General features: G+C 73.1%; 44 protein-coding genes (1 of these 44 cut by a window edge). 21 read left to right on the plus strand and 23 right to left on the minus strand.

The window, feature by feature from the left end; all coding sequences use genetic code 11:
• Positions 1–16: 16 nt before the first annotated feature.
• The 7 genes from ABZX40_RS03115 to mce form a co-directional block, all read right to left on the minus strand.
• The gene (locus ABZX40_RS03115) at positions 17–892 is read right to left on the minus strand and encodes an ABC transporter permease (RefSeq protein WP_355740416.1); all 876 of its coding nucleotides are present in this window, start codon (positions 890–892) and stop codon (positions 17–19) included.
• Positions 889–2,133: an ABC transporter ATP-binding protein gene (locus ABZX40_RS03120; protein ID WP_355740414.1), complete on the minus strand. Its 1,245-nt coding sequence runs from the start codon at positions 2,131–2,133 to the stop codon at positions 889–891. Before ABZX40_RS03120 ends, ABZX40_RS03115 begins: the two co-directional genes overlap by 4 nt.
• Positions 2,134–2,324: 191 nt before the next feature.
• A complete protein-coding gene (locus ABZX40_RS03125) occupies positions 2,325–3,095 on the minus strand; it encodes an ABC transporter permease (RefSeq protein ID WP_355740412.1) in 771 nt (256 codons plus the stop codon).
• Between the two features lie 2 nt (positions 3,096–3,097).
• Positions 3,098–4,102 (minus strand): ABC transporter ATP-binding protein, encoded by a 1,005-nt coding sequence (locus ABZX40_RS03130; protein WP_355740410.1) that lies wholly within the window; start codon positions 4,100–4,102, stop codon positions 3,098–3,100.
• Positions 4,103–4,202: 100 nt separating this feature from the next.
• Entirely contained in the window at positions 4,203–5,138 is a 936-nt protein-coding gene (locus ABZX40_RS03135; protein ID WP_355740408.1) for a cellulose-binding protein, read from the minus strand.
• Positions 5,139–5,482: 344 nt separating this feature from the next.
• Complete coding sequence (gene scy, locus ABZX40_RS03140; protein ID WP_355740406.1) at positions 5,483–9,328, minus strand: polarized growth protein Scy; 3,846 nt, start codon at positions 9,326–9,328, stop codon at positions 5,483–5,485.
• 241 nt (positions 9,329–9,569) lie between these two features.
• Positions 9,570–10,010: a methylmalonyl-CoA epimerase gene (gene mce / locus ABZX40_RS03145; protein ID WP_355740404.1), complete on the minus strand. Its 441-nt coding sequence runs from the start codon at positions 10,008–10,010 to the stop codon at positions 9,570–9,572.
• A 151-nt stretch (positions 10,011–10,161) separates the two neighbouring features.
• Between mce and ABZX40_RS03150 the strand changes: the two genes are divergently transcribed.
• Together ABZX40_RS03150 and meaB are read left to right on the plus strand one after the other, a co-directional pair.
• Positions 10,162–11,370: an acetyl-CoA C-acetyltransferase gene (locus ABZX40_RS03150; protein WP_355740402.1), complete on the plus strand. Its 1,209-nt coding sequence runs from the start codon at positions 10,162–10,164 to the stop codon at positions 11,368–11,370.
• Between the two features lie 55 nt (positions 11,371–11,425).
• Positions 11,426–12,382 carry a methylmalonyl Co-A mutase-associated GTPase MeaB gene (gene meaB, locus ABZX40_RS03155; RefSeq protein WP_355740400.1) on the plus strand — a complete coding sequence of 319 codons (957 nt, stop codon included), beginning with the start codon at positions 11,426–11,428 and terminating at the stop codon, positions 12,380–12,382.
• A gap of 325 nt (positions 12,383–12,707) precedes the next feature.
• On the opposite strand, the gene ABZX40_RS03160 is transcribed toward meaB, so the two are convergent.
• The 4 genes from ABZX40_RS03160 to ABZX40_RS03175 form a co-directional block, all read right to left on the minus strand.
• Entirely contained in the window at positions 12,708–13,175 is a 468-nt protein-coding gene (locus tag ABZX40_RS03160; RefSeq protein ID WP_355731478.1) for a VOC family protein, read from the minus strand.
• 96 nt (positions 13,176–13,271) lie between these two features.
• Positions 13,272–14,675, minus strand: coding sequence for an amidohydrolase family protein (locus ABZX40_RS03165; RefSeq protein WP_355731476.1), 1,404 nt, complete (start codon positions 14,673–14,675; stop codon positions 13,272–13,274).
• Positions 14,672–15,757, minus strand: coding sequence for a class I SAM-dependent methyltransferase (locus ABZX40_RS03170; RefSeq protein ID WP_355731474.1), 1,086 nt, complete (start codon positions 15,755–15,757; stop codon positions 14,672–14,674). Before ABZX40_RS03170 ends, ABZX40_RS03165 begins: the two co-directional genes overlap by 4 nt.
• Positions 15,754–16,806, minus strand: coding sequence for a zinc-binding dehydrogenase (locus ABZX40_RS03175; protein ID WP_355731472.1), 1,053 nt, complete (start codon positions 16,804–16,806; stop codon positions 15,754–15,756). Before ABZX40_RS03175 ends, ABZX40_RS03170 begins: the two co-directional genes overlap by 4 nt.
• An 807-nt stretch (positions 16,807–17,613) precedes the next feature.
• On the opposite strand from ABZX40_RS03175, the gene ABZX40_RS03180 reads away from it, so the two are divergent.
• The 5 genes from ABZX40_RS03180 to ABZX40_RS03200 all read left to right on the plus strand — a co-directional run bounded on the left by ABZX40_RS03180 (position 17,614) and on the right by ABZX40_RS03200 (position 29,332).
• Complete coding sequence (locus ABZX40_RS03180) at positions 17,614–18,717, plus strand: ABC transporter substrate-binding protein (protein ID WP_355731470.1); 1,104 nt, start codon at positions 17,614–17,616, stop codon at positions 18,715–18,717.
• Between the two features lie 374 nt (positions 18,718–19,091).
• Positions 19,092–20,573: a hypothetical protein gene (locus ABZX40_RS03185; protein ID WP_355731469.1), complete on the plus strand. Its 1,482-nt coding sequence runs from the start codon at positions 19,092–19,094 to the stop codon at positions 20,571–20,573.
• A 97-nt stretch (positions 20,574–20,670) separates the two neighbouring features.
• Entirely contained in the window at positions 20,671–21,681 is a 1,011-nt protein-coding gene (locus ABZX40_RS03190) for a MoxR family ATPase (RefSeq protein ID WP_355731467.1), read from the plus strand.
• Between the two features lie 8 nt (positions 21,682–21,689).
• Entirely contained in the window at positions 21,690–24,665 is a 2,976-nt protein-coding gene (locus tag ABZX40_RS03195) for an SAV_2336 N-terminal domain-related protein (protein ID WP_355731465.1), read from the plus strand.
• Positions 24,662–29,332 carry an AAA family ATPase gene (locus tag ABZX40_RS03200; protein WP_355731463.1) on the plus strand — a complete coding sequence of 1,557 codons (4,671 nt, stop codon included), beginning with the start codon at positions 24,662–24,664 and terminating at the stop codon, positions 29,330–29,332. Before ABZX40_RS03195 ends, ABZX40_RS03200 begins: the two co-directional genes overlap by 4 nt.
• Positions 29,333–29,351: 19 nt before the next feature.
• On the opposite strand, the gene ABZX40_RS03205 is transcribed toward ABZX40_RS03200, so the two are convergent.
• Together ABZX40_RS03205 and ABZX40_RS03210 are read right to left on the minus strand one after the other, a co-directional pair.
• On the minus strand, positions 29,352–30,188 hold the full coding sequence (locus ABZX40_RS03205) for a hypothetical protein (protein WP_355731462.1): 837 nt from the start codon (positions 30,186–30,188) through the stop codon (positions 29,352–29,354).
• 119 nt (positions 30,189–30,307) lie between these two features.
• On the minus strand, positions 30,308–31,246 hold the full coding sequence (locus ABZX40_RS03210; RefSeq protein ID WP_355731460.1) for a UTP--glucose-1-phosphate uridylyltransferase: 939 nt from the start codon (positions 31,244–31,246) through the stop codon (positions 30,308–30,310).
• A 274-nt stretch (positions 31,247–31,520) separates the two neighbouring features.
• Here ABZX40_RS03210 and ABZX40_RS03215 point away from each other — a divergent pair, with 274 nt between their 5' ends.
• Positions 31,521–32,180, plus strand: coding sequence for an SDR family NAD(P)-dependent oxidoreductase (locus ABZX40_RS03215; RefSeq protein WP_355731458.1), 660 nt, complete (start codon positions 31,521–31,523; stop codon positions 32,178–32,180).
• A gap of 19 nt (positions 32,181–32,199) precedes the next feature.
• Here the strand turns inward: ABZX40_RS03215 and ABZX40_RS03220 are convergent, their stop codons facing one another.
• Positions 32,200–33,180 (minus strand): WYL domain-containing protein, encoded by a 981-nt coding sequence (locus ABZX40_RS03220; protein WP_355731456.1) that lies wholly within the window; start codon positions 33,178–33,180, stop codon positions 32,200–32,202.
• 231 nt (positions 33,181–33,411) lie between these two features.
• On the opposite strand from ABZX40_RS03220, the gene ABZX40_RS03225 reads away from it, so the two are divergent.
• On the plus strand, positions 33,412–33,807 hold the full coding sequence (locus ABZX40_RS03225) for a RidA family protein (RefSeq protein WP_355731518.1): 396 nt from the start codon (positions 33,412–33,414) through the stop codon (positions 33,805–33,807).
• A gap of 64 nt (positions 33,808–33,871) precedes the next feature.
• Here the strand turns inward: ABZX40_RS03225 and ABZX40_RS03230 are convergent, their stop codons facing one another.
• The 5 genes from ABZX40_RS03230 to ABZX40_RS03250 all read right to left on the minus strand — a co-directional run bounded on the left by ABZX40_RS03230 (position 33,872) and on the right by ABZX40_RS03250 (position 38,633).
• The gene (locus ABZX40_RS03230) at positions 33,872–34,978 is read right to left on the minus strand and encodes a hypothetical protein (RefSeq protein WP_355731454.1); all 1,107 of its coding nucleotides are present in this window, start codon (positions 34,976–34,978) and stop codon (positions 33,872–33,874) included.
• A 163-nt stretch (positions 34,979–35,141) separates the two neighbouring features.
• On the minus strand, positions 35,142–35,690 hold the full coding sequence (locus ABZX40_RS03235) for a 2'-5' RNA ligase family protein (protein ID WP_355731452.1): 549 nt from the start codon (positions 35,688–35,690) through the stop codon (positions 35,142–35,144).
• A gap of 93 nt (positions 35,691–35,783) precedes the next feature.
• Positions 35,784–37,229, minus strand: a complete 1,446-nt coding sequence (locus ABZX40_RS03240; RefSeq protein ID WP_355731450.1) for an MFS transporter — start codon at positions 37,227–37,229, stop codon at positions 35,784–35,786.
• On the minus strand, positions 37,226–37,723 hold the full coding sequence (locus ABZX40_RS03245; RefSeq protein WP_355731448.1) for a MarR family transcriptional regulator: 498 nt from the start codon (positions 37,721–37,723) through the stop codon (positions 37,226–37,228). The genes ABZX40_RS03240 and ABZX40_RS03245 overlap by 4 nt, the downstream gene beginning before the upstream one ends.
• Before the next feature lie 169 nt (positions 37,724–37,892).
• Positions 37,893–38,633 (minus strand): XRE family transcriptional regulator, encoded by a 741-nt coding sequence (locus ABZX40_RS03250; RefSeq protein ID WP_355731446.1) that lies wholly within the window; start codon positions 38,631–38,633, stop codon positions 37,893–37,895.
• A 301-nt stretch (positions 38,634–38,934) separates the two neighbouring features.
• Between ABZX40_RS03250 and ABZX40_RS03255 the strand changes: the two genes are divergently transcribed.
• The 9 genes from ABZX40_RS03255 (at position 38,935) to ABZX40_RS03295 (ending at position 50,779) form a co-directional block, all read left to right on the plus strand.
• Positions 38,935–40,485 carry an ABC transporter substrate-binding protein gene (locus ABZX40_RS03255; protein WP_355731445.1) on the plus strand — a complete coding sequence of 517 codons (1,551 nt, stop codon included), beginning with the start codon at positions 38,935–38,937 and terminating at the stop codon, positions 40,483–40,485.
• Positions 40,486–40,558: 73 nt separating this feature from the next.
• Entirely contained in the window at positions 40,559–42,259 is a 1,701-nt protein-coding gene (locus tag ABZX40_RS03260) for an amidohydrolase (protein WP_355731444.1), read from the plus strand.
• Positions 42,252–43,613 (plus strand): amidohydrolase family protein, encoded by a 1,362-nt coding sequence (locus tag ABZX40_RS03265; RefSeq protein WP_355731442.1) that lies wholly within the window; start codon positions 42,252–42,254, stop codon positions 43,611–43,613. The genes ABZX40_RS03260 and ABZX40_RS03265 overlap by 8 nt, the downstream gene beginning before the upstream one ends.
• A complete protein-coding gene (locus ABZX40_RS03270; protein ID WP_355731440.1) occupies positions 43,610–44,554 on the plus strand; it encodes an ABC transporter permease in 945 nt (314 codons plus the stop codon). Before ABZX40_RS03265 ends, ABZX40_RS03270 begins: the two co-directional genes overlap by 4 nt.
• The gene (locus ABZX40_RS03275) at positions 44,551–46,497 is read left to right on the plus strand and encodes a dipeptide/oligopeptide/nickel ABC transporter permease/ATP-binding protein (RefSeq protein WP_355731438.1); all 1,947 of its coding nucleotides are present in this window, start codon (positions 44,551–44,553) and stop codon (positions 46,495–46,497) included. The genes ABZX40_RS03270 and ABZX40_RS03275 overlap by 4 nt, the downstream gene beginning before the upstream one ends.
• Entirely contained in the window at positions 46,494–47,366 is an 873-nt protein-coding gene (locus ABZX40_RS03280) for an ATP-binding cassette domain-containing protein (RefSeq protein WP_355731436.1), read from the plus strand. Before ABZX40_RS03275 ends, ABZX40_RS03280 begins: the two co-directional genes overlap by 4 nt.
• Before the next feature lie 54 nt (positions 47,367–47,420).
• Positions 47,421–48,329, plus strand: coding sequence for an NAD(P)-dependent oxidoreductase (locus ABZX40_RS03285; RefSeq protein ID WP_355731434.1), 909 nt, complete (start codon positions 47,421–47,423; stop codon positions 48,327–48,329).
• Between the two features lie 142 nt (positions 48,330–48,471).
• Complete coding sequence (locus ABZX40_RS03290) at positions 48,472–49,938, plus strand: NAD-dependent succinate-semialdehyde dehydrogenase (RefSeq protein WP_355731432.1); 1,467 nt, start codon at positions 48,472–48,474, stop codon at positions 49,936–49,938.
• 67 nt (positions 49,939–50,005) lie between these two features.
• Positions 50,006–50,779, plus strand: a complete 774-nt coding sequence (locus ABZX40_RS03295; protein WP_355731430.1) for an FCD domain-containing protein — start codon at positions 50,006–50,008, stop codon at positions 50,777–50,779.
• Between the two features lie 90 nt (positions 50,780–50,869).
• On the opposite strand, the gene ABZX40_RS03300 is transcribed toward ABZX40_RS03295, so the two are convergent.
• On the minus strand, positions 50,870–51,727 hold the full coding sequence (locus tag ABZX40_RS03300) for an enoyl-CoA hydratase/isomerase family protein (protein ID WP_355731428.1): 858 nt from the start codon (positions 51,725–51,727) through the stop codon (positions 50,870–50,872).
• 233 nt (positions 51,728–51,960) lie between these two features.
• On the opposite strand from ABZX40_RS03300, the gene ABZX40_RS03305 reads away from it, so the two are divergent.
• The 3 genes from ABZX40_RS03305 to ABZX40_RS03315 all read left to right on the plus strand — a co-directional run bounded on the left by ABZX40_RS03305 (position 51,961) and on the right by ABZX40_RS03315 (position 54,496).
• A complete protein-coding gene (locus tag ABZX40_RS03305) occupies positions 51,961–52,743 on the plus strand; it encodes a thiamine pyrophosphate-dependent enzyme (RefSeq protein ID WP_355731426.1) in 783 nt (260 codons plus the stop codon).
• Positions 52,730–53,803: a transketolase C-terminal domain-containing protein gene (locus tag ABZX40_RS03310; protein WP_355731424.1), complete on the plus strand. Its 1,074-nt coding sequence runs from the start codon at positions 52,730–52,732 to the stop codon at positions 53,801–53,803. The genes ABZX40_RS03305 and ABZX40_RS03310 overlap by 14 nt, the downstream gene beginning before the upstream one ends.
• A 93-nt stretch (positions 53,804–53,896) precedes the next feature.
• Positions 53,897–54,496, plus strand: coding sequence for a DUF4291 domain-containing protein (locus ABZX40_RS03315; protein ID WP_355731422.1), 600 nt, complete (start codon positions 53,897–53,899; stop codon positions 54,494–54,496).
• A gap of 19 nt (positions 54,497–54,515) precedes the next feature.
• Here ABZX40_RS03315 and ABZX40_RS03320 read toward each other — a convergent pair whose 3' ends face one another.
• From ABZX40_RS03320 to ABZX40_RS03330, 3 genes are all read right to left on the minus strand, one after another.
• Positions 54,516–55,223 carry a CE1759 family FMN reductase gene (locus tag ABZX40_RS03320; protein ID WP_355731420.1) on the minus strand — a complete coding sequence of 236 codons (708 nt, stop codon included), beginning with the start codon at positions 55,221–55,223 and terminating at the stop codon, positions 54,516–54,518.
• A 60-nt stretch (positions 55,224–55,283) separates the two neighbouring features.
• Entirely contained in the window at positions 55,284–56,471 is a 1,188-nt protein-coding gene (locus ABZX40_RS03325; RefSeq protein ID WP_355731418.1) for a CE1758 family FMN-dependent luciferase-like monooxygenase, read from the minus strand.
• Positions 56,472–56,667: 196 nt separating this feature from the next.
• Positions 56,668–57,671: the 3' portion of an AAA family ATPase gene (locus tag ABZX40_RS03330; RefSeq protein ID WP_355731416.1), read on the minus strand. It continues 2,143 nt past the right edge of the window; the window shows 1,004 of its 3,147 coding nt (coding positions 2,144–3,147); its start codon lies beyond the right edge, outside the window; it ends in the stop codon at positions 56,668–56,670.

Below are 57,671 nucleotides of genomic sequence, written 5' to 3' on the forward strand. Positions count from 1 at the left end.
CCCCCAGGGGGTCGGTTCACACGTCCCGCTTGTGCAGCAGCGCGACCGCCCCGGCGTAGGCGGCAGCCGTGACGCCGAGGATGATCCACAGCGGGTCCCAGCCGGACGGACCGGTCTCGCTGAGCGAGGCGGCGTAGAAGATCGACATCTGGTTGGGGATCGAGTACTCGAACAGCGCGTCCCGCACCGCCTGGAGCGACGAGGCGAACATGAACAGCGCGATCACCAGCGGCGCCAGCACGGCCGCGATCATGATGGTGATGGCGCCCGCCGAGTGCCGGATGATCGAGCCGATGACCAGCGACAGCAGTCCGAGCAGCGCCAGATAGAGCGAGATGCCGACGGTCGCCTTCAGCCACTCCCCGCCCGAGGGCTCACGGGCGTCCGGCAGCAGCGCGGTCTGGACGACGGCCACGAAACCGGACGAGATCAGCGTCACCGTGAAGGCGAGCGTGAAGAACACGATCGACTTCGCCGCCAGCACCCGCCCCCGGGAGGGGCACGCGGTCATCGTCGTGCGGACCATTCCGGTGCCGTACTCGGAGGCCGTGGTCAGCACGCCCAGGGTGATCAGGCACATCGAGCCGAGCAGCAGCCCGAAGAAGCCGAGGGTCAGCGCGCTCTCGGAGCCCATGTCGCCGGGATTGGCGTTGGCGCTGACCAGGAGGCCGACCAGCAGGCCGATGCCGACGACCAGCAGCACGAAGACGCCGAGCGTCCACATCGTGGAGCGGACCGACTTGATCTTCGTCCACTCCGAGGCGAGCGCATGCCCGAGATGCGTCCGCACCACCGGGATCGGCGAGGTGTAACCCGGGTACGCGGATCCGGGCGCCGCCGCCTGCCACTGGGGCGGCGCGGCCTGCGGCGGGGAGGGCTGGGGCGTGCTCATCGGGCGTCCTCGGGCTTCGTGGAGTCGGCGGCGGGGGCGGCGGCGGGTGCCGGGGGCGCGGTGGGCGCCGCCGGGGGCTGGGCCGCGGCGGGCGGCTGCGGGGCCTGGGCGGCGTACGGGCCCGGGGTGGCGGTTCCCGGCTGGAGGTACGGGTTGGCGGCGGCCGGGGCGCCCTGCGGAGGCTGCTGCTGCATGGTGAACGGCTGGCCGCCGCCCTGCTGCGGCGGTGGCGGCGCGTACCAGCCCGTCTGGCCCTGGCCCGGGACCGGGGCCGGCGGCTGGGCGCCCGGCGGCAGCGGCTGCTGGAGCCCGGACTTCTGGTCGGTGGTGGAGCGGTAGTCGACGGCGTTGGCCGTCATCCGCATGTACGCCTCCTCCAGCGACGCCTGGTGCGGGGACAGCTCCCACAGCCGGACGTCGCTGTCGTGAGCGATATCACTGATCCGCGGCAGCGGCAGCCCCATCACCCGCAGCCCCCCGTCCTGCTCCGGCAGCACCTGGCCGCCCGCCTCGGCCAGCGCGGAGGCCAGCTTCTCGCGCAGCGCGGGGTCGGTGTCGGGGGTGCGGACCCGGGCGAAGCCGGCCGAGTTCGCGGCGATGAAGTCCCGCACGCCCATATCGGCGAGCAGCTGACCGCGCCCGATCACGATGAGGTGCTCGGCGGTCAGCGCCATCTCGCTCATCAGATGCGAGGAGACGAAGACGGTACGGCCCTCGGCGGCGAGCGACTTCATCAGATTGCGGACCCAGAGGATGCCCTCGGGGTCGAGGCCGTTGACCGGCTCGTCGAAGAGCAGCACCTGGGGGTCGCCGAGCAGGGCGGCGGCGATGCCGAGGCGCTGGCCCATGCCGAGGGAGAAGCCCTTGGAACGCCGCCGGGCCACGTCCTGGAGGCCGACCACGCCGAGCACCTCGTCGACCCGGCGGGCCGGGATGCCGGAGAGCTGGGCGAGGCTCAGCAGATGGTTGCGGGCCGATCGGCCGCCGTGCACCGCCTTGGCGTCCAGCAGGGCGCCGACCTGCCGGGGCGCGTTGGGCAGCCTGCGGTAGGGGTGGCCGCCGATGGTGACCTGGCCCGCGGTGGGGTTGTCCAGGCCGAGGATCATGCGCATGGTCGTGGACTTGCCGGAGCCGTTGGGCCCGAGGAATCCGGTGACCACGCCCGGACGGACCTGGAAGGACAAGTTGTACACAGCGGTCTTGTCGCCGTAGCGCTTGGTCAGGCCGACTGCTTCGATCATGCTCCGCACCCATCGAAAGGATCAGGACAGCAGGGCAGACGCCCCCGTAAGGGTTAGGAGGATATCGAGGTGCTGACGGTTCCGGCCAAGCCGATGCGTAACATTACGGCTCGGTGTCGGTCCACGATCAAGGGAACCTTCCCCCGGATCCCGCCGTCGGCCCCCGCCCTGCCTCGCCGTCGGGTGCCCCGTCACGCGTCCCGACGCTTGAGCAGGAGGTAACCGCCCAGCAGCGCCGCCACCACCCACGCCACCATGATCGCGAGCCCGCCCCAGGGGCCGTAGGGAGTGTCGTCGTTCACCGGTGTGACCACCTGCATGATCTTGCTGCCGGCCTGGTCGGGGAGGTACTGGCCGACCGTCTTGGTCGCGCTGACCGCGCCCAGGATGTTGGAGACCAGGAAGAAGAACGGCATCAGGATGCCCAGCGAGAGCATCGGGGAGCGCAGCATCGCGGCGATCCCCATGGAGAACATCGCGATCAGCGTCATATAGAGGCCGCCGCCGAGCACCGCCCGCAGCACCCCCGGGTCGCCGATGGACGCCTTGAGGTCGCCGAGCAGCGCCTGACCGAGGAAGAAGGTGATGAAGCTGGTCGCCATCCCGACCGCCAGGGCCAGCGCGGTGGCCACGGCGACCTTGCTGAACAGCAGGGTCCCGCGCTGCGGCACCGCGGCCAGCGAGGTGCGGATCATGCCGGTGGAGTACTCGTTGGAGACCACCAGCACCCCGAACACGATCATCGCCAGCTGGCCCAGGCTCATCCCGGCGAAGCTGATGTAGGTCGGGTCGAAGGAGAGCTGGTCCTGCGGGCTGAGCTTGTCGAACTCGCTCCTGGAGAGCGCGGAGATCAGCATGCCGAGGCCGATGGTGACCACCACGGCCAGGGACAGCGTCCACACCGTGGACGCCACCGACCGGATCTTGGTCCACTCGGACCGGATGACCTGTGTCGCCGCCATGATCAGGCACCCCCCTCGCCGCCGCCGCGACCGCCGTTCCAGCCCTCGCCCCACTGCTGCTGTTGCTGCTGCGGAACGGGGACGGGGCCGGTCACCGCCGTACCGTCGTGGGCGTGGTACTCGACCGACTCCGCGGTCAGCTGCATGAACGCTTCTTCCAGGGACGCCCGCTGCGGGCTCAGCTCATGCAGCACGATCTGGTGCTGCGCGGCCAGCTCACCGATCTGCTCCGCCTTGCCGCCCTCGACCTCCAGCACCCCGCCGCCCGTCTCCACCACCGTGATCCCCGCGCGGTGCAGTGCATCGAGCAGCCGCTCGCGGTGCGGGGAGCGGATCCGGACGTAGGAGCGCGAGTTCTGCGCGATGAAGTCCGCCATCGAGGTGTCCGCCAGCAGCCGGCCCTGGCCGATCACCACCAGATGATCGGCGGTCAGCGCCATCTCGCTCATCAGATGCGAGGAGACAAAGACCGTACGGCCCTGCGCGGCGAGGGACTTCATCAGATTGCGGATCCAGTGGATGCCCTCCGGGTCCAGCCCGTTGACCGGCTCGTCGAACATCAGGATCCGTGGATCGCCGAGCAGCGCGCCCGCGATGCCGAGCCGCTGGCCCATGCCCAGCGAGAACCCCTTGGCCTTCTTCTTCGCCACCGCCGTCAGCCCCACGGTGTCCAGCACCTCGCTCACCCGGGAGCGCGGGATGCCGTTGCTCTGCGCCAGGCACAGCAGATGGTTGAAGGCGCTGCGCCCGCCGTGCATCGCCTTGGCGTCCAGCAGCGCGCCGATCGCCTTCAGCGGATCCTTCAGCCGGTCGTAGTGCTCTCCGTCGATCCGTACATCGCCCGCCGTGGGACGGTCCAGGCCGAGCATCATCCGCATCGTCGTCGACTTGCCGGCACCGTTCGGACCGAGGAACCCCGTGACGATGCCCGGTCGCACCTGGAAGGTGAGGTCATTGACCGCGACCTTCTCGCCGTACCGTTTCGTCAGCCCCTCTAGCTCGATCATGCGGCAACGCTAGACCGTGACAAAGCCCTCTGCCACCCGGGCGACAGAGGGCTTTGCACTTATTCAGCTGTTGTATCCGGGCCGTTATCCGACCCCGGCGTCAGCGGGACTGCTGGGCCGGGACACCGCGGGAGATCGGCTCGTCCTCGGCCGGGCTGCCGGCCGCGGCCACCGCGGCGCCGGTGAGCGTCGCCAGCATCTCACGCACATTGGTGAGCTGCGCGTTGATGGAGTCACGCCGGTTGGTGAGGGCGGCCAGCTCGCGCTCGGATTCCGAACGGATCCGGTCGGCCTTGGCGTTGGCGTCGGCCACGATGTCCTCGGCCTGGCGCTGCGCGGTCTCCACCGTCTGGCGGGCGCGGCGCTCGGCGTCGGTACGCAGCTTCTCGGCCTCCAGCCGCAGCTGCTCCGCGCGGTGCTCGATCTCCGCGAGACGCTTCTCGGCCTTCTGCTGACGGGACGCCAGGTCCCGCTCGGACTGCTCGCGGCGCTTGGCGAGGTTGGTCTCGAAGTCCGCGGCGGCCTGGGCGGCCTTGGCGCGGGTCTCCTCGAAGAGCGCGTCGGCCTCCTCCCGCTTGGACTGCGCGTCCTTCTGCGCCTCGGCGCGCAGCTGAGAGGCGTCGCTCTTGGCCTTCTCGACGATCCGGACGCCCTCGTCCTCGGCCTTCGCCTTGCGCTCGGCGGAGAACGACTCGGCGTCGTTGCGCACCTGCTGGGCGGCGGACTCGGCCAGCTCGCGGTGCTGCTCCGCCGCGCGCCGGGCCTCCTCACGCAGGTCCTTGGCCTCCTCCTCGGCCAGGCGGAGGATCTTCTCGACGCGGGCGCCGAGCCCGGCGTACGACGGCTCCGCGTCGCTGACCTGGGCCTGGGCGTTCTGCGTCTCGAGGTGGAGTTCCTCGATGCGCTTTTCCAGAGCGGTGATGCGGGCGAGAGCGCTGTCTCGGTCGGAGACGAGCTTGGAGATACGTTCGTCCACCTGAGCGCGGTCGTATCCACGCCGCACAAGCTCGAAGCCGTAGGGGGAAGTGTCGCTCATGGGGTTCCTGTCGAATGAGACCGGTGAGGTGATAGGGGGAATCCTAGGGGCCGAAGCGGTGTGTCATCGAGCGGATGCGCGTTTGATCTGGAGAATGACACCCCTTTTGGGTGGCTGACCGTCAGACAACTTGCCTAAGACACGGTCAAAGGCCCCAGCAGACACGGAAATCGGTGTCCCGCGCAAGTGCCGATGTGACGGTCAGCGGACTGCCGGCCGGACCACGCACCGTCGCCGACACTCTCCCATGCCCGCCGTGGGGGCGCGTCACCGCCCCCACTCACCTGCGTCGATCACCCACCGCTGGATCATGGTCACCGGGCCGCCCCGCCCGGCCGCCGACCCTACCCGTCCGAGGACTTGCCACTCGATCGGGGTGCGCCGACCGTCGCCCCCGCCTTGACGGAATCCTTGCCCGCCCCCGGCGCCTCGAACGACTCCAGCGCCTCCAGCACATCCTGCACCCGGGAGATCTCCGCGTTGATGTCCTCGCGGCGGCGCACCAGCACCTCCAGCTCGCGCCGGCCCTCCTCGACCGTCCGCCGGGCCTCCCGGATCGCCTCGGCCTTCAGCTCCTCGGCCTCCTTGACCAGCGCGGCCTTCTTGGCCTCGGCCTCCTTCAGCAGGCCCTCCGCCTTCTTCACCGCGGCGATCCGGACCTTGCCGGCCTCCGAATTGGCCTCCGTGACCAGCTCCTTGGCCTTGGCCTGGGCCTTGCCGAGCTGCTCCTCCGACGCCTTGATCAGCGCGTCACAGCGGTCGCCGGTCGACTTCATCGTCTCGGCCGCCTCCCGGCGGGCCCGCTCGTGCAACTCCTCGATCTCCGAGGTGATCCGGTTCCGCAGCTCCTCCGACCGCTCCCTGATCGCGGTCGCGTCCCGGCGCGCTCCGACCAGCAGCTCGTCCGCGTCCGTACGGGCCTTCTCCACCGTCTGGTTGCCCTCGACCGTGGCCTCCGCGACCAGCCGATCGGCCTCGGTGCGGGCCGCGCCGACCATCGTGTCCGCCTGCGCCTCCGCGTCGGCGGTGGTCTTCTGCGCCTGCTGCTGAGCCTCCGTCAGCAGCTTGTCCGCCTCGGCCGCGGTCTCCGTGATGAGGGTGTCCACCTGCTCGGCGGCCTCGGAACGCCGCTTGTTGGCGTCCTTGCGGGCGCCGTCCAGCGTACGGTCCGCCTCCTCGCGCGCCGCCGAGGTCAGCCGCTCCGCCTCCGCGGCGGCCTGTGCCTTGACCCGCTCCGCCTCGGTCCGGATCCGCTCGGCGTGCTGCTGCGCGGAACCCACCGTGTCGGCGGCCTCGGCGCGCAGCCGCTCGGCCTCCCCGGAGGCGTCCGACAGCAGCTGGTCCGCCGCCCGGTTCGTCTCCGCGCGCACCCGGTCGGTGTCGGCCGCGGTCTGAGTGGTGAGCCGCTCGGCCTCCTTGCGGGCCTCGGTGACCAGGGTGTCCGCCTGCGTCGCCGCGTCCGAACGGATCCGGTTCGCGTCGTCCCGGGCGTCCGCCCGGGTCCGGGAGGCGTCCTGGTCGGCCTGCGCGATGGTGTCCGACGCCTGGGTCCGCACCCGCTGGGCGTGCTCGGCGGTCTCCGAACGCAGCCGCTCCGCCTCCGCGATGGCGTCCGTGACCATACGCTCCGCGAGTGCCTTGGCGGCCTCCGACGCCTCGCCCGCCTCCCGGCGCACCCGGGTCGCGTCCTCGGAGGCCCGGTCGCGCTCCGCGTAGGCGTCCGCGCGGACCCGGTCGGACTCCTCGCCCGCCTCCCGGCGGGTACGGTCCGCCGCGTGCTCGGCGGCCGAGCGCAGCCCGGCGATCTCCTCCTGCGCCTGCTCGTGCAGCCCCGCGACCGAGTCCCGGACCTGCTGGGCGTGCTGATCGGCGGCCGACACCATCTCGGTGGCCCGCCGGTCCGTCTCCTCGACCAGCCGGACCGCCTCGGTCTGCGCCTCCTCGACCCGGGTACGCGCCGACGCGAGCAGTTCCTCGCTCTGCTCCCGGGCCCGCTCCCGCTCCTGGTCCGCGTCCTGGCGGGCCGCGCCGAGATGCTCATCGGCCTCGCGGCGGCGCCGGGCGGCCTCCTCCTGCGCGGCGGCCAGCGTCTCCGACGCCTCCGCACCGAGCCGCTCGGCGGCGGCCTGCGCCTCCGCCCGCACCCGGTCCGAGGTGTCCTGCGCCTCCGCCTTCAGCCGCTCCGCCTCGGCCGCCGCCTCCGACCGCAGCCGTACGGCGACCGTCTCGCCCTCGGCCCGGGACGCCGCCGCGTCCGCCGATGCCTCGTCCCGCAGCCGGCCCGCCTCGGTCTCGGCCTGCTGCTGGAGGGTACGGATCCGCTCCGCCGCCTCCGCGCGCAGCCGCTCCGACTCCTCGGCCGCCTCCCGGCGGATCCGCGACGCCTCCGCGCGGGCCTCGGTCAGCGCCTGCTCGGCCGCCGCGAGCCGGCTCTCCGACTCCGCGTGCAGCCGGGACAGCTCCTCGGCGGCCTGGGTGCGGCGGGTCTCTATCGCCCGCTCGGTCTCCTCCTGCAGCTCGCGGGCCGCGCGCTCGGCGTCCGCCTTGATGCCCTCGGACTGCTCGACGACCTCCGCGCGGTGCCGCTCGGCCTCGTTGCGGGTGCGCTCCAGCGTCTCCTCGGCCTGCCGGCGCAGGGTGGTGGCCCGCTCGATCGCCTCGGTACGGACCTTCTCGCTGTCCGCCGTCGCGCTCTGGCGCAGCTCGTCCGCGTCCGCCCTGGCCTTGGCCAGCAACTCCTCGGCCGTACGGGCCGCTTCCTCGATCTGGGCCACGGCCTCGCGCCGCGCCTCCGATCGGATCCGCTCGCCCTCGGCGACCGCGTCCGCCCGCAGCTGCTCGGCCTCGCCGCGCAGCCGCCGCGCCTCCTCCTGGAGCTCGACCGTCTTGGCCCGGTACTCCTCGGTGTCGTCCTTGGCGGCGCCCTTGAGCTGCTCGGCCAGATCGTGCGCCTCGGCGCGCAGCCGGTCGGACTCGGCCTCCGCCTCGCCGCGGATCCGCTCGGCCTCCTCGACAGCGGCCAGGGTGGTCCGCTTGGCCTCCTCGGACGCCTTGTTCAGCACGTCCTCGGCGGTCTTGGCCGCCTTGGACAGCTGGGTCGCGCTCTCCTCGGCGGTGATCGTCCGGGCCTTCTCGGACGCCTCCGCGACGATCTTCTCGGCCTGCCCCCGGGCGTCCTCGACCGACTGCTCGGCCTCCGCGCGGACCGCCTCGGCCTCCTTGGTGGCCTCGCTGACCAGCCGGGCGACCTGCTCCTTGGCCGTGCGGGTGCGCTGCTCATTGGCCGACTCGGCGCCGGACAGCGCCTTGGCGGCGGCCTCCTTGGCCTCGCCGAGCACCTTCTCCGCCTCGGAGCGCGCCTTGCGCAGCGCCTCGTCCGCCTCCGTGATCCGCTGCTCGGCGGTCCGGCTCAGCTCCTGCGCCTGGCGCCGGGCGGCATCGGACTCGGTGGCCGTGGACGAGCGGAGCTGCTCGGCGCGGTCGGTGGCCTCCTGGGCCTGGGCCGAGGCCGCGTTCAGCAGCCGCTCCGCGTCCGCGCGGGCCCGGCGCAGCAACTGCTCCGCCTCGGAGCGGGTCGCCTCCGCGTCCTCGCGCAGCCGGTGGCGGGCCTCGCCGGTCAGCCGCTCGGCCTCGGCGCGGGCCGAAGCCATCGCCTTGTCGGCCTCCGCGCGGGACTCGTCCATCAGCCGGCGGGCCTGCGCCTCGCTGCGGGCCCTGAGCTGCTCGGCCCACGCCACGTTCTCATTGACGTGCGACTCGACGTTCTGCCGGCGCTCGGCCAGTTCCTGGTCGAGCTGCTGGCGCCGGGTCACCGCCTCCTGGTGCAGCTCCGCCTGGAGCCGGGCCGCCTGCTCGGCGTGCTCCTGGAGGATCCGCTGGGTCTGCGCCCGCGCCTGGCTCAGCTCGCGCTCGGCGTCCGCGCGCAACTGGTCGGCCTGAAGCTGCGCGTTGCGCAGCATCTGCTCGGCCTGGTAGCCGAGATCGGCCCCGTCATAGGCCGGCCGGGACATGATGGTGCGCCGCGCCTCGTGCAGCTTGGCGCGCAGCACCTCGACCTGGTAGCCGAGGTCCTCGGCGTGCTGGATCGCCTTTTCCCGCTCGGTCTTCAGCCGCTTCATCTCGGCCTCGAACCGAGAGAGGTGGTCGACGTCAGCCGCCGGCTCTCGCTCCTGGCTCTCGTAGCCCCGCACTGCGCGGTCCCATCCGTCCCCTGGTCGCAAGTACTCCGTACGGGCTCCGTCCGACCTGCGGACGGGGCCCCCGGGGAATGGTGTCAGATCAACGGCGGAGCATGGGCTGCTGCCCCGGCGCTCGACCCCCGAAACCCGGACCCCGGCACGAATCCCGCCGTCCCAGGCGGGCGGCAGGACTCGGATCGCCCATCAAACGCCGGCGACCGCACCCAACCCTACCGGCCCCTATGTACGAGGGTCAGTGCTCAGGTGACTCAACAGGCGCCGAAGTCACCAGTTCTGTCAGTACGCCATGGCAATCCTTGGGATGCAGGAATGTGATCCGTGACCCCATGGAGCCGCGCCGGGGCTCTTCGTACAGGACCCGGACGCCCTTCTCGCGGATGGCGGCGGAGTCCGCGTCGACGTCCGCGGTGCCGAAGGCGATGTGGTGCACGCCCTCGCCGTTCTTCGCGAGCCACTTCCCGACGGGGGAGTCCTCGCGGATCGGCTCCAGGAGCTGGAGGTAGGAGGCGCCGCCGTCCGAGGTCTCGTTGATCTTGAGCATGGCCTCGCGGACGCCCTGCTCCTCGTTGACCTCGGTGTGGAACACCTCGAAGCCGTAGGTGGCCCGGTAGAACTCGACCGTTGCGTCGAGGTCATGACAGGCGATTCCGATGTGGTCGATGCGCGTCAGCATGGTTTCAGTGGAGCGAAGCCCCGGCGGTTACGCAACGTGCGCGCGATCACACCGACGGCCCGATGACGTCATGGAGTACCGCTCAGTACGCTCGAAGTAAACCCTCGTTCACTCCTCAGGCCGTTCAGGCCGGTAAAGGGGATCGCAGCTCATGTCTTCTGGAAATTCCGGTACGACCGGCTCGGTGATCGTCGCGGGCGCGCGCACGCCCATGGGACGGCTGCTGGGCTCGCTGAAGTCCTTCTCCGGAGCCGATCTCGGCGGCTTCGCGATCAAGGCCGCCCTCGACCGTGCGGGGATCGGTGGCGACCAGGTGCAGTACGTGATCATGGGCCAGGTGCTCACCGGGGGCGCCGGGCAGATCCCGGCCCGCCAGGCCGCCGTCAAGGCCGGCATCCCGATGAACGTGCCCGCGCTCACCATCAACAAGGTCTGTCTCTCCGGCCTCGACGCCATCGCCCTCGCCGACCAGCTGATCCGCTCGGGTGAGTTCGAGGTGATCGTCGCGGGCGGCCAGGAGTCCATGACCAACGCCCCGCATCTGCTCCCCAAGTCCCGCGAGGGCCACAAGTACGGCGCCATCGAGATGCTCGACGCCATGGCCCACGACGGCCTCACCGACCCCTGGGAGAACATCCCCATGGGCCAGTCCACCGAGAAGCACAACGCCCGCCTCGGCCTCGGCCGCGCCGAGCAGGACGAGATCGCCGCCCTCAGCCACCAGCGGGCCGCCGCCGCCCAGAAGAACGGTGTCTTCGAGGCCGAGATCACCCCGGTCGAGATCCCGCAGCGCAAGGGCGACCCCGTGCTCTTCAGCACGGACGAGGGCATCCGCGCCGACACCACCGTCGAGACCCTCGCCAAGCTGCGCCCCGCCTTCACCAAGGACGGCACGATCACCGCGGGCACCGCCTCGCAGATCTCCGACGGCGCGGCGGCGGTCGTGGTCATGAGCAAGGCCAAGGCGCTGGAACTGGGCCTGGAGTGGATCGCCGAGATCGGCGCCCACGGCAATGTGGCCGGACCCGACAACTCCCTCCAGTCCCAGCCGTCCAACGCCATCGCCCACGCCCTGAAGAAGGAGGGCATCGGCGTCGAGGACCTCGACCTCATCGAGATCAACGAGGCGTTCGCCGCTGTCGCCCTCCAGTCAATGAAGGACCTCGGCGTGTCCTCGGAAAAGGTGAATGTGAACGGTGGCGCCATCGCCCTCGGCCACCCGATCGGCATGTCCGGCGCCCGGCTGGTGCTGCACCTCGCCCTGGAGCTGAAGCGGCGGGGCGGCGGCATCGGGGCGGCGGCGCTGTGCGGTGGCGGGGGGCAGGGGGACGCGCTGATCGTGCGCGTGGCGAAGCCCTGACAGATGGGCCACCCGCGGTGAGCGGTGGTACGTGTAGCTGGTGAACGGAGCTGAGATGCAGGACGTCCCCACCCTGGTGGCCCAGGCCCGGGAAGGCCGCCCCCGGGCCGTCGCCCGGCTGATCTCCCTGGTGGAGGGGGCGTCCCCGCAGCTCCGCGAGGTCATGGCGGCGCTCGCCCCGCTCACCGGCGGGGCGTACGTCGTCGGGATCACCGGATCGCCGGGCGTCGGGAAGTCGACCTCCACGTCCGCGCTCGTGACCGTCTATCGCAAACAGGGCAAACGGGTCGGGGTCCTCGCCGTCGACCCCTCCTCGCCCTTCTCCGGCGGAGCGTTGCTCGGCGACCGCATCCGGATGTCCGACCACGCCTGTGACCGCGGCGTCTACATCCGCTCCATGGCCACCCGGGGCCACCTCGGCGGGCTCGCGTGGTCGGCCCCGCAGGCGATCCGGGTGCTGGACGCGGCGGGCTGCGAGGTGATCCTGGTCGAGACGGTCGGGGTCGGCCAGTCCGAGGTGGAGATCGCCGCGCAGGCCGACACCTCGGTGGTGCTGCTCGCGCCCGGGATGGGCGACGGGGTCCAGGCGGCGAAGGCCGGGATCCTGGAGATCGGCGATGTGTACGTGGTGAACAAGGCCGACCGGGACGGGGCGGACGCCACCGCCCGTGAACTCAACCACATGCTCGGCCTCGGCGAGGCCCGCGGACCGGGCGACTGGCGCCCCCCGATCGTCAAGACGGTCGCCGCGCGGGGGGAGGGCGTCGAGGAGGTCGTCGAGGCGCTGGAGAAGCACCGGGCGTGGATGGCGGAGCGGGGGGTACTGGCCGCGCGGCGCCGGGCGCGGGCGGCGGGGGAGGTCGAGACGATCGCCGTCACGGCGCTGCGGGAGCGGATCGCGGATCTGCGCGGTGATCGGCGGCTGGGGGTGCTGGCGGAGCGGATCGTGGCAGGGGAGCTGGATCCTTATGGGGCGGCGGATGAGTTGGTGCGGGGGGTTGTGGGGGGTTGATTGCCCACCCACCCGCCCGTGCGGGTCCGTGACCGAGGTCCCGCCCCCTCGGCGCCGGCCGCGTCCCTGCGGGGGCGCCGGCGTCAAGCGCCCTTTTCCCACCCGAACCCACCCGTGCGGGGGCGTGGGATGGGTTGGGATGGGTTGGGGTGGGAGTGGGGAGGGGCGGGGGGGGGGGGGGGGGGGGGCCGGGGGCGCCCCCCCCCCCCCCCCCCCCCCACCCCAACGGCCCCCCCCCCCCCCCGGGGGGGGCCGCCCCGGCGCCGCGCGGGCCCCCCCCGCGGGGCGGGGGGGGCCCGGCCGACGGGCGGGCGGTGCTCCGGGGTCAGCCCCACAGCTCCTGGATGGTGGAGAACACCTTCTGGTTGTGCGAGAACTCGATGGTGTTGCCGTCGGGGTCGTTGACCGCGCAGATGTAGCCGATGTGGGCGGCCATCTCCATCGGCTCCCACCGCAGATTGCCGGTCTCACGGGCCTTGGCGGCGACCGTGTCGACATCCTCGCGGTTGGGCAGTTCGATGCCGATGTGCGCGAACGGGGCGAGCGTGGTGACCTGCTTGCCCGGCTCGATGCCGAAGCGCGCCCCGACCTCCGGGATGAACTCGGCCAGGACGAGGACCAGCGGCGAGTCGACCTGGCCCTTGTTCGACAGCCAGGCGCCGCGTCCGTTGCTGTCCACGTTCTTGGTGACCAGCACCAGCGGGGTGATGCGCTCGTAGAACTCGATCGACCGGTCCAGGTCGCTCACCGGGAGGGCGACATGGGTCCAGCGGGGTTCGGTCAGTTCAGCCATGGTTCCGTTCTCCTTGTGCAGTGATGTCGTGCAGTGATGTCGTGCGGTGCTGTCGTGCGGTGCTGTCGTGCGGTGGTCCGGTGGGCCCGGTGGGGCTCAGACGGTGGGCCACTTGGCCCGGTCGGGCAGCCCGGAGCGGGCCACGATGCCCTCGCCGGCGGTCTGGGCGCGGCGCAGCAGGTCGTCCTCGTCGATGGTCGTGCAGCGGTAGTCGTCCACGACCCGACGGCCGTCGACGAACACGCTGTGCACGCCCCGGCCGTCGGCGGACCAGACGAGCTGGTTGGCCACGTTGTGCAGGGGACGCCACTCCGGACGGTGGGTGTCGTGCAGGACGAGGTCGGCCTTCTTGCCGGTCTCGATCGAGCCGATCTCCTGTTCGGCCTGGAGGGCGCGGGCGCCGCCCCGGGTGGCCATGGCGAAGGCGTCCTCGGCCGGGAAGATCGTGGCGTCGCGGCGGGCGTCCTTGAACAGCCCGGCGACCAGATAGGTGGCGCGCATCAGGTCGTGGTAGTTGGAGGCGTTGTTGCCGTCGGTGCCGATCGCCACGTTCACCCCGGCGGCCACCATCTCGGGGAACTTGCCGATCTGGGTCACGCCGTAGGACACCTTGAGTGCCGTGGTCGGGCAGTGCGAGATGCTCGTCCCGGTCCGGGCGAGCCGGGCCACCTCGTCGTCGTCGACATGGACGGCGTGGGTCAGGACCACATTGCGGTCCAGGACGCCGAGTTCGTCCAGGTGCACCATCGGGCGCTGCCCGAAGGCCGCGAGGAACCCCTCGGGGTCCATCGCCGCCGGGGACATATGGGCGCTGAAGCCGGTGCCGTACTCCAGGGACAGGGCCTTGGCCGCCTGCCACAGCTCGTCGCTGCAACAGGTGTGGCCGATGATGATCGGCCATGCCTGGACCCGGCCATCGGCCACCGAGGCGTACTTGGCCATGGTGTCGGTCAGCCGGGCGACGGCCTGCGCGGTGGTCATCCGCAGTATCTCGGGCTCCGGGACGAGGTCCCAGGCCCAGGGGCCGACCCGGGCACGGATGCCGATCTCGCTGAGGGCCTCCACCACCGGGTCGATGAACCGGATGGTGCCGGCCTCCAGGAAGGCGGTCGTGCCGCTCTTCAGCATCTCCAGCGCCGCGAGTTGCGCGGAGATGTGCTCGTCCTCCTCGGTGTAGTGGGTGTGGATCGGGGTGAGCCACTCGAAGACGTTCTCCAGGAACGGGGTGTCGTCCGGGACGAAGCCGCGGGTGAGGGGTTCACCGGTGATGTGGACATGGGTGTTGATCAGCCCGGGGGTGACGACGAACCGCTCTCCGGCGATGACGTTGTCACTGTGCCATCGGGCGGTCACATCGTCGGTCTTGCCGACGGCCACGATCTTGTCGTCCCTCAGGGCGATGGCTCCGTCGGTGATCACCCGGCGGGAGTCGTCCATCGTCACGATGAGGGTGTTGACGATGAGGGTGTCGGCGGGTGCCGTGGTGCTGGGGGAGTTCACGAGGTGGCCTCCGGGGTACGGGAACGGTTTCCGGAACGGATCAGACGGACGTGCTGGCGGGGCACCGGTTCGAACGAGCCGTCCGGCTCGGCGCCGACCGCCTCGGCCCAGGTGTGCAGGTCCGCGACGCTGACGCCGAGCCCCGCGGTGGAGGCCAGCATCGTCAGGGACAGCAGCAGTTCATGGCGGGCTGCGGCGCAGATCGCGCCGCGGTCCTCGCCGGTCGCGGGGGTGGCGGGGTCGGGACGCCAGTAGTCGACGACCACGACCACCCCGTCCGCGCCGGCCAGCTCGACCGCGCGGGCGAGCAGCCGCCGGGCCCGCTCGGGCGGTTCGGCCCGCAGGACATGGGCCAGGACGACGACATCGGCCGCGGCGACCGGCAGCTCGGCGGCGAGGTAGTCCCCTGCGACGGCCGTCACCCGCTCCCCCAGCCCGGCGTCCGCGAGGGCCCGCTCGGCGATCGGCAGTACGTTCGGCAGGTCGACGGCGACGGCCGTGCCCTGCGGCCGGGTGCGCAGCAGCGCGGTCAGCCAGGCCCCCGAGCCGCAGCCGAGGTCGACGATCACCGGCCGCTCCGGCCACAGCCCGCGCCGTTCCAGCTCGGCGGCGACCCCCGTCGCCACCCCGGTCTGGGTCGGGCCGGTCGCCCGCACCAGTGCCGGGTACAGCTCGGCCAGGTCGGCCGTGACCGCCGGGTCGGGTGCCCCGGTGCGAACGGTTTCGGCCAGCCCCGGCCAGGCCGCCGGGGGCCCTGGGGAGTATCTGACCAGGGCGGTCATGGAGGCCGGTGACGCCGACACCAGATAGCGCTCGGCGGCGGGCGTGAGCCGGAAGCGGTCCTCCTCGGCGCTGAGCATGTCCAGCGCGACGAGGGTCTCGGCCAGTACGGTCACCGTGCCAGGCCCGGCCGCGCCGACCGCTTTCGCGAGCCGCCCTGCGTCCAGTCCCCCGGCGTCCGCCGCGAGGGCGTCGAACAGACCGAGGTCGAGCGCGGCCGAGAGCGCCCAGTAGGACGCGAAGCCGTTGATCACGTCCCACACGGGCGCGGGGCTCGCGGGGGTGACGGGCCCGGTGGTCACGGCCGCAGCACGATCTTGCCGGTCGCCCGCCGGGACTCCATCCGCTCCTGCGCCGCCGCGGCCTCGATCAGCGGGAACTCGCTGTCGATGGGCGTGCGGAACGACGAGCCCCAGTAGGCGTCGAGCATGGTGGCGAACTCCCGGCGGTCGTACGGGTCCGAGCCGAGCAGTTGCAGTCCGAAGTGGTAGGCGTACACGAGGTCGAACTCGGCGCGGTTGCCGGTCGTGTTGCCGAAGAACACCAGCCGTCCGCGCGGCGCGAGGCTGTAGACACCGGTGTTCCAGGTGGCGGGCCCGACATGGTCGAGGACGAGGTCCGCGCCCCGCCCGCCGGTGAACTCACGGACGGCGCCGACGACGTCGCCGGTCGTCGAGTTGACCACGACATCGGCGCCCAGGCCGCGGGCGTACTCGGCCTTCTCGTCGGAGCTGACGGTGGTGACCACGCGGGCGCCGCTGGCCTTGGCGAGCTGGATCAGGGCGGTGCTGACCCCGCTCCCGGCGGCGTGGATCAGCGCCGTCTCGCCGAGGCGGACCTTGCCGATCTCGATCAGCGCGTGCCAGGCCGTCATCCAGATCGTCGGGACGACGGCCGCGTCGGCCAGGTCGACGTCGTCGGGTACGTGGTGCACATTGGCGGCCGGGACGAGGACGTACTCGGCGTAGCCGCCGTCCAGGGTGGCGCCGATGACGGCGGCGTTGGGGCATCTGCCGTCGGCTCCGGCGGCGCAGCTCTCGCAGCGATCACAGGGCACGGCCGGATTCACGACGACCCGGGCGCCCTCGGTGAGCACGGTGGCGTCACCGGCGGGCCCGGAACCGGCCGGGCCGACCGCGGCGACGGTGCCCGCGACGTCCATGCCGGCGATGTGGGGCAGCTTGAAGCCGGGGATGAGTGCCGGCCCGCGCCGCTGGAGCACATCGAGATGGTTGAGGCCGCAGGCCGCGACCCGGACGAGGACCTCGTCCGGACCCGGCTCGGGCAGGGGGACGTCGGCAACCTGGAGCACTTCCAGACCGCCGTGCGTTCGATGGAGTACGACCTTCACGCGCGAGACCTCCACTGGCTGTGGGACTTGGGTCGCCGGCCAGTTCGTCGCACGCCTGGTCGGCATGCAACTGGTCTCCCTTGAGCGCCTCGGCGCTCTCCCCGATCGGCGTGTTGCCCTTCGACCGGGTAGTGGGCCCGAACGCTATGGGCGCCTGTCGGCGGTTGTCAATGCTCTGCACCAAAAGCCGGGAAGCGGTTCTCGGAGGGGGAGGTCAGAGGCGGATTTCACTTCGGCAACAGCGTTGCGGAAGTGAGAACCGGGTCCCCTGGACCCGGGATGCGCGGTGGCTGCCCTTCGGTGAACGGCGCGCTGCCCGTCCGTACCCGAAGTCCCCTTCGAGGTGTGCCGTCGGAGTCCTGGTCCGTTCGGTCGGGCGGCCGAAAACGCCCGTTCCGGTGCGCGTGCCGGGGATGCCGGGAACGCGGTCGGCGCGGGGGCCGTGGCCCGCTCCGGACAGGGCGGTCGGGGAGGCCGGTCGGAGTCCCGGTAAATGGGCGATGACCTGCGGGTTCATCGTGCGCGGTGGTATCCGCGGGAGTGGTGGGGGCAGGTGTCGGCGGCGCGGTCGGCGGGTGGGCGGGCGCCGTGCGTCCCGCTGCTCGTACCGTCCCGGCGGGGGCGGGAAACCGAGGTGCCGGGGCGCGGAAAATCGCTCTCGGAAGGCGAACGGGAAGCCCGTGTCGGTTGTTTATCAAGAACCTGTCGACGGCTCGTCGGTCGGCAATGCTGTGGCAAAGTAATCATGTCAACGAATGACGCCCCCACTCACATGTGGCTGCACAGCAAGAGCCGACGGAGAGCGCATTGAACAGTTCTGACCCGGTGACGCCCGGCATGGATCGACGCACCATCCTCAAGTACACCGCTGCCGCCGGTGCGATAGGCGTGGCCGCCTCTGCATTCACTCAGAATAGCGCCTTCGCGGCGACGAACGCGGCCGACAGCGATTCGGCGGCCTATATCGAGCAGCTGTATCAGAACGCGCTCGACGAGGGCGGCAATCTCGTTGTCTGGGCGGGCGGCAGCAATCCGAATCAGGAGAACGCGACGCGTGACGCGTTCAATGCCGCATTTCCCGGGATGAACGCGGTCTTCAATGTCCGCTACAGCCCCGTGCAGGCCGGCATCATCAACCGGCAACTGGCCCTCGGCGGCCTGGAGCCGGACATCGCCCAGATCCAGAGCCTGTACGACTTCGACCACTGGAAGTCGCAGAACGCCCTCCTGCCGTTCCGTCCGCCGGGCGCGCAGGCGGTGTTCCCGCAGTACCGGGACCCGGACTACGCCTTCATCGGCATCATGGTCCGTTCCTTCGGCCGGGTCAGCAACAGCACGCTGCTGACCGACGCCGAGGCGCCGAGGGACGCCAGCGACTTCCTGGCGCCCGAGTTCCGCGACAAGATCGTGGTTCCGGACCCCACCCTCGAAGACGCGATCCTGCACGCGTTCTATCTGGTGACGCAGAAATACGGTCTGCGCTACATGGAACAGTTCATGGAGCAGCGTCCGCAGATCGTCGCGAACGCGGGAGCGACCAGCGCGGCACTGGTCAGTGGTCAGCGTACCGCGACGCTCGCGCACATCGCGTCCCTGGCACCCATTCCGGGAAATCCCCAGCGGTATGTTGTGCCGCGTACGGATGAATTCATGAGCTGGCCGCAGACGGTGGCCATTTTCCGTAAGGCCCGCAACCCCGCGGCGGCGAAGCTCTACATCGCGTGGCAGCTGACGGTGGCACGGCAGAGCAGCGGTTTGCAGTGGCCGACCCGCCGCGATGTTTCGCTGACGAGTGGCTGGAATCCCATCAACCAGTACAACAGCCGGCTGAATGGATTCCGTGAATTCGTCCGCGACCGCGCGGCGGTGGAACGCTACCGGGCAGTGATCAAGACGTTCGTCTCCCCCTGAAATTCCTGCTCGCACCATTCAGGCAGGGGTGAGTCAGTGGTAGGGGAGCTGGGTCCGGGACACCGGGCCCAGCTCTGGTGTCTCCGGCCCGGACACCGTCGCCGACGCGGGGCGGCACGCCATCAAGCGCCACCGGGCGCCGCCGGGCGCCACCAGCCGATCCTGCCGATCCGCCCGCACCGGGTCCTGGAGGACCGGCCCGCGCCAGACCCGTACCGCGTACGAACACCCGTCTGACAGTGAATCCCGCGAACACGCCCCCCAGTTGACCTCCCTCCTTACAATTGGCCTGGTCCCTGAGCAGGCGACCCGATCTTCCGGAGGCGTGGCATGGCGGCTGTCGGCACGACCCCGGCCCGCGGCCCGCGCCGCTGATGCGGGAACCGGACGCGCGGGAGGCGCTCGACCAGCTCACCGAACTGCTGGCCGGTATGGACGCCTTCCGCGACCCGCCCACCCGCGAGGTCCTCATCGGCGAGCTGGACCCCGGCATCCAGGTCCGCATGCCCCGGTACCCGTCGACGCGGCACGAGGCCGTCGAGATCGTCCGGGCCTGTCTGCGGGTGCCCGGCGGGCTGGACGCGCTGGCCGGGGTGCTGGCGGAGTTCCATGGTCCGGGCCCCCAGCTGGAGCGCTTCCGGCAGCTGGCCGCGCTGCTCACCCGGAGCTGGGCCGGGTCGGTGCTGCACGAGGAGGAACGGGAGCACTTGCTCTGGCTCCTGCGCCGGGAACCGGCCGGACGGCCGTGGCTGGCCGCCTATCTGGAGGTGGCGGGCCCGGCGGCGGGGCCGCCCCCCGAGGATCCGGCGGAGGCCCTGGCCGTGCTGGAGGATCTGCCGGTCCGCGCCGGTGAGTTCCCCCGGGTGCTGCGCTTCACCATGGCCCTCGCCGAGAGCCGTACGGCCCCGGACCGGCTGCGCCACGAGGTGACCGGGTGGACGGTCCGGCTCGCCGACCGGCTGGGCGTGCGGTACACCCCGCCCCGCCCCGAACTCCGGCCCGCCGACCCCACCGACGGCAAGGTGCTCCTCGTGCTGAGCCTCCAGCCCTATCTCCCCCGCGGCGGCTCCTTCCTGGTGTCGGCCTGGCTGGAGTACGGCACGGACGGCCTCCTCACCCTGGCCCAGGAGGACGAGCCCCGCACCCTGGACCAGATCCCGCCCCTGATGGACGGATTCCTGGACGTCGTCCGGGACTACGCGGGCGGGCGTCCGCCGCAGCGGGTCGAGTTCGTGCTGCCGCGGGCGCTGCTGGATCTGCCCGTGGACCAGTGGGTGACCGGCGCCGGGGACCCGGCGGCCCGGCACGCCGCCCCGCTCGGTCTGCGCTGCCCGGTCGTCGTACGCAATCTGGAGCGGGCCGGGGAGGCGCCCGAGCACCGGCGCTGGGCCCGGCGGTGGGAGGCGCTCGCCCGGCGGACCGCGCTCGCGGAACGGGACGTCCTGTGGCTGGACCCGGGGTCCGGCGAGGAGCGCCGCCACGCGCTGCGGGCCGCCGGGGACACCCTCTGCGCGGTGGTCGTCGACCCGCCCGGCGGCGGTCCCCGCCGCTCCCCCTCCCCCGCCGTCTCCACCGCCGATGCCCTCGACGCGCTCCTGGACGCGGGTGTGCCGGTCGTGCTGTGGGACCGCGCGGGCGAGGAGCGGTACGGGCCCGCCCCGTCGCCCGGTACGGTGCGGCGGACCGCGTGGCAGCTGATGCACGGGGGCACCTTCGAGCAACTGCCGGAGCGGCTGCGGTCGTTGCGGGCGCAGACCCTGGAGTCGGGGGAGGGCGAATGGGGGCGGCGGCTCGCACTTCTCTGGGACGATCCGACCCGTACCGTCGGAGCGGGGGGCGCACTGCGGTGGCCGTAGGGACGCGGGCCCCGCACGACGGACACGGACACCGGCGCGGACATCGCGCCGCAGACAGGCGGTACGGCCGGACGGCGGGCCGGAAGGGCTGGACGACATGAGTGACTGGCACATCTACCAAGGCCACGGGCACCGCCACGACGGCATCGACCGGCTGCCCGCCCCGCCGCCCTGGCGGGCCATGTCCCGCCAGGGCACGGGCCCCGGATCCGGTTCCGTCGAGGACGACCGGTACCGGTACCGGGCCGCCGTCTACCAGTCGGACCCGGGGACCGTCGACGCGGTCAACGCGGCGCTGCTGCTGCGCCGTCCGCTGCTGGTCACCGGCCGCCCCGGCACGGGGAAGTCCACCCTGGCCCATCAGGTGGCCCATGAGCTGGGGCTCGGCCCGGTGCTGCGGTGGGCCATCACCAGCCGCTCCACCCTCAAGGACGGGCTGTACATCTACGACGCCATCGGGCGGCTCCAGGAGGCGAGCCGCCGGGCCGCCGCCCTCAGCGCCCGCCGGGACGGCGCGCCGCCCCCGCCCGGTGAGGAGCGCTCGGACATCGGGTCGTATCTGCGGCTCGGCCCGCTCGGCACCGCGCTGCTCCCGGCCCAGCGGCCCCGGGTGCTGCTCATCGACGAGGTGGACAAGAGCGACCTGGACCTGCCCAACGACCTGCTCCATGTCTTCGAGGACGGGGATTTCGAGATCCCCGAACTGGTCCGGCTGACCAGGGAGCCCACCATCGATGTCCTCACCTCCGACGGCCGCACGGCCCCCATCACCGAGGGGCGGGTGCAGTGCACGGTCTTTCCGCTGGTCATCCTCACCAGCAACGGCGAACGCGAGTTCCCGGCCGCGTTCCTGCGCCGCTGTGTGAGTCTGCGGCTGCCCGAACCGGACATGGACAAGCTCGCCCGTATCGTCGAGGCCCATCTCGGCCGGGACGGCGCCGAGCGCGGCCGGGAGATCATCGAGATCTTTCTGCGCAACCGGGCCGAGGGCCTGGTCTCCACCGACCAACTCCTCAACGCCATCTATCTCGCCACCGGCAACGGCACCCCGGAAGGACGCGAGGAATTGGTACGGCTGCTGCTCAGGCCCCTCGGGCCGGGCACATGAGGGGGGACGTGGCCGAGCTGCTGCGGCTGCTCGGGGCGGCCGGCGCCCCCGAGCCCGAGCAGGTCGCGGACGCGCTGTGGCTGGCGGAGATGGTGGGCCCGTCCGCCCTGACCGGCCCGGTCGCGGACGCGGGCCCGGCCCCGGCGGTGCGGGACGGCGCCCCGGCGACGACGGCTCCGGCAGGCCCCGGCACACAGCCCCCGCGGTCCCTAACCGCCACCGGCCCGGCGCCCGGGGTGGCCGCCCTGTACCTGCCGCCGCCCGGCCACGACACCGGCCCGCCCACCGGCGGACCGGGCACGCCGCTGCGGGTGCGGGCGCCCGCCGCGCTGCCGGGGCACGGAGCGCTCGCCCGCGCGCTGCGACCGCTCACCCGCTGGGCCCCGTCCGGGGGCGTGGCCGCTCTGGAAGTGGACGAGGAGGCCACGGTGGAACGCATCGTCGACACCGCGCAGTGGTCCCCCGTGCTGCGCCCGGCGCCGAGCCGCTGGCTCGATCTGGTGCTGGTGGTGGACGACTCGGTGTCGATGATGGTGTGGCGGGACACCGTGCGGGAGTTCCTGTCGGTGCTCGGCAGTGTCGGGGCGTTCCGGTCGGTGCAGCACTGGCTGCTGCCGACCGAGGAGATCCCCGCCCGGGGCGTCGTGCTGCGCCCGCCCACCGCCGGGCAGGACGACGGCCGCGCCGACCGCAGCCCGCTGGAGATCCTCGACACCACCGGGCGGCGGGTCGTCCTGGTCGCCTCCGACTGTGTCAGCCCGTCCTGGGCGGACGGCACGCTGGGGCGGCTGCTGCGCACCTGGGGGCAGGCGGGACCGGTCGCCCTGGTCCAGTTGCTGCCGCGCCGGATGTGGGGGCAGAGCGCGCTCAGCGTCCAGGACGTACGTCTCGGTTCGCAGACGCCCGGCACCGCCAACGCGCGGCTCGCGGTCACGCCGCTCGGCGGTCACCGGCCCGCGCCGCGCACCATGGCCGTACCGGTGCTGGAGCTGGATCCGCGCTGGCTGGGGCCGTGGGCGGCGCTGGTGAGCGGGGAGACGACGGTGTGGGACACCGTGGCCACCCTGGTCCCGGAGTCGGCGGACCCCGCGGAGGTGCCCGGCCCCCGGACGGCGGGTCCCGGGGGTGAGACGCCGGAGGAACTGGTCCGCGCGTTCCGTGGGAGTGCCAGCCCGGCGGCGCAGCGGCTGGCGGCGCATCTCGCGGCGGTGCCGCTGAGCCTGCCGGTGATGCGGCTGGTGCAGGCGGCGGTGCTCGGCGACTCGCCGCCCTGGGTGCTCACCGAGGTCCTCTTCCGGGGCCTGGTCACCCGGGCCGACGACGCCGGGAGCGGGCCCGGCGCGCGGGCCGTGCTCTTCGAGTTCCGGCCCGGGGTGCGCGAGATCCTGCTCCAGTCGGCGCGGCGCACCCAGATCCTGGCGACGATGCAGCAGGTGTCGGACTGGCTCGTCGACGAGGACCGGCGTTCCGGCCGCCCCGCCGCCGACTTCACCGCCCTGCTGCGCGGCGACCCGGACGCCGTCGCCGCGGCCCGCCGGGACCGCCCCTTCGCCACCGTCACCGCCCAGACCCTGCGGCATCTCAGCGCGGAGTACGAGGCGCTCGCCCGGCGTCTGGAGGCACCGGCGGACGACCAGGTGCCGGACGGGCCGCCGGGCCCGGCGCACCAGCGGCCCGAACCGGCGGCGGCGCCCGCCGTGTCGGGAACCGTGCCCCCGGCGGCCGGGTCGGCGGACCAGGACGCCACCCTGCTCGCGGAGGTCCACGCGGGCGCGTTCGGCACCCCCCAGGTGCTGACGGCCCGTGAGGGCGGCGGCGCCACCACCGCCGCCGCCCGCTATGTGGCGCTGTACGGCCACGCCTACGACCAGGTGGCGTGGATACCGGCCGGGCGGCCCGTCACCGGGCCCGAACTGCCCGCCCTGCTGCGCGCCGCCGAGGGGCGGGACTCCGTGACCTGGCTGCTGGTCGTCGACGGCGCCCGGCCCGGCGACGGCCTCCCCCCGGACCTGCCCCCCGGCCCCGGGACGCTGCTGCTGACCGCCGCCGACAACGGCGGGGCCTGGCCCCCGGACCATCTGCCGCACCACGTCCCCCCGTTCAAGCGGGCCACCGCCATCCGCTTCCTGCGCGACCGGGTGCCGGACCTCACGGCTCCGGCGGCGCTGCGGATCGCCGCCCGGCTGGACGACGTACCGCTGGCCCTCGCCATGGCGGCCGGGGTGCTGGCCGGGCGGACGCCGGAGGAACTGCTCGGCGCGCTCGGCGCGGACCCCGGGTGGGGGGCCACGCCCGCGGCGCCGCTGGACGATCCGGTGGCCGAGATGTGCGCGCTCGCCCAGGACCGGGCGGTGGGGGGCTGCCCGGCGGCGGCGGAACTGCTGGACCTGTGCGCGGTGCTGGCGCACGGTCCGGTACCGGCGCAGTTCCTGGCGCGGGCGCTCCCGGAGACCTGCGGTACGGCCCTGGACGCGCTGGCCGGTGCCGCGCTGGTGACCGTCGTGGACGGGACGGTGTTCGTGCCGGCCGTGGTGGGGCGGGTGCGCCGGGAGCGGACTGACCCGGCGCGGACCGCCGTCGCCGGGCGGCTCGCCCGTGCCGCGTTCGTCGCCTGGCACGCGGCGGAGCGGGCGCCCGTACCCGGCGACGGCTTCCCCGGCCCGGGGGACGGTCTGGCGGCCCTGACCCGCCATCTGGACCCGATGGGCGCGCTCGGTGACGACGACCCGGCCGTGCGGGAGGCGGTCCGCGACCAGGTGCGGCTGCTGGCCGCCTGCGGCGACGGCGCGGGGGCGGCGGCCTGGGGCGCCCTGGCCCTGGACCGGCTGCGCTCCCGCACCGGCCAGGACGGCCCCGGCACCGCCGAACTCGCCGGACTGCTGAACGAGACGGCACGGGAGGACGAGGCGGCAGGGGAGGCGGCGGCAGGGGACGAGGCCGCGCGAGACGAGGCGGCACGGGACGAGAGACCGCAGGGGTCATGACCGGCCCGTCCGCTCAGGGACCCGGGGACGGGGTGGTGCGCCGGGCGCTGAGCGTGGGGGTGACCTCCTTCGCGGCGGGCACCGAGTTCGGGGACGACGACGAGGGCCCGGACCCGCTGGGGTTCGCGGCCGAGCGGGTCGCCGCCGTCACCGCGGCCCTGGAACTGCCCTGCTTCGGCTACCGCTGCGAGCGGCTGGTGTCCGGGGCACGGAACGAAGACGACGCAGACGACGAAGACGACGGGGCCGACGAGACCGACGAAGCCGACGGCGGGCCGTCCGCCGGGCGGCTCGGGGACCTGGTGCACAGCCGTCTGTCGGGCGGCGGCCCCGGCGAGGTCCTGATCGTCCATGTGGTCAGCCACGGTGTCCTCAGACCCACCGGCCTCTACGTCCTCGGCGCGGACAGCGTCCACAGCGCGCGGACCTCCATCGCGGGCTGGCTGTCCGAGGTGGAGGACTATCCCGGCCGCCCCCTGGTCCTCTTCCTCCTGGACCTGTGCCACTCGGGTGCCGCCGCACGGCTGGAGTGGCAGCTGCGCCGCCTCCTCGACGGATCCCACCGCGCCTGGGTGATGGCCGCGTCCGCCGAGCACGAGGCGGCCATCGACGGCCGCTTCAGCGAGGCCGTGGCCGAGGTCCTCACCGCGCTCGCCGAACAACGGCTCCAGTACGACCCCGGCAGCCGGTACGTCCCCTTCCTCTGGTTCGCCGACGAGGTACGCAACCAGCTGCGCAAACAGGTCGAGGCCCGCCGGGGACGGCCCCAGAACATCACCGTCACCGCACTCGACGGCCTCGGCCCCGAGCTGCCGTTCCTGCCCAACCCGGGCTATCGGGCGGCCGGGACGGCGGCGCTGCCCGCCGCGCCCCCGGTGGGGGCCGCGCCGCCGTCCCTGGACGAGGTGGCGGACGCGGACCACTTCCGCCGCCATGCCCAGGGCGGGGCGGCGTTCCCCGCCGGGCGCGCCGACGGGGCCGCGCGGCCGGGCCTGTTCACCGGGCGGGCGGCCGAGGTCGCACGGCTGGCGGAGTGGCTCGCGGACGGTACCGCCGGTGCCCGGCGGCTGCTGGTCGTCACCGGCAGCCCCGGCGCGGGCAAGTCCGCGCTGCTGGGGGTGCTGCTGTGCGCCGCCCATCCCGAACTGCGCGCACCGACGCGGGCGTTGTGGGAGCCGCTGGGCCGGGAGGTACCGGTGATGGTGGTGCCGCTGCCGGTCCACGCCCGGCAGCGGACGCTGGCGGAGGTGGTGCGGTCCCTGGTCCGGCGGCTCGGCGCGCACGGCCCCGAGTGGACCGGGACGGCCCAGGGCCCCGAGACCGATCCGCGCCGCCTGATCGAGGCGCTGAGCCGCCGCACGGGGCCCCCTCCGGTGCTGATCGCCGACGCGCTCGACGAGGCCCGGGACCCGGTGGAGCTGCTGAGGGACCTGTTCCACCCGCTCACCACGCTGGACCGTCCCGACGGGCAGCCCCTGTGCCGGGTCCTGCTGGCCGCCCGCGACGAGGAACCGTGCGTGGAGCTGATCGCCGGGGCGAGGACCGACGGTGACCTGGTCGACCTGGACGCGGTGGGCACGGAGGCCCTGGAAACGGACCTGCGGGACTATGTGCTGCGGTTGTTGGGGGTGGGGGTGGGAGCGGAGGAGGGGGCGGGGACGGAGACCCGGCCCAGGCCGGTCGGGTCGACCCACTCCCAGGCGACGGACGGACCACAGCCCCACCCGGCACCCCCGGACGCTCCGGAGCCGCAGGAAACCCCAGCACCCCCGGCACCCCCGGACGCCTCGGAACCGCAGGAACCCCCGGAAGAAGACCTCCCCGCACGAGAGTTCGCCGCCGCCACCGCCCACGCCCTCGCGGACCCCGGCCGCCCCGCCGCGACCGGTCCGCATCTCATCGCCGCGCTCTACACCTCGTACGCCCTCCAGGACGCCGTACGCCCCGCGTTGGAGGAGTCCGGGGCGGCGCGGGAGCTGGGTGAGAGGGTGCCGCGGGATCTGCCGGGGCTGCTGGAGCTCCAGTTCGCCGGGGACCACGCCCACCATCTGCTGCGCCCGGTGCTGACGGCGCTGGCCTTCGCGCAGGGCGACGGGCTGCCGGTCGGGCTGGTCGCCGCCGTCACCCACGCCTTCGGTACTCCGGCCGCTGAGGACGCCACCCCCACCACCGCCGACGAGAACACCCGTACCGCCGAGGTCGCCCGTCTGCTCGGCGAACTCCGGGCATTTCTGCGGACCGTGCCGGACGCCCGCGGCACCGCCCTGTACCGGCTGCTGCACCAGAGCATCGCCGACGAGCTGCGCGGCCAGGCCGTCCCCGGCCCAGGTGCGGCGCCCGGGGCGACAGCCGGGCAGGCGGTGTACGCCGCGCTGCTGGACACCCTGCGCGACGCCGCCGACGCCCGGCGGGTCCTGCGGTGGGCGGGGCTGGACGACTATCTGCGCCGGCATCTCGCCCAGCACGCGGTGGACGCGGACGCGTTCGACGCCCTGTGCGCCGACCCGGGGTTCCTGGTGCACGCCGATCCCGACCGGCTGGACCCGGAACTGGGGCACGCGGTCTCGGAGTCGGCGCGCAGCGCGGCGACCGTGTACCGCACCAGCGCGCATGTGCACCGCGCCGTCTCCGACGAGGGCCGCCGGCACATCCTGGCCATCGACGCGGTACGGCAGGGCGCCCGCACCCTCGCCGACCGGCTGGCCCGGCCGGAGCCCGGACAGGGCAACCCGATGGGGTGGCCGCCGCAGTGGGCGACGGCGAGCCTGATCAGCGCGGCGCACGCCTTCACGCTGCCGCTGCCCGAGGACCGGGTCACGGTGCTGGCGACCCCCGAGACCGGGGTGGCGGACGTGGTGACCGGTACCCGAGGGGGGCGGCTGCGGGTGTGGGACGCGCTGCACGGGCGGGTGCGCGGGGCCGCCGACCCCGGGCGGGGCGAGATCAGGGCGCTGGCCTGTACGGAACTCGCCGGGCAGCGGGTGGTGATCGTGGTGGCGGCGGACGGGGTGCCGCAGGTGCGGGCGCTGCCCGGTCTGGAGCCGTGGCAGGGCGGGGAGGCGCTGTTCGGGGGTGCGCGTGAGGTGCGGGCGCTGGGCTGTGTGGAGGTGGTGGGGCGGCGGATGGCGGTCACGGCGCACGCCGACGGCCGGCTGATGCTGTGGGACCTGGAGGGCGGACTGCCCGCCGAGGAACTCCGCTCCGGGGTGGGGCGGTCCACGGCCGTGGCGTGTCTGTCGGGCGCGGGCGGGCCGCTGGTGGCGGTGGCCGACGACGAGAGCACGGTCCGGCTGTGCGCGCCGCTCGGCGACGACGACGGCTCCGACCTCCAGCACCCGTGCCGCGTCACGGCCCTGGCCCTCGCCGTCACCGACGGCCGCCCGTGCGTGGTGACCGGCGGCGAGGACGGCCGCGTACGGGTCTGGGACGCGGTGTCGCGTACGTTGCTGGCGGCGTCGGCGGTCGCGCCCGGCGGGCCGGTGTACGCGCTCGCGCAGGTCGACGCGCCCGGGGCGGCGGGGCCCGCGCTACGGCTGCTGAGCGGGAGCGGCGACGGCACGATCCGTATCTGGGATCCCGCGGAGGGCACCGAACAGGGGCGCCTGACGAGGCACATGGGCGCGGTGACGGCGCTGGCCCGTCCGCCGTCGCAGCCGCCCGTGCTGGTGTCGGCGGGCCTGGACCCGGCGCTGCGGGTGTGGCATGTGCCGCCGGACCGTCCGCGCGGCGCGCCCGCGCCCGGCCACACCTCCTGGGTCACGGCGCTGACCCGGGCCGCGCTGGACGGCCGGGAGGTGCTGGTGTCGGCGGGGGCGGACGGTCTGCTGCACCGCTGGGACCTGGAGGAAGGCACACCGTACGGGCCGCCGGTGGCGACCGCGGTGACCGGCGCGGCCGGGGCCCGGCCCGCCGCGCTGCACGCCCTGGCCCTGGTCACGGTGCGGCGCCGCCCGCTGGTGGTGACGGCGGGCGGTGACGGACGGCCGCGCGCCTGGGATCTGCGCGAGGGGACCGCGTACGGACCGGCGTTCGACCCCGCGGGCGCTCCGGTGCAGGCGCTGGCAGCGACGGAGCTGGACGGCCGTCCGGTGCTGGTGTCGGGAGGCACGGACGGGCTGCTGCACCTGTGGGACGTGGACACCGGCCGCCGCCGGGGGCTGCCGCTGGCGGGGCATGTCGGCGGGGTCAACGCGCTGGCCTGTGCGACGGTCGACGGGCGCGCGGCGGTGCTGTCGTGCGGCGACGACGGGACGCTGCGGCTGTGGGACCTGTCGACGGGGCTGCCGATGATGCCGCCGGTCGTCGCCCACCAGGGCTGGGCCACCGCGCTGTCGTACGCCGAACGGGACGGCGTCCCGGTCGCCGTGACGGGGGGTCAGGACGGCTCGGTGCGGCTGTGGGAGCTGGCGGGGGCGGGGCGGGGGCGGCAGCACGGGGCGTCGCTGCCGGTGGTGGGCGGGGTGAACGCGCTGGCGTGCGGCGGGGACGCGGAGGATCCGCTGATCGTCGCGGCGGACGACGGGGCGGTCCGGGTGTGGGAGCGGGCGGGGACGGAGACGGTCTCGGGGGTGGGTGTGCCGGGCGCGGTGCAGTCGCTGCTGGTCTGCGGTGACCGGCTGGTCCTGGGCTGCGAGTGGGAGATCGTGGTGCTGCGCCGCGCCTCCTGAGCCGTGCGCCGCCGGCTGGTCAGCGCAGGCGGGCGAGTTCGGCGGCGACCTCGGGCACGGCCAGATAGCGGGTCGCCTTGTGGGTGGCGACCGGGCCGAGGCTCACCTCGTGGTGGAGGTCGATGCCGGGGAAGACGGCGGGCAGATCGCGCGGGATGGCGACGACGTCCCCGATGTCGCAGATGTTCACCCAGCGCCGGACCCCGGGAGGGCGCTGTCCGACGCGGTCCTCGTTGCCGGGGCCCAGGGACAGCCGGTCGCGGATGGCGCCGGGCAGGCCGAGGGGGGAGCCGAGGGTGATGAGGGTGTCCAGTGCGACGGGCCGGTGCCAGAGGGTCTCGTAGGCGACGACGCTGCCCAGCGAATGGGCCAGCAGGACGCGCGGGCGGCGCTCCTCCAGGACCTGGCTCAGGGCGTCGCGGACCTGGGCGCGTCGCTCGGAGCCGGGGTCGTTGAGATAGGTGTCGGCCTCCCGGCAGAACAGGACCACCGCGCGGCGGGCCAGGGCGCCGTGCCAGGTGGCGATCCACTCGGCGATCTGCCGCACCGGCAGCCCGGCCCGCCCCATCAGGACCTCGTCCGGTGCGCCGAGGGCGGTCGCCCAGTCGGCGAGCATCCGCTGCCCGGTCGTGCCGAGGAGTTCGGGGTCCTCGTCGCCGGCCCCCTGCGCCGTCCCGAGGTGCAGCAGATGGGCGTAGTACGCGGTCGCCAGCCCGCCGTCCTCGTACGGCACCCCGTCGTAGCCGTCCCCCAGCGCGGCCCCCCACTCGGCGGCCAGCGCCCGCGCCGCGCCCGGGACATCACCGGCCTTGGTGAGATAGCGGTAGCAGCGGATGCCATGGATGCCCACGATCATCGAAAGACCCCCCGGTGAACCCCAGTTGCCGACCCCGTGCACGACAGGGTAGGGCCTCACGGGCCGCCGGGGGGTGCGGGCGGCGGCCCGTGAGCGGGGAGGGGGTCAGGTGGTGGGGGTCAGGTGGTGGGGGCGGGGGTGTCGGCGGTCCCGCCGTCGATCCGCTGGACCAGGTCGCGCAGGACGCGGCCGTACTCGGGATGGGCCAGGGCGTGGGCCATCTGGGCCACCAGGTAGTCGGCCGGGTTGCCGGTGTCGTACCAGGTGCCCCGGATGACCTGGCCGTAGACCGCGCGGTCGGCGGCGTAGGCGTTGATCGCGTCGGTCAGATAGACCTCGCCCACCGGCAGGCCCTTCTCCTGGGCCTCGTACCAGCGGCGGGTCTGCTCGCGCAGTTCCTCCACGATGCCCGGGGTGATGACATAGCCGCCGATCGCGGCGTACTCCGAGGGCGCGTCGGCGGGCTTGGGCTTCTCCACCAGGCCGGTGATGCGCAGTTGGCCGCCGCCCAGGTCCTCCTTGACCTTGGGCACGCCGTAGCGCTGCGACTCGTCGCGGTTCATGGGCAGCAGGGCCAGCACCGGGCAGCCGGTCTGCTCATAGGCGCGGATGAGCTGCTGGGCGCGCGGTACCTCGGCGACGAAGACGTCGTCGGGCCACAGCACCAGGACGGGTTCGTCGCCGAAGCTGCGGGCGGCGTTGAGGACAGGCGTGCCGTTGCCGTAGGGGCCGCGCTGGTCGAGGTAGGTGACATGGCCGCGCCGGGCGAGTTCGGCGACCTCCGCCACGGCGTCGGCGTAGGCCGTCTTGCCGTCGGCGCGCAGTTGGCCGACCAGACCGGGGTTGGGCCGGAAGTGGTCCTGGATCAGCCCCTTGCCGCCGGACACGACGATGGTGATGTCGGTGATCCCGGAGTCCACCAGTTCCCGCACGGTGTGCTCGATGACCGGCTTGTCGCCGACCGGGAGCATCTCCTTGGGAATCGCCTTGGTCAGGGGCAGCAGACGGGAGCCGAGTCCGGCGGCGGGAATCACGGCCCTGCGGATCGTCGGGGGCATCAGGTCTCTCTCGGTCGATCGGCGCGCCGGTCCGGCCGGTCCGGCACATGCCGACGCTACCAAGGCATGGTGGACGGCTGGTGCGGCCCTCGGGTCGGGTTCTTCCGGGGAGGGAGGCGGGACGGCGCGCGGGCAGGGGTGGGGCACGGTCGCAGCAACCGCATGACATCGCATCACATCGCAGCGGCGCATCGCATCACATCACACCGCAGCGGCGCATCACATCGCATCGCAGCGGCCCATCGCATCGCATCGAACAACGGAAGGAAGAGTCATGGGCAAAGGAACCGCGCTCATCGTCGGAGTGGGTCCCGGGCTCGGTCTGGCCCTCGCCCGCGTCTTCGCCGGGGACGGCCACCCGGTGGCGCTGTTCGGCCGGAACGCCGGGCGTCTGCGCGGCTACGCGGACGCCCTGGTCGCCGAGGGGCACACCGCGGGCGTCCACCCCGTGGACGCCGCCGACCACGAGGGCCTGCGGGACGCGCTCGTCCGGGCCACGGACGAACTGGGGGCGCCGGAGCTGCTGGTCTACAACGCGGCCGTACTGGCTCCTGACACCCCCACCTCACTCGGCCCCGAGGACTTCGCCCGCACCCTCGCGGTGAATGTCACCGGCGCCGTGGTCGCGGCCCGGACCGTGCTGCCGCTGCTGCCGGAGGGCCGTGGGAGTCTGCTGTTCACCGGCGGCGCCTACGCACTGCACCCGTCGCCGGAGCGCACCTCGCTGTCGGTGGGCAAGGCGGCGCTGCGGGCCTATGTGCAGGCCCTGCACCGGCAGCAGGAGGGCACGGACGTCCAGGTCACCACCGTCACCATCGCGGGGTACATCGACGGCGGCGACCCCCGCTTCTCCTCCGGCACCCTGGCCGCGGCCTACCTCGATCTGCACCACCGGCCGCGCGACACCTGGGAGGCGGAACTGCTGTACTCCTGAGCCCTGTCGGACCCGGCCCTCAGGGTGACTTCCCGTAGCGGGTGGCCAGCGCGGCGGCGCGGTCGCGCAGCGCGGCGCGCAGCCACGGCGGGGAGAGGGCCTCCGCGTCCGTCGTCAGCTGCCACAGCGCCCATTCGGCGTGCCGGGCGTCCTGGAAGGCCACCTCCAGGCACAGCCAGTCGCCGTCCTCGGCGCTCTCCTCGCCGTGGACGGCCAGCGCCGTGCCCACCAGTTCCGCGCGCCGCCGCGGTCTCACCCGGACCACCGCGGCGACCTGGTCACCGCCGGCCCGGAAGCGGGTGCTGCGCTCGCGCCAGGCCAGGTCCAGATCGACCCGGTCGGGGCGCTGCGCCGGTTCGGTGAGTTCCTCGGCGGCCCGGACCCGGTCCAGCCGGTAGGTGCGGTCCGCGCCGGACCGGGTGGCCAGCAGATAGCCCTGGCCGCGCACGGTGACCAGGCCGATCGGATCCACGGTGCGCCACCGGGGGGTCCGGTCGGCGGCGGACGCGTAGTGGATCCGCAGCTTGTGCCCGGCGAACACCGCGCGCCGGACCTCGGCCGCCACGCTGTCGGGCAGTTCCTCGACGGGCACGCGACGGGCGAGGAGATCGGTCTCCGGGTCGATGAGCAGGCGCCGGGCCGCGCCGGCCGCGGTGTCCCGATGTCCTTCGGGCAGGGCGTCGACCACCTTGAGCATGGCGGAGGCGAGCGCCGAGCCGAGGCCGAACACCTGGGCGCCACGGCGTGATCCGGCGACCAGCAGGGCGAGTGCCTCGTCGTGGTTGAGTCCGGTCAGCTCGGTCTGGAAGCCGGGCAGCAGCGCGAAGCCGCCGTTGCGCCCGCGCTCGGCGTAGACCGGGACCCCGGCCGCGGACAGTGCCTCGATGTCCCGCAGCACGGTCCGGGTGGACACCTCCAGTTCGCGGGCGAGCGCGGTCGCGGAGAGCCGTCCGCGCTGCCGCAGCAGCAGCACCAGCGAGACCAGACGGTCGGCACGCATACGAAGTCCCTCCCCCGACGCCCTCCCCCGAATACCTGACACAGGATGTCACGGTTTCGCTGAGAGGCTCTCCGCACGAGGTCCGAAGGGACGGGCGACGGCCATCGAGCGCCCCGCCCCCCGGACCGACAGGTCACCCAGGGGAAGACCCCGGGGAGCGCCCAACGGAACGCCCCGGGAACGCCCGGGGGAACGCCCAGTGGGACCCATCAGAATGGAGCGGAAGTGGCATTGCAGCGAACGCCGGTCAACCCGGTGAAGTGGTCCATGGAGCTGGGATTCCCTCAGGGGGAGGTCGTCTCCGGACAGACCCGCACCCTGTACCTCTCCGGCCAGACCGCGATGAACGGTGACGGCGAGCCCCAGCACGACGGTGACATGGCGGCCCAGCTGGCACTGAGCCTGGACAATGTGACGGCCGTGCTCGCCGACGCCGGTATGTCACTGACGAACCTGGTCCGGCTCACCGTCTACACCACCGACGTCGATCTCCTCCTCCGGCACTACGGCGTGCTGGCGTCACGGCTGGGCGCGGCCGGGGTGGCGCCGACCACCACGATGCTCGGGGTGAGCAGGCTGGCGGTCCCCGGCCAGTTGGTGGAACTGGAAGGAACGGCCGTCGAGTGAAGTGCCCCCGGGGGCAGCTGACAGACGGGCTACGGCACCGGCACCGCCGTAGCCCGTCGTCCGGTCAGTTCCGGGTGGCGGTCCCGCACGCGGCGTCGCCGGGCTCCGACATCCGTGAGTCCATCGAGTCGCTCCGGTCGTACGGGTCGGTCACCGGGCCGTCGCCCTCGGATGACCCGGCGAGTTCGGAGTCGAACCGGGGGGTGAGGTAGCCGGTGAAGGTGCCGCAGCCGCCGTTGGTGGTGTCCACCATGTAGGAGAGCAGGGTGAAGGTGCCGGGCTCGGTGACGATCTTCACCGGGTCGTCCCAGCTCAGCACGGTCTCGCGGCGCACGATGGTGCGGGTGACTTCATCGCTGCCGTCGGCGCGGGCCACCGGGTAGACATAGGTGACATCGGCGGTCACCTCGACCGACTCGCGGTCGCCCTCCTCGTAGGTGAGGCGTCCGCGGGTCTTGATGACATCGCCGACCAGCCGGAACTCGGATTCCTCGAACCTGCTGAACAGCAGCAGGGGGTCGTTCTCCTTGCTGGGGGTGCGGAACGCGGCCGTCAGATAGTCCTGGACGTCCTGCTGATGGGGGTTCATCAGCTCGATGGCCTGCTTCGGCCGGTCCCCCTTCAGGACTCCGCTGTCCAGGCTGGACTCGACGAGGAAGTCACGGGTCAGCTCCAGCGTCCGGGCGACCTCCGCCTTGTCCATCCAGCCGGTGGCCCGCGCCTCGGGCAGAGCGATCCCGGCCGCGCCGTCCGCCCACTCCACCGCGGGCGAGCCCCTGAACGGCTCCTCCACGGTGGGCCCCTGGACCGCCGGGTCGGTCGGCGGCGGCGCGTCCGGGCGCTCCGACTCGGCGGCGAGCGGGGCGCTCGGGCCGTCGGCGCCCTGGTTCTCACCCCCGAACCAGCCGGTGACCCGTCCGGGGTCCAGGGCCACGACCAGTACGGCGGCCAGGGCCAGCAGTCCGACCACGTACCGGCCCTTGCCGCCTCGGCGGCGGGGCGGCTGGTGACCGCGCCATGGCTCCGGCCGGCCGCCCTCCTCCTGGAGACGCCGTGTCACCATCCGGGCCCGCGCCGACGGCTCCTCGGGCACGCCCTGGCCGTCACCCCCGGCGTCCCGCGCAAAGCGTTCCCACTCCTCGTCCGGTATGGACTCCCCGCCCTTGCCCACGCTGGGCCCCTCCCCTGATGCAACGGTTCCTCGCGGCACAACGCCGAGGGCACCGGGCACTGTACGTCGGGCCTCCGGTGCTTCGGCCCAGTGATCCTAAGGGCAGGGGGGAGAGACGGTGTCCGGGCGGGGTGGGAGCCGTCGGGGGCGGCTCCCCGCGAGGTCAGGGCCTGCCCAGCGCGAAGGTCCGTCGCCGCCGCCACGCGGTCCCGTCGTACGCCACCAGATCCACCGACCCGATCCGGGACGCCACGGGGAGTTCACCGGACAGCCCGGCCTCGATCTCGTCCAGGACGTGGTCCTCGTGGCCGTCGGCGACGGTCAGATGCGGCACGATCCCGGCGAACTTTCCGCCGTAGGGAGGGGTTTCGGGCCAGCGGGCGACGATGTCCTCGGTGAGCCTGCGGAAGGGGGCGGCCGGGTCCGGCGCCAGATAGAGGACGCCCGGGAAGCGGGCGCAGCCCTCGAAGCGCGCGTCGAACGCGGGGCGGGCTCCGAAGATCCCGGCGAGGGCCTCGACGGTCGGTTCGTCCAGGCGGCTCTCGTCGAGGAACGGGAAGAGGACGGTGACATGTGCGGGGACTCCGGCTCGGGCGGCCGGGTCGTACCGCGCCCTCCAGGACCGGACGGCGGGCTCGGCCTCGGGGACATGGACGACGAGCGCGGTCTGGCCGGGGTGGAAGCCGGTCGCCCGGTCGTGGTAGGCGGTCATGTCAGTGGATGCTGCCAGGGGGGTGGGGGTGCGGCGGGCGCGGTCGGGGGGAATGTCCGGAAGTGATGCCGGGGTGGGGTGGGCGTCGGCACCCTAGTGACCCGCCGCCTTCGCCTGCTCCGGCCGCTCGGGGGTGGGGGCCGGATCGGTCGCCGGATCGGTGGGCGTCTGTTCGGCGGGCGTCGGATCGGTGGGGGTCGGATGGGTGGGGGCCTGTTCGGCGGGCGCCGGACCAGTCGGCGTCGGACCAGTCGGCGTCGCTTCGGACGGTACTGGTCCGGTGGCCGTCGGATCAGCGGACGGTGGTGGAGTGCGGTAGGCCCGGAGGGGACCGTTGGCCGCGGCCACCGCCGCTATGGCCAGAACGGCGGAGAGGCCGCCGGTGACCAGGGAGAAGGACGCGGAGGTGGCGGAGGCGACCAGGCCGCCGCGGAAGTTGCCCAGTTCGGGGCCCGCGACGCCGATGACATGTTCCACCGCGGAGACCCGGCCCCGGTAGGCGTCGGGTGTCTCCATCTGGACCAGGGCGTTGCGGGTGACCACGGACACGGTGTCGGCGGCACCGGCCACGGCGAGACAGCCGAGGGTCAGCCACAGCGGCCCGGCGAGGCCGAACCCGGCCAGAGCCAGGCCCCAGACGGACGCCGCGGTCAGCTGGACGAGGCCGCCCCGGCGCCAGCGGGTCACCGAGCCGGAGAGCAGCCCGGCCGTGATGCCGCCGACGGCGACGGCCGACAGGAACAGTCCGAGGGTCTGCGGGTTGCCGTCGAAGCGGGCCTCGTTGACCAGCGGGAAGAGGGCGACGGGCATGGCCAGCAGCGTCGCGGCGAGGTCGGTGGTCAGGGAACCCCACAGGGTGGGGCGGCGCAGGATGACGCTCCAGCCGCCGCGTTCCGGCCGTGACCGGCGGCCGTCGCCCTTCGTCACCGTCCCCTCCGGCTGCATGGCGGGGAGGCGGATCACCGTGAGCATCGAGACCGCGACGGCCGCGGCCTGGACGGCGTAGGCCGCCGGGAGGTCCCAGCGGGCGATGATCAGACCGGCCAGCGCGGGTCCGGCCAGCATCGACGCCTGGAAGGAGACATTGGTCAGGGCGAGCCCGGCCGCGACCTGGTCGGTGGGGAGCAGCCGGACCGGGAAGGTGCGGCGGGCCGGGGCGCCGAGCGCGGCGGCGGCGGATCCGGCGGCGACCAGGGCGAGCAGCAGGAGCACACTGCGGTTGCCGGCGAGGGCCTGGGCGCAGAGGGCGGCGGCGGCCACGAACTGGGCGACGGTGGTGACCCGGACGACCGTGCGCCGGTCGAGGGTGTCGGCGAGGGTGCCGCCGACGAGTCCGAAGAGCAGCATGGGCAGGCCGGTGGCGAGTCCGATGGCACCGGTGCCGATGGGGCTGCCGGTGAGTTCCCAGACCTGGGCGAGGACCGCCACGTTGGCTATCTGGGCGCCGGTTCCGGCGGCGGAGCTGCCGATCCACAGGTCGCGGAAGGCGCGGCTGGTGCGCAGGGGGCGGGTGTCGAGGAAGCGGACGCGTGCCTTCATCGCGGCGGCTCGACCAGGTGGTCGAGGATGCGCTCGCGCATGGGGCGTTCCGCCAGGGCCCGCCGCAGTTCCGCGACCACCCCGGTCAGGGGGTGGGGGACCTCGGCGTCGAGTTCGGTGAGCGAGGCGTGGGTGGCCCGCCACTCGGCCTCCAGGAAGGGAACCAGGGCCCGGCCGCGCTCGGTGAGGTCGATCCGCCGGGTGCGGGCGTCGGGGCCGGGTTCGGAGGTGACGAGGTCTTCCTTGCGCATGGCGGCGACGGTCTGGCTGACCGCGGAGTGCGAGCGGTCCAGGGAGGCGGCGAGGTCGCGAATGGTCAGCGGGCCGGTGTGCGCCAGCCGGATCAGCGGGTACGCGAACCTCGGCCGTACACCGGTGATGCCGCGGTCGAGGTAGACCCGCTCGATCTCGGCGTCGAGGGCGGCGAGGAGTTCATGGAGGGAGTGCCAGGGGTCGGGCTGCGCGGTGGGGTCGGGATGCGGTGTCACTGTCACCGCGCCAACGTAACAGCGCTCATACAATGACGCTCGCGATTATCGGGCGGGCCCTGTCGGCCTCCCCTTCCCGGTCCCTCTCCCCGGCAGCCCTGCCCGGCCCCCCTCTCCGGCCACCCTCCCCGGCCGAGCCCCCCGACCCCGCCCCCGCCTCCACCCCGCCCCACCCTCACTCCGCGTGCACCACCACCGACACCACCCGTACCTCGCCGTCGGTCATGTTCCGGTACTGGTGGGGCGTCGCCGAGTCGAAGGCGAGGGAGTCGCCCGCATCCAGGACATAGGTCTCGAAGCCGATGTCGGCGTGGAGGGTGCCGGTGAGGACGAGCTGGTACTCGCGGCCCTCGTGGCGGATGGGCGCGCGGCTGTCGGTGGAGCGGCCGTAGGGGGCGTAGACGACCTCCAGGAAGTCCACCCGGGCGTCCTGCTGCGGGGTGAGCCGCTCCCAGCGGACACCGCTGGCGAGGTCGATGGTGCGGCGGTCGGCGGCGCGCTGGACGATGGTGCCGGGGGCGGGCGCCAGGGCGGGGCCGGAGGGGGCGGGGTGGCCATTGGCCTCCCGGGTCCCGTTCGCCTCCCGGGTCCCGTCCGCGCCCCGGATCCGGTCCGCGCCCCGGATCCCGTTCGTGTCCCGGGCCCCGCTGACCGCGCGGGCGCGCGCACCGCCGCCCGCCTCGGGGACGTCGTCGGCGCCGCCGGTGCCGAAGAGGTACTCCAGGGGGATGTCCAGCGCGTTGGCCAGGCCGTAGATCACCCCGGCGGACGGGGCCGTCTGGCCGCGTTCGACCTGGGAGATGAGGCTGGCGGAGCAGCCGGCGAGCTTGCCCAACTCGCGCAGGGACAGGCCGCGTTCGGCGCGGACCTTTCTGAGCCTCACCCCGAGTTCGAGGCTGCCCCCCTCGGTCTTCATCGCGCCTCCTGGTCGGTGGGACGGGTCGGGTCCACGCACGGGACAACGGTAGCGGACTGCACAGGACTGTACAGCCGTGCACAGGATAGTGAACAGATGCCGGGAGAGATCGAGGGCGAAATTCCCCCTTCCCTCCCATTGGCGGCCCTGAAATGGGTCTTTTCAAGAGAGAGAAGTCCAACCCTTGACAATAATCCTGCACAGTGCGTCCACTATGACGCACACCGCGTCGCTTCCGACGCCCTCGCCCCGCAGTTCTGTGGAGGTCCTCGCCGTGACAGTCAATGCCAGACCCGGGCCCGTGGGCCGGTCAGCCGCTGGGTTCCCCCGACGCCGGTACCGCGCGGCGGGCGGGGCGGTCCTCGCCACCGCCCTCGCCGTCACCCTCGCTGCCTGCGGCGGCGGAGGCGGCGGCGGTGACACCGGGTCGTCCGACAAGGGTTCCGGCGGCACGCTCAGGTTCGGCACCAACCAGCAGTTCGACGACTGGGAGACGGTCACCAAGCAGAACGCGACCTACACCTCGCTGGTCTACGAGTCGCTGATCGGTCTCGCCGAGGACGGCACCACCCTGCGGCCCCAGCTCGCCACCGCCTGGGAGCAGACCCCGCAGCGGATCGACCTCACCCTCCGCTCCGGTGTCCTCTTCCACGACGGCACCCCCTTCGACGCCGAGGCCGTCGTCGCCAATCTGAAGCGGATCAGCACCACCCCGAGCCAGTACCGCAGTCAGCTCTCGGCCATGAAGTCGGCGACCGCCGTCGACGCGACCCATGTCCGTATCGACCTCACCGAGCCCGCGCCGGCCCTGCTGAACAACCTGGCCCGGCTCGGGATGTACATGGTCTCCCCCAAGGCGCTCGCCGACGGCGACTGGAAGACCAAGGGCGTCGGCACCGGCCCCTGGAAGTACGACGCCAAGGCGTCGGTGAAGGGCCTGCGCACGGTCGTCACCGCCTTCGACCGGTACTACGACAAGAAGTCCGTCGGCCCCTCCCGGGTCGAAGTCACCCAGATCAACGACCCCGACAGCCTCTACAACGCGCTGCGCGCCGGGCAGATCGACGTCGCCTGGACCACCCCGGCGCTGGCCGACCGCGCCGAGAAGGAGGGGCTCGCCTCCACCTGGTTCCCGTCCGTGCTGTGGCACCTCCAGATGTACGACATGAAGGGCGTCTTCAAGGACAAGAAGTTCCGCCAGGCCGTCTGCCACGCCATGAACCCGCAGGACTACGTCGACGCGGCGCTCGGCGGCAAGGGCGAGGTGCCCGCGCAGCGCTTCACCGAGGGCCAGTCCGGCTACGACCCCGCGCTCAAGGGCTACCCGTACGACGTGGACAAGGCCAAGCGGCTGATGAGTGAACTCGGCGGCGGTGAGCGCAGGTTCACCCTGCTCAGCTATGACACCCAGCGCACCATCGCCGAGCTGTTCCGCAGTCAGATGGCCGCCATCGGGGTCGAGGTGGAGCTGGAGACACCCAACTTCCCGCAGTTCCTGAGCGTCTACCAGAGCGGCAAGTACCCGGCGTCCATCCTCTCCGACGGCGCCCGCTCCGGCCCGTACGACTACTACGTCCGCAAGTTCGCGCCGGACGCCTCGGGCAATCCGCAGCGGATCACCTACCCCCGGCTGGAGGCGGCGGTGCGGGGCGGTCTCGACGCGACGACCGCCGAGCAGCAGGAGGCCGCCTGGCGGGAGCTGTCCGCGGTCGTCGACGAAGAGGCCCTGGACTGCGGCTACTTCGACTACTCCGGCTTCTGGGCCTACAACCCCAAGAACGTCGACAACATCGTCTCCACCCAGCACGAGGTGGCGGTCTTCCGCTACAAGGAGGCCCGCGTCGGGGACTGATCCCCCGGCCCCCGCCCTCCTCCGCCCCACCCCCCACGGCTTCGATTCCCGTAACCCCTGGAGAAAGCCACCCATGAGCAGTACGTCGTCCTTCCCGCACGCCCATCCCGATCTGGTCCTGGTCGACGGACGGATCACCACGATGTCCGACGCGCCCGGCGCCGCCGGGGAGGTGCAGGCCCTGGCCGTCACCGGGGAGCGGATCACCGCCACCGGCTCCAGCGCGGAGATCCGGTCGCTGGCCGGTCCCGGCACCACCGTGGTCGACCTCAAGGGGCGCCGGGTGGTGCCGGGGCTGATCGACTCCCATGTGCATGTCGTCCGGGCCGGGCGCACCTGGCGGGACGAGGTCCGCTGGGAGGACGAGCGGTCCCTCGCCAGCGGTCTCGCCGCCCTCGGCGCCCGCGCCGCCGACCGCCCCGAGAGCACCTGGATCAGGATCATCGGCGGCTGGCACCCGGCGCAGTTCCCGGAGAACCGGGGGCCCAGCCGGGCCGAACTGGACGCCGCGGCGCCCGACCACCCCGTCTATGTGCAGTTCCTGTACGACTGGGCGGTCCTGAACACCGCGGCGATGCGGGAGCTGGGCGTCGATCACACCTTGGTGCGCGAGCTGACCGCCGACGGCTTCGCGGCCGACGCCTTCGAGACGGGCCCGGACGGCGAGCTGACCGGCAAGGTCAACGGCACCCCGCTGATGGAGTGGTTCTACCGGCGGATGCCGGCCCCCACCTTCGAGGAGCAGGTCGCCGGTACGGCCGAGATGTCCCGCGCGCTGAACCGGCTCGGTATCACCGGCGCCATCGACGGCGGCGGTTTCAACAGCGGCCCCGCCGCCTACCCCGCGATCCGGGAGACCTGGCGGCGCGGTGAACTCACCCTGCGCACCCGCCTCGCCGTGCACGCCGAGCGCGCCGGGACCGAGGCCGCCGACCTCGCCGGATACCAGCGCTTCACACCGCTGGACGTCGGGGACGGGCTGCTCAGGGTGATCGGCGTCGGCGAGGTGATCCTGTACGCGACCGTCGACAAGATCGCCCACCCGGTGGAGATCGACGACGACATCCGGACCCGGTTCCGCGAGATCTTCGGGGAACTCGCCCGCAACCGCTGGACCGTGCACACCCACGCCCATCAGCACGAGACGATCGACGCGGTGCTCAGCGCCTGGGAGGAGGCCCACGCGGAGCACGACATCGCCCCGCTGCGCTGGGCCCTCGTGCACGCCGAGCCGCTCACCCCGGCCGATGTGGAGCGGGTCGCCGCGCTCGGCGCCGGGGTCCTCGCCCAGGGGCTGTACCGCTTCCAGGGCGAGGAGGCCCTCGCGATCTGGGGCGAGAAGACCGTCGCCGAGGCGCCGCCGCTGCGCACCCTGCTGGAGCGGGGGGTGCCGATGGGTCTCGGCTCGGACGCGATGCGGGTGGCGTCGTTCAACCCCTGGGCCACCATCGCCTGGTTCCTCGACGGCCGGACCGTCCAGGGCACCCCGACACTGGCCGGGCACCATCTGCTCAGCCGCGAGGAGGCGCTGCGCGGCTACACCGCCTCCGGTGCCTGGTTCAGCTTCGAGGAGCAGGAGCGGGGGCGGCTGGAGCCGGGGCTGCTGGCCGATCTCGCCGTGCTCAGCGACGACTATCTGACGGTCGATCAGGAGCTGATCCCGCAGATCGAGTCCGTTCTCACCGTGGTCGGCGGGCGGGTCGTGCACACCGCCGCGCCCTTCGCCGATCTGCCCGTCACCTCCTTCGACCCCCAGGGAGTCAGCCGTGCCTGAGCCCGCGACCGCGTCCGTCCTGCTCGTGCGGGACGCGACCGTACTGACCATGGATGCCGCCCTCGGCGACTTCGACCGGGCCGATGTCCTGATCACCGGCGACCGCATCACCGCCGTCGGCCCGGACCTGGCCGCGCCGGACGGCGCCGAGGTCATCGACGGGCGCGGCATGATCGCCCTGCCGGGCCTCATCGACACCCATATGCACGCCTGGCAGACCCCGCTGAAGGGCCTGTACGCGGACGGCTGGACCTTCGACGACTACCAGTCGCGGGTCTTCCGGCTCCGCGAGAGCTTCACCCCCGAGGACCTCCACGACGCCACCTTCGCGGGCTCCGTGCAGATGCTCGACAGCGGCGTGACCGGCGTCCTCGACTTCTGCCACAACGTGATGTCGCCCGAGGCCGCCGAGGCGGGCCTGCGCGCCCACGCGTCCACCGGCCAGCGCGTCCTGTGGGCGTACGGCATGCTGGGCGGCTTCGACGCCCCGCCCGAGGACCACGTCTGGCGGCTGGAACACGTCAGGGAGCTGAGCGGACGCGTCGGCGACGGCTCCCTGCTGCGGCTGGGCCTCGCCCTGTCCTCGCTGGAGTACGGCGATCTGGACCGCACCGCCGCCGAGGTCGCGCTCGCCCGTGAGCTGGGCCTGCGGATGACGGTCCACCAGAACCCGGCCGGGCAGATCCGCGCCCTGCACCGCGCGGGCCTGCTCGGCGAGGACATCCTGCCCGCGCACGCCAACGCGGCCGACGACGAGGAGCTGGAGCTGCTGGCGGCCTGCGGCGGCGGGATCTCCTTCACCCCCGAGGGCGAGTTCGGCGGCGGCCGGTCCATGACCGTGCTCAACCGCGCCCACCGCGCGGGCGTCTGCTCCAGTCTCGGCATCGACACCCATGCCCGGGTCGCCATCGACCTGTTCGCGGCGATGCGGCTGACGTATCTGCTGATGCGCAATGTCGACGCCGCCGAGGAGCGCGAGGCGGGCCGCTATCCGCTGGTCCGCCGGCCGGGCGTGCCGCTGATCGAGCCCCGGCACATGCTGGAGTACGCCACCGTCAACGCGGCCCGCTCGCTGGGTCTCGGCGGCGAACTGGGCCGGCTCGCGCCCGGCTGCCTCGCCGATCTGATCCTGGTGGACACCGCCCCGTACGGGAGGGCGCTCGGGGACCCGGCCGCCCATGTGGTGCTCCAGACCCACCCCGGCGATGTCGACACGGTCGTCGTCGGCGGCACGGTGCGCAAGCGCGGCGGGCGGCTCACCGACCTCGATCCGGCGGCGGCCGGGGAGGCGAACCGGCGGGTGCGCTCGCGGGTGCTGGACGACGGCTTCGCGCGGGGAAGCGCCCGGCCATGACCAAGTTCGTCGTCCAGCGGCTGCTGTCCGCGCTGCCGACCCTCTTCCTGGTCTCGGCGTTCGTGTTCACCCTCGTCCATCTGACGCCCACCGACCCGGTGGCGCAGATCCTGGGCGAGGGGGCCCCGGCCGCCGACAAGGCCGCCCTCAGCGCGCAGCTCGGTCTGGACCGGCCGGTCGCCGAGCAGTACGCGAGCTGGCTGGGCGGCGCCGTCACCGCCGATCTCGGCTCCTCCCTCTACACCGGGACCCCGGTCGGCGAGTCGCTGTCCACCGGCATCGGCATCACCCTGTCGCTGGCCGTCGCCGGTATGGCGCTGGCGCTGCTGGCGGGGGTGCCGCTGGGCATCCTGGGCGCGCTGCGGCCCGACTCGGCGGCCGACCGGCTGCTGACCGGCCTGGTCGCGCTGGGTCTCGCGGTGCCCAGTTTCTGGCTGGCGCTGCTGCTGGTGCTGGTGTTCGCGGTGCAGCTGGGCTGGCTGCCGGTGGTGGGCTACACGCCGTTCACCGAGGATCCGGGCGCCTGGTTCACCGGCATGATCCTGCCCGCGGTGGCGCTCGGCTCCCATACGGCGGCGGTCATCGCCCGGCAGACCCGCAGCGCCATGATCGACGCCCTGGACGCGCCGTTCGTGCAGACCCTGCTGGCGCGCGGCATCCGGCGGCGGCGGATCGTGCTGCGCTACGCCGTCAAGAACGCGATGGTGCCGGTGCTCGCGGTCATCGCCATCCAGATGTCGGTGCTGGTGGCCGCCAGCTTCGTCATCGAGCGGATCTTCGCGGTCCCGGGCCTCGGGACCCTCCTCATCGACAGCGTCGTACGCGCCGACTACCCGGTGCTCCAGGGCTCCATCGTCCTGGTGGCGGTGATCGTGCTGCTGGTCAATCTGGCGGCCGACCTGCTGTACGGCGTGCTCAACCCGAAGGTGAGACCCCAGTGAGCGAGACATCCCCGGGCGCGGTCACCGGCGCCCCCGCCCTCGCCGCCGACCCGGGCGGGCCACCGGCGCCCCGGCGACGCGGCCGTACCCTGCGCCGGGTGCTGGGCAGACGGCTCACCCTGGTCTGTCTGTCCCTGCTGGCCCTCCAGGCGGCCGTCGCCCTCGCCGCGCCCCTGCTCGCGCCCTACGATCCGCTCCACCCCGAGGTGTCGGACAAGCTCCAGGGGCCGAGCGGCGACCACTGGCTCGGCACCGACGACCTCGGCCGTGACACCCTGTCCCGGCTGATCTACGGCACCCGCACCGCGCTGCTCGCCAGCACCCAGAGCGTCGCCCTCGGTCTGGTCCTCGGTGTCTGCGCCGGGCTGTACGTCGGCTACCGGGGCGGCTGGTGGGACCGGATCGGTATGCGGGTCGCCGATGTCCTCCAGTCCATCCCGGCGCTGCTGCTGGCCCTCGCCCTGGTCGCCGTCCTCGGCAACGGGCTGGGCAACGCGATGCTCGCCGTCGGCCTGGTCTTCGCCGTCAGCTTTCTGCGCATCACCCGGGCGGTGGTCCTCGCGGAACGGGAGCGGCTGTATGTGGACGCCGCCCGGGTGCTGGGGCTGCGCCGCTCGGCGATCATGTTCCGGCAGGTGCTGCCGAATGTGTCGGCGCCGCTGATCGTGCAGGCGTCCATCGCGGCGGGCACCGCCCTGCTGATCGAGGCGACCCTGAGCTTCCTCGGGGTCGGCGTCGACTCCTCGCAGGTCAGCTGGGGTGCCATGCTGGACGCGTCCCGTCAGTATGTGGTGGACCAGCCGTTGCTGGCGATCCTGCCCGGCGCGGCGCTCACCCTGAGCGTGCTGGTCTTCAATCTGCTGGGCGACGGACTGCGGGACGCGGCCTCCCCGCGCGGCGCCGCCCCCGCGCCCCGCCGCGCGAAGACCGCGACGGCGGCGGTGCCGTCCCCCGCCGACCACACCCCGCCCGCCCCCGCGGACGCCCTCCTCACCGTGACGGATCTGACCGTCTCCGACTCCCAGGGCTCCGAACTGGCGTCCCGGGTCTCCTTCCACATCCGGCGCGGCGAGACCTTCGGTCTGGTGGGCGAGTCGGGCTGCGGCAAGTCCATCACCGCGTCCGCGATCCTCGGGCTGCTGCCCCGGGGCGTCACGGTGACCTCGGGCTCGGTCCGGCTCGACGGCACCGAACTGACCGGGCTGCGCGGCGAGGAACTGCGCCGGGTGCGCGGGCTGCGGGTCGGCATGGTGTTCCAGGACCCCATCTCGGCGCTCTCCCCCGTGCACACCGTGGGCCGTCAGCTCACCGACGCCATCCGCGCCCACCGGGACGTGTCGCTGAGGGAGGCCACCGAGCGGGCGGCCGAACTGCTCGACCTGGTGGGTGTGGACCGGCCCCGCGAGCGGCTGAGGGACTATCCGCACCAGTTCTCCGGCGGCATGGCCCAGCGGGTCGTCATCGCGGGCGCCCTCGCCTGCGACCCGGAGCTCCTCATCGCCGACGAGCCGACCACCGCGCTCGATGTGACCATCCAGGCCCAGGTCCTCGATCTGCTGGCCTCCCTGCGGGAGCGGCTCTCCATGTCCCTGCTGATCATCACCCACGACCTGGGGGTCGTCGCCGACAGCTGCGACCGGATCGCCGTCATGTACGCCGGTCAGATCGTGGAGCAGCGCACGGTCGGGGACGCCTTCGCCCGGCCCCGGCATCCGTACACCGAGGCCCTCCTCGCGGCCGTCCCCCGGGCCACCGCCGACGGGGAGCCGCTGCCGACCATCCCGGGCCGGGTGCCGCCCGCCTGGGACTGGCCGGCGGGATGCCGCTTCCACCCCCGCTGTGTGTACGCCACCGATGCCTGCGCGTCCGGCGCGGTCGCCCTCGACGAGGGCGGCGCGCGCTGTGTCCGGGCCGCGGAACTCCACCTGGCGGGTGCCCGGTGAGCGCCGCCCAGGCCCCGGACGGCCCGCTGCTCAGCGTCGAGCACCTCAGTGTCACCTACCGGCTGGGCCGCGGCATGTCCGGCCGGGCCCGGACCTTCACCGCCGTACGGGACGTCAGTTTCCGCATCGGCGCGGGCCGCACGCTCGGTCTGGTCGGTGAGTCCGGCTCCGGCAAGAGCAGCATCGGGCGTGCCGTGCTGCGGCTCGCGCCCATCTCCGAGGGGCGGATCCTCTTCGACGGTCAGGACATCGACGGCTTCGGCCGCCGGACGCCGCTGGCCTTCCACCGGGACGTGCAGGTCGTCTTCCAGGACCCGCTGTCGTCCCTCAACCCCCGGCAGACGGTGGCCGACACCCTGGGCCAGGCGCTCACCCGGCACCGTCCCCTGGGCCGGGCCGAGCGGGAGCGGGAGACGGCCGGGGCGCTGGACCGGGTGGGGCTCGCCCCGCACCACGCCGACCGCTATCCCCACGAACTCTCCGGCGGGCAGCGCCAGCGCGTCGCCATCGCCCGCGCCCTGGCCCCGCGCCCCCGGCTGATCGTGTGCGACGAGCCGGTCTCCGCGCTGGACGTCTCCACCCAGAGCCAGGTCATCAATCTGCTCCAGGAACTCCAGCGCGAGCTGGGCGTCAGCTATCTCTTCATCGCCCACGACCTGGAGGTCGTACGGCACATGAGCGACGAGATCGGCGTCCTGCAACTGGGCGAACTCGTGGAGCAGGGCCCGGCGGCCCAGGTCTACGACTCCCCCGCCCACCCCTACACCCGCACCCTGCTGGCCTCCACGCTGGTCGCCGACCCGGCCCGGCAGGCGGCCCGAACGGCCCAACGGCGGGCGTTGCGCGCCCGGCACACCGCGTCCGCGTGACATACCCGAACCAACCCTCGCCCCCCCCGCATCTCCCCGACGAAAGGCACGACGATGAACGACACCCCCGTGGAGCGCCTCGGCTGGCTCGGTACCGGCGCCATGGGCGCGGTGATGGCCGCGGCCCTGCTCAAGGGCGGCGCCGATGTCACGGTCTGGAACCGTACGACGGCCAAGACCGCGCCCCTGGCCGAGCAGGGCGCGCGGGTGGCCGGTTCGATCGCCGGACTCACCGAGGCGTCCGTCGTGTTCGTGATGGTCTCCACCAGCGCCGATCTGCTGTCCGTGGTCACCGGCGAGGAGGGGCTGCTGAGCGGTGCGCGGCGCCCCGAGGTCGTGGTGGACTGCTCGACCGTCTCGGCGGAGGCGTCCGCCGAGGTGCGGGCGGCCTGCGAGGCGGCCGGGGTGGGCTTTCTCGCCGCCCCGATCAGCGGCAATCCGCACATGGTCGCCGACGGCCGGAGCGCGATCGTCGCCTCCGGCCCGGACACGACGTTCGAGCGGGTCGCGCCCTGGCTGCGGACCATCTCCCCGACGGTGGTGCACGCCGGGCCCGGTGAGCAGAGCCGGCTGGTGAAGATCTGTCACAACCTGCTGCTCGGCATGATCACCCAGGCCCTCGCCGAGGTGACCACCCTGGCCGAGAAGGGCGGGGTGACCCCGGAGGCGTTCATCGACTTCATCAATGGCTCGGTGCTCGGCTCGACCTTCATCCGCCACAAGGGCCGCGCGATGGTCGAGCGGGACTACACGCCCACCTTCAACAACAAGATGCTCCGCAAGGACTTCGACCTGGGCCTGGGCGCGGCCCGCTCCCTGGAGGTGCCGATGCCGGTGAGCGCGCAGGTGCACCAGCTGATCCAGACGGCCATCGGCCATGGCTTCGCCGAGCGGGACTACGCCGCTCTGTACGAGGTGGAGGCCACGGCGGCGGGCCTGCGCGGGGCGGCCGACCCGGCCTGACCCACCGTCAGGTCCCGCTCCGCCACCGACACCGCCGTGCGCGTGCCCGCGCCCTGTCCTGCGCTCCGGGACGCGCACGGCGGCTTTCGCATGCCCGACACGCCCCAGCCATCAGAAGACATCAGCGCATCAGGAAGTACGCATGAACCTCACCCAAGCCCTGGACCGCTGCCCCACCGGCCTGCTGATCGACGGCGTCCGGCGCCCCGCCGCCGACGGCCGCACCCTCACCGTCCACGACCCCGCCACCACCGAACCGCTCGCCGAGGTCGCCTCCGCCGCCGAGCAGGACGCCGTGGCAGCCGTCGCGGCGGCGGCCCGCGCCCAGTCCGGCTGGGCGGCGACGCCCCCGCGGCAGCGGTCCGTCGTGCTGCGCCGCGCCTGGGAGCTGATGACCGAGCGGGCCGAGTACTTCGCCACCCTGATCAGCGCCGAGAACGGCAAGGCGCTGCCGGACGCCCGCGCCGAGGTGGCCTACGCCGCCGAGTTCCTGCGCTGGTACGCGGAGGAGGCGGTACGGCTGGAGGGGACGGTGACCCGGGCCCCGGCGGGCGGCTACCGCATCCTGGTGGACCGGGTGCCGATCGGGGTGGCGGTGCTGGTCACCCCCTGGAACTACCCGGCGGCGATGGCCACCCGGAAGATCGGCCCGGCCCTGGCGGCGGGCTGCGCGGTGGTGCTCAAGCCCGCGAGCGACACCCCGCTGACCGCACTGGCCGTCGGCGCGCTGCTGCTGGAGGCGGGGGTGCCCGCGGGCGTGGTGAACGTCCTCCCGGCGGACCGCTCGGGGCCGGTGGTCTCCGCGCTGCTCGCCCAGCCCGCCGTGCGCAAGCTGTCCTTCACCGGCTCCACCGAGGTGGGCCGGGTGCTGCTGCGGGCCGCCGCCGACCGGGTGCTGAACACCTCCATGGAGCTGGGCGGCAACGCGCCCTTCCTGGTGCTGGCGGACGCGGATCTGGACGCGGCGGTCGAGGGGGCGATGCTCGCCAAGATGCGCAACGGCGGGGAGGCGTGCACGGCCGCCAACCGCTTCTACGTCCACGAGTCGCTGGCCGACGCGTTCGGCGCCCGGCTCGCCGCCGCGATGGAGGCGCTGCGGGTGGGCCCGGGGCTGGACCCGGACACCGAGGTGGGGCCGCTGGTCAACGCGGGGGCGGTGGCCAAGGTGGACGAGCTGGTGGTGGACGCCGTGGAGCGAGGGGCGCGGGTGCTGACCGGCGGGTACGCGCCCGAGCGGGTGGGCCACTACTACACGCCGACCGTGCTCGACCGGGTCGCGCCGGACTCGGCGCTGCTGACGGAGGAGATCTTCGGTCCGGTGGCGCCGCTGGTGCGGTTCGAGGACGAGGCCGAGGCGGTCGCCCTCGCCAACGCCACCGAGTACGGGCTGGTGTCGTACCTCTACACCCGGGACCTGGGCCGGGGGCTGGCGGTGGCGGGGCGGCTGGAGTCGGGGATGGTGGGCCTGAACCGGGGGCTGGTCTCCGACCCGGCGGCCCCGTTCGGCGGGGTGAAGCAGAGCGGCATAGGCCGCGAGGGCGGGCATGAGGGGGTGCTGGAGTACATGGAGGCCAAGTACATCGCGACGGCCTGGCAGGACGCGGTGTAGGTTCGCGGGGACGATCACCGGCGAGGGGGTCGCGGAGACGGTCGGCCCGGCGGGCGGAGGAGGACCGGTGGCGGTAGGCGGCGCGAAGGAGTTCGAGCCGGACAGCCCGTGGGAGGCCCTGCGGGACTTCGCTCGGGGCCGGCGGGAGGGCACGGCCGAGGCCGTGGCGAACCGGGTGCAGGAGCTGATCCTCGGCCGCGATCTGCCGGACGGCGCCCGGCTGCCCTCCGAGCGGGATCTCGCCGCGCTGCTCTCCACCAGCCGCCCGACGGTCAGTCAGGCCATCCGCACCCTGGTCGTCAGGGGCCTGGTGGAGTCCCGGCGCGGCTCCGGGGCGTATGTGCGGCTGCGCCCCGAGGCCACCCTCGCGGCCTCGATGGGGCTGATGCTGGAGCGCGAGCCGGAGTCGGTGGGCCAGCTCGCCGAGGTACGGCTCACCCTGGAGTCGTCGGCGGTGGTACGGGCGATCGAGCGGGCCACGCCGGAGGAACTCGCCCTGGCCGAGGAGGCGCTGCGGGCGTTCGCCGACAGCGGCGGGGACACGGCGAGCTGGATGAGCGCGGACACCCGCTTCCACGCGACGCTGGTCAGCGCCGCGCACAACACGTATCTGGCGTCGATGTTCGACAGTGTGCACACCACGCTGATCAACCATGAGTACCGGACGTGGATCGACAACGGCACGGTCCCGGACTGGCTGGCCCCGGACCGTATCCCGGCGCTGACCGCGATCCACGAACCGATCCTGGACGCCGTGCGCCGCCGGGACGTGGAGTCGGCGCTGTACGCGGTGCGGCACCACCATGAGGCGATGCGGGCGAATCTGCTGCGGGGCGGGTGAGGGCGGCGGAGGGAGCCGGAGCAGCGGTACGTCCGCCTCCCGGGCCGGAAGGCGGACGTGTGCGGTGGCGGCGTGTGCGGCGACCCGGTCTCAGTCGAAGTTGTTCTTCCGGCCCTTGCGGACATAGGCGACGGTGTCGGCGATGTGGCCGCGGCCGTGGATCGAGCGCTGCTTGGCGACATGGCCGAACATCTGGATGCCGAAGCCGCCGTCGAGGTCGTCGGTGATCCGCTTGCGCCAGGGGCGGCGGACGATCTGGGTGGTGAGCCGACGGGTGACGCGCGGCCGGCTCATGATGTGCGCGGCGATCGTGCGGGCGCGGTCGAGCAGTTCCGCACGCGGCAGCACCTCGTTGACCATGCCCCACTCCAGGGCCTGCCGGGCGCTGATGGCCTCGCCGGTGAGCAGCGCGTAGGCGGCCCGCTTGACGCCCAGCAGTTCCTGGAAGCAGCTGTGGATGCCGTCGCCGGGCACGGAGCTGATGTCGAAGTGGAGGTCGAAGAGGGTGGCGTCGTCCGCGCACAGGGTGATGTCGCACATCAGCACGATCTCGGAGTGGAACCCCGAGCCGTTCATGATGCCGATGGTCGGTATCTCCAGGTCGTTGATGAGCGAACTGACATTGATCCGCCCGTCCTTGTAGGCGTACTCGTACGCCCAGTACGGCATGTCCGCGTCTTCCAGGGCGAAGCCCTCCGGGTCGGCGTCCATCATGAACTCGTCGCCGGTGCCGGTGAGGACGAGGACCTCGTTCTCGGGGTCGGCGCCGATGACCTTGAGCATCTGACCGAGGGCGCGGTGGTTCTCGACGCTGAGCTGGACCGGCCCGCCGAGGGTGTGCGCGCGGGCGACGATCACACCGTCGGTGCGTTCGAGGACGAAGAAGTCCTTGAACCGCTCCCGGTACTCCTCGAACTGCGGCGGGGCGATGAAGTCCTGCAACGACACGGGTGCCTCCTGGGGTGACCGGGCGAGAACAATTGGCATAGCCAATAACCGGAGTGTGCGAAGAGAAGGCGGCATAAGTCAAGCCCAGGATTCAGGTGAACCGCACCGAATCACCACCCATTGACACCCACCAAGCGATGACTCTCTAATGTGGCTATGCCAAAGGTGGCGTACTCGACCCCACCGACGCACATCCACAACGACTCGCTCATGGGTCAGGGAGGATCCGCGCGATGCTGATGCCCACGGTGCGGCGGTTCTCGGACAGGGGAAGCCGGTGGACGGTGACGGACCCGGTGGCGCTGGCCGACGAGATCCGCGTCCACGCCCGGCACATGGCGCGGGCCCGGGGAGCGGACGCCCCCGACGGCCTTGAGGCGGCCCTGTCCTCGGCGGAGCAGCTCGCGGCGGTGTTCGCGACCGCCCGCCCCGGCCGGGACCGCCTCGTCTGCTCCCCCGCCCACCACGTCCTCGGCCCCTACGCCGCCGCCGTGGCGGTCGGCCTGCTGGACCGCTCGGCGCTGACGCAGTACGGCGCCGACGGCTCACCGGTCGACGCGGTCGGCTCCGCGCGCTCCCCGGTCGTGGACCACACCTGCGGCTCCCCCGGTGAGGGCCTGTCGGCGGCGGCCGGGTACGCCCTCGCGGACCGCATCCAGGGCCGCGACTCCCGCACCTTCACCCTGATGTCCGAGGCGGAGACGGAGGAGGGCCAGGTGTGGGAGGCGGCGCGGTTCGCGGCGCGGCACAGTCTGTCCAACCTGACCGTCGTCCTGGACGCGACCACCGCCGGTGAGTCACCGCCCGCCGCCGCCCGCTGGACCGGCTTCGGCTGGTGCGCGGCCGAGGTCGACGGACATGACCTGACGGCCGTGCGGGAGGCCCTGGAAACGGCCCGGCGGGAGACGGACGGCCCGACAGCGGTGATCTGCCGGGGGCGCGGGGACGACGGGACGGCGGACGACGGAACCGGGGAGGCCCGGCCGGCGAGGGGAACCGGACATGGACATGCGTGAGCCACCCTTCCCGACCCGCCCCAACCCCTACCCGGCGGGACTGGTCGAACTGGCCCGGGAACGCCGCGAGGTCATCTGCCTGACCAGCCACCTCGACCTGCCCGCCGTCCAGGAGGCGCTCCCCGAGCGCTACCTCCGCACCGGCGGCGCGACGGCCCACATGATGAGCCTGGCCGCCGCGCTCGCCCACGCGGGCCACATCCCGTACGTCCACACCTACGGCACCTTCGCCACCCGCAGGCCCTACGACCAGATCGCCAACGCCATCGCCCACCCGGCGCTCCCGGTCCGCATCATCGGCTTCGCGCCCGGCCTGACCACGTCCGAGGGCCCCGGCCACCAGGCCGTGGACGACATCGCCCTGATGCGCGCCCTGCCCCACATGACGGTCGTCGATGTGGCCGAGGCGACGGAGGCGGCGGCCCTGGCCCGAGCCATCGTGAATCTGCCGGGCCCGGTCTACGTCCGACTCCCCCGCACCGACCTCCCCGTCCTCTTCGAGGAACCCCGCCCGCTCCCCCTGGCGGGCCCGCAGATCCTGACAGAGGGCGCGGACGCGACGGTCTTCGCCACCGGCACGATGGTGGAGACGGCCCTGCTCGCGGCGGCGACACTGCGCGCGGCGGGCGTCCACGTCACGGTGGTGGAGGTGGTCACCCTCAAACCCCTGGACACCGGGACCGTCCGCGAGATCGCCGCCCGCTCCCCCGCCGTCATCACCGCCGAGAACCACTCCGTCATCGGCGGCCTGGGCTCGGCGGTGGCGGAGACGCTGGCCGAGTCCGGCACCGCGACCCCTCTCCACCGCTTCGGCCTCCGGGACACCTTCGCGGAACCGGCCCGCACCACGACGTACCTGACCGAGAAATACGGCCTGACACCCCGCCACCTGACGGACATGGTGTGGCGGGCGACGGGTCGACGGGGGCCGGTACCGACGGAGGGGGACGGGTCGACGGAGGCGGGTACTACCCATCGGGTTCTGACGGAGGGAGACGGCTCGGCGAGGGCGGGTACCCACCGGGGCCCCGCGGAGGGGGACGGGTCGGCGGAGGTATGACGAAGGCGATCCGGTCGGCGGGGCATCCACCGACGTCCTGACACCCCCATAATTCGATGGCCCGAGCCCATGGGTCCACCCATGCTGGTCCCCGTGACAGCACCCACACCCACCCACCAGATCCGGGCCCGGCACACCGACTCCACGGTCACCGTCTACCAGGCGTACGCGCCGGAGATCGGGCTGCCCGCGGCGCGCGACGGCCGGTTTCCGGCAGCCTGGAAGCGGGACCGCATGACCTGGATCAAGCCCTCGTTCCTCTGGATGATGTACCGCTGCGGGTGGGCCACCAAGGAAGGACAGGAGACCGTCCTCGCCGTCGAGATCACCCGAGCGGGCTTCGAGTGGGCACTGACCCACGCCTGTCTGTCCCACTACGCACCCGGCCTCCACACCGACCACGGCTCATGGCGACGCCGGTTGAAGCGCTCACCGACCCGTGTCCAGTGGGACCCCGAGCGCGACCTCCACCTCCAGCCGCTCCCCCACCGCTCCCTCCAACTCGGCCTGTCCGGCGCAGCCGCGGGTCTCTACGCCGACGAGTGGATCGTCTCCCTCACCGACGTCACCCCGCTCGCACACACTGTCCACGCACACATACGGACCGGCGACCTGGCCACCGCGCGGGAACTCCTGCCCCAGGAACGCCCTTACCCTGCCGGGGGAGAGCTTCTGTCCCAGCTGCGCCGATGAACGGATCGTCGGCCACGGTTCAGCGTTCTCCCCCCGCCGCCAACCGCATCAGATCCGTCGTGAAGTCCACGTCGTCCGCCGTGTGTTCCGCGCGGGTCGCGGTGCTCGCGAAGTGGTGGGTGTAGCGCGTCCATGCCCCGTCGGCGATGGCGGGGCCGACGCCGCTGTGGATGAGGAGGGTCAGTTCGGTCGCGGCGCGTTCGATGCGGTGGCCCAGGGCGCGGTCGGCCCAGTCCTCCGGGGCCGCGAACAGGGAGGTGGGGACCGGGAGGGCGCGGAGGAAGGCGAAGAGGGGGCGGAGATGGTCGTCCACGACGGTCGCGTGCCGGGCGGTGCCCGCCGTCGCCGCGAGGATCACCGGCTTGGCGATCAGCAGATCGTTGTCGAGGACGTCCAGGAACGACTTCAGTACGCCGCTGATGCCCGCCTTGTAGACCGGCGTACTGACGATCACCGCGTCCGCCGCCGCCAGCCGTTCGAGGGCGGCGCGCAGCCGGTCGCCGGGGAAGCCGGAGACGAGAGCCTGGGCGATGTCCACGGCCAGCGGGCCGAGTTCGATGACCCCGGCGGTCGCGCGGTCGCCCACCTCGTGCAGCAGATCCAGTGTCTTCTGCGCGGTCCGGTCGGCCAGGAGCCTGCTGGAGGACGGCTCGCTCACCCCCGCGCTCACCACGACGAGGGTGACGGGCGGGGTGTCAGGGGTGCGGGTGGTCGGTGGGATGGGCATGAGTGGTCGGTCCTTGTCGTCTCGTCGGGGTCCGTGCAGGCCGGGGCCGGGGGGAGTCGGTCACTCGGGGGTCGGGTACGCCGGGCTCAGCGACGGGTCGCTGCCCTGGTACGGGGACGTGCCGGTGAGGTTGTCGCCGCGGTTGGGGCGCGGACGCGGCCGGCGTGGTTCGCCGTCGCCGTACTTCGCCTTCACCAGCGCGGCATGGGTGGGGGCCTCCGGGACGCCCGGGGCGCGCAGGGACGCCAGTTCCTTGCGGAGTACGGGGACGACCTCCGTGCCCAGTAGTTCGACCTGTTCCAGGGCGAGTTCGACCGGCAGGCCGAGGCCGTCCAGGGCGAACAGCTGGCGCTGGTAGTCGCCGAAGCCCTCCCGGAAGGTGAGGGTCTTGTCGATGACCTCCTGCGGGCTGCCCACGCTCAACGGGGTGCGGGTCATGTAGTCGTCCAGGGAACTGCCCCGGAAGAGCGGGTACTCCTCGAAGTACGGGCGGAAGACCCGTACCGCGTCCTGGGAGCGCTTCGCGAGGAACGCCTGCCCGCCCAGGCCCACGATCGCCTGGTCCCGGGTGCCGTGGCCGTAGTGCTCGAAACGGGTCCGGTAGAAGTCGACCAGGGGCTTGTAGTGCAGATTCGGGGCCAGGACGTGGTTGGCGAAGTAGCCGTTGCCGTAGTAGGCCGCCTGCTCGGCGATCTCGGGGGTGCGGATCGAGCCGTGCCAGACGAAGGGCGGTACGTCGTCCAGGGGGCGGGGGGTCGCGGTGAAGCCCTGGAGGGGGGTGCGGTAGGTGCCTTCCCAGTCGACCACGTCCTCGCGCCACAGCCGGTGCAGCAGGTTGTAGTTCTCCAGGGCCAGGGCCACGCCCTCGCGGATGTCCTTGCCGAACCAGGGGTAGACCGGAACGGTGTTGCCGCGGCCCACCATCACATCCAGCCGTCCCCGCGCCACATGCTGGAGCATCGCGTAGTCCTCGGCCAGTTTCACCGGGTCGTTGGTCGTGACCAGGGTGACCGAGGTGCTGAGGACGATCCGCTCGGTGAGTGCCGCGACATGGGCGAGGAGGGTGGTGGGTGAGGAGGGGACGAAGGGCGGGTTGTGGTGCTCGCCGAGGGCGAAGACATCGAGGCCGACCTCGTCGGCGCGCCGGGCGATCCGGACGATGTTCGCAATCCGCTCCGCCTCGCTCTGGGTACGGCCGGACACCGGGTCCGGCGCGATGTCACCGACCGTGAAGATTCCGAACTGCATGATGATGACCGCCCTTCCGGGGCACAGACGCCGACGCGGTGACCCGGGGAGAACGAACGCCGGGATCCATTTCCACACCGGTCCCAGCCTGGAACACCGCGGTGTCGTCGGCATCAGTCATCCGACCCCGGCCGCGGGGCCGGGATCCGGGCGGGGGCAGTCATCCGACGCGCGGCGCTCGCGCGGGGAGGCGCCGCTAGCCCGGCGGCAGTCGGTCCGCCCGTCCCGCCAGGGCCGCGCCCAGCTCCCGCCGGGAGGTCACACCGAGCTTGCCGAACACCTTCCGCAGATGCCACTCCACCGTGCGGGCGCTGATGAAGAGCAGCGTGCCGATCTCCTGGTTGGTGCGGCCGTCGCGGGCGAGACGGGCGATGAGTGCCTCCCGGGGAGTGAGGTCGCCGCCCGTCTCGACCGTGCGCCTGCGGACCGTCTCCCCCGTGGCCGCCAGTTCGCGGCGGGCCCGCTCGGCGAAGGCGGTCATGCCCAGCGCGGTGAGGGTGTCGTGCGCGGCCCGCAACTGGGCGCGGGCGTCCGTACGGCGGCCCGTGCGGCGCAGCCACTCGCCGTACAGGAGGTGCGCCCGGCCCAGTTCCGGTCGCAGCGGTGAACGGGCGAGCCGGTCGACGGCCTCCTGGTAGCGGCGTTCGGCCTGCTCGCCCTCGCTGAGCAGGGCCCGGCAGCGGGCCTCGATGCCCAGTCCGGCGTCCGTGCCACCCGCCCGGGTCGACGCGGCGAGCCGGGCCATGGGGGCGGTGGCCCGCTCGGGCGCCCCGGCGCGGACGGCGGCCTCGATGAGTTCCGGGAGGGCCCAGAGGGCCGTGAACCGCTCGGGCGTGCCGTCGGCCGCGCGGGTGGCGGCGCTGAGGGCGTCGTCGTAGTGGCCGAGGCCGTTGTGGAGCACGGCGGCCGTCCACTGGGCGTAGGTCGCGACGCCCTGCCGGTCCTGCGGGGCCGTACCGGCGCTCATCGTCCCGATCAGGGCGAGTGAGGTGACCTGGTCTCCGCGCAGGGCGGCGACCAGGGCGGGGCCGTAAGGATCGGCGGCGGCGCCGGTCGCCTCGGCGACGGCCTCGGTCTCGGTGATCAGCTCGGCGGCGGCGTCCAGGTCGCCGGACCAGGCGACGACGGTGGTCAGGGTCTTCAGCGCGACGGGCAGGATGTCGAAGGCGCCTGCGGCGCGCAGCGCGGCGGTCTCACTCT

The sequence above is a fragment of the Streptomyces sp. NPDC004610 genome, assembly GCF_040609715.1.
GTDB lineage: Bacteria > Actinomycetota > Actinomycetes > Streptomycetales > Streptomycetaceae > Streptomyces.

Coding starts and splice junctions, on each gene's coding strand:
- ABZX40_RS03115 (WP_355740416.1), bottom strand. CDS start 892: ATGAGCACGCCCCAGCCCTCCCCGCCGCAGGCCGCGCCGCCCCAGTGG.
- ABZX40_RS03120 (WP_355740414.1), bottom strand. CDS start 2,133: ATGATCGAAGCAGTCGGCCTGACCAAGCGCTACGGCGACAAGACCGCT.
- ABZX40_RS03125 (WP_355740412.1), bottom strand. CDS start 3,095: ATGGCGGCGACACAGGTCATCCGGTCCGAGTGGACCAAGATCCGGTCG.
- ABZX40_RS03130 (WP_355740410.1), bottom strand. CDS start 4,102: ATGATCGAGCTAGAGGGGCTGACGAAACGGTACGGCGAGAAGGTCGCG.
- ABZX40_RS03135 (WP_355740408.1), bottom strand. CDS start 5,138: ATGAGCGACACTTCCCCCTACGGCTTCGAGCTTGTGCGGCGTGGATAC.
- mce (WP_355740404.1), bottom strand. CDS start 10,010: ATGCTGACGCGCATCGACCACATCGGAATCGCCTGTCATGACCTCGAC.
- ABZX40_RS03150 (WP_355740402.1), top strand. CDS start 10,162: ATGTCTTCTGGAAATTCCGGTACGACCGGCTCGGTGATCGTCGCGGGC.
- meaB (WP_355740400.1), top strand. CDS start 11,426: ATGCAGGACGTCCCCACCCTGGTGGCCCAGGCCCGGGAAGGCCGCCCC.
- ABZX40_RS03160 (WP_355731478.1), bottom strand. CDS start 13,175: ATGGCTGAACTGACCGAACCCCGCTGGACCCATGTCGCCCTCCCGGTG.
- ABZX40_RS03185 (WP_355731469.1), top strand. CDS start 19,092: ATGCGGGAACCGGACGCGCGGGAGGCGCTCGACCAGCTCACCGAACTG.
- ABZX40_RS03190 (WP_355731467.1), top strand. CDS start 20,671: ATGAGTGACTGGCACATCTACCAAGGCCACGGGCACCGCCACGACGGC.
- ABZX40_RS03200 (WP_355731463.1), top strand. CDS start 24,662: ATGACCGGCCCGTCCGCTCAGGGACCCGGGGACGGGGTGGTGCGCCGG.
- ABZX40_RS03205 (WP_355731462.1), bottom strand. CDS start 30,188: ATGATCGTGGGCATCCATGGCATCCGCTGCTACCGCTATCTCACCAAG.
- ABZX40_RS03210 (WP_355731460.1), bottom strand. CDS start 31,246: ATGCCCCCGACGATCCGCAGGGCCGTGATTCCCGCCGCCGGACTCGGC.
- ABZX40_RS03215 (WP_355731458.1), top strand. CDS start 31,521: ATGGGCAAAGGAACCGCGCTCATCGTCGGAGTGGGTCCCGGGCTCGGT.
- ABZX40_RS03220 (WP_355731456.1), bottom strand. CDS start 33,180: ATGCGTGCCGACCGTCTGGTCTCGCTGGTGCTGCTGCTGCGGCAGCGC.
- ABZX40_RS03235 (WP_355731452.1), bottom strand. CDS start 35,690: ATGACCGCCTACCACGACCGGGCGACCGGCTTCCACCCCGGCCAGACC.
- ABZX40_RS03240 (WP_355731450.1), bottom strand. CDS start 37,229: ATGAAGGCACGCGTCCGCTTCCTCGACACCCGCCCCCTGCGCACCAGC.
- ABZX40_RS03250 (WP_355731446.1), bottom strand. CDS start 38,633: ATGAAGACCGAGGGGGGCAGCCTCGAACTCGGGGTGAGGCTCAGAAAG.
- ABZX40_RS03260 (WP_355731444.1), top strand. CDS start 40,559: ATGAGCAGTACGTCGTCCTTCCCGCACGCCCATCCCGATCTGGTCCTG.
- ABZX40_RS03270 (WP_355731440.1), top strand. CDS start 43,610: ATGACCAAGTTCGTCGTCCAGCGGCTGCTGTCCGCGCTGCCGACCCTC.
- ABZX40_RS03285 (WP_355731434.1), top strand. CDS start 47,421: ATGAACGACACCCCCGTGGAGCGCCTCGGCTGGCTCGGTACCGGCGCC.
- ABZX40_RS03290 (WP_355731432.1), top strand. CDS start 48,472: ATGAACCTCACCCAAGCCCTGGACCGCTGCCCCACCGGCCTGCTGATC.
- ABZX40_RS03305 (WP_355731426.1), top strand. CDS start 51,961: ATGCTGATGCCCACGGTGCGGCGGTTCTCGGACAGGGGAAGCCGGTGG.
- ABZX40_RS03310 (WP_355731424.1), top strand. CDS start 52,730: ATGGACATGCGTGAGCCACCCTTCCCGACCCGCCCCAACCCCTACCCG.
- ABZX40_RS03320 (WP_355731420.1), bottom strand. CDS start 55,223: ATGCCCATCCCACCGACCACCCGCACCCCTGACACCCCGCCCGTCACC.
- ABZX40_RS03325 (WP_355731418.1), bottom strand. CDS start 56,471: ATGCAGTTCGGAATCTTCACGGTCGGTGACATCGCGCCGGACCCGGTG.